At 60.8% G+C, this 57,671-nt stretch carries 49 protein-coding genes, 1 tRNA gene and 1 pseudogene (1 of these 51 running past the window's edge); 12 read left to right on the forward strand and 39 right to left on the reverse strand.

What is annotated here, in order from left to right; genetic code table 11:
• A partial coding sequence (locus ACQ4WP_RS22590) for a hypothetical protein (protein ID WP_436524585.1) occupies positions 1-274 on the forward strand: 274 nt, incomplete at its 5' end.
• Between the two features lie 282 nt (positions 275-556).
• Entirely contained in the window at positions 557-1,117 is a 561-nt protein-coding gene (locus ACQ4WP_RS22595) for a hypothetical protein (protein ID WP_436524587.1), read from the forward strand.
• Positions 1,118-1,303: 186 nt separating this feature from the next.
• Here ACQ4WP_RS22595 and ACQ4WP_RS22600 read toward each other — a convergent pair whose 3' ends face one another.
• The 5 genes from ACQ4WP_RS22600 to ACQ4WP_RS22620 all read right to left on the reverse strand — a co-directional run bounded on the left by ACQ4WP_RS22600 (position 1,304) and on the right by ACQ4WP_RS22620 (position 5,616).
• A complete protein-coding gene (locus ACQ4WP_RS22600) occupies positions 1,304-2,173 on the reverse strand; it encodes a hypothetical protein (protein WP_436524589.1) in 870 nt (289 codons plus the stop codon).
• A complete protein-coding gene (locus ACQ4WP_RS22605) occupies positions 2,166-3,338 on the reverse strand; it encodes a tyrosine-type recombinase/integrase (protein WP_436524591.1) in 1,173 nt (390 codons plus the stop codon). The genes ACQ4WP_RS22600 and ACQ4WP_RS22605 overlap by 8 nt, the downstream gene beginning before the upstream one ends.
• 224 nt (positions 3,339-3,562) lie before the next feature.
• Complete coding sequence (ychF, locus tag ACQ4WP_RS22610) at positions 3,563-4,654, reverse strand: redox-regulated ATPase YchF (RefSeq protein ID WP_102121118.1); 1,092 nt, start codon at positions 4,652-4,654, stop codon at positions 3,563-3,565.
• Between the two features lie 153 nt (positions 4,655-4,807).
• Entirely contained in the window at positions 4,808-5,041 is a 234-nt protein-coding gene (locus ACQ4WP_RS22615; RefSeq protein ID WP_436524593.1) for a helix-turn-helix domain-containing protein, read from the reverse strand.
• On the reverse strand, positions 5,041-5,616 hold the full coding sequence (locus ACQ4WP_RS22620; protein ID WP_436524595.1) for a hypothetical protein: 576 nt from the start codon (positions 5,614-5,616) through the stop codon (positions 5,041-5,043). The genes ACQ4WP_RS22615 and ACQ4WP_RS22620 overlap by 1 nt, the downstream gene beginning before the upstream one ends.
• A 118-nt stretch (positions 5,617-5,734) precedes the next feature.
• Between ACQ4WP_RS22620 and ACQ4WP_RS22625 the strand changes: the two genes are divergently transcribed.
• Positions 5,735-6,832, forward strand: coding sequence for a serine hydrolase domain-containing protein (locus ACQ4WP_RS22625; protein WP_436524597.1), 1,098 nt, complete (start codon positions 5,735-5,737; stop codon positions 6,830-6,832).
• Between the two features lie 133 nt (positions 6,833-6,965).
• On the opposite strand, the gene pth is transcribed toward ACQ4WP_RS22625, so the two are convergent.
• The 7 genes from pth to ACQ4WP_RS22660 all read right to left on the reverse strand — a co-directional run bounded on the left by pth (position 6,966) and on the right by ACQ4WP_RS22660 (position 13,111).
• Positions 6,966-7,550 (reverse strand): aminoacyl-tRNA hydrolase, encoded by a 585-nt coding sequence (pth, locus tag ACQ4WP_RS22630; RefSeq protein ID WP_436524599.1) that lies wholly within the window; start codon positions 7,548-7,550, stop codon positions 6,966-6,968.
• Between the two features lie 115 nt (positions 7,551-7,665).
• Positions 7,666-8,280: a 50S ribosomal protein L25/general stress protein Ctc gene (locus tag ACQ4WP_RS22635; protein WP_436524601.1), complete on the reverse strand. Its 615-nt coding sequence runs from the start codon at positions 8,278-8,280 to the stop codon at positions 7,666-7,668.
• Positions 8,281-8,448: 168 nt separating this feature from the next.
• Positions 8,449-9,399: a ribose-phosphate pyrophosphokinase gene (locus ACQ4WP_RS22640; RefSeq protein WP_034753270.1), complete on the reverse strand. Its 951-nt coding sequence runs from the start codon at positions 9,397-9,399 to the stop codon at positions 8,449-8,451.
• A gap of 151 nt (positions 9,400-9,550) precedes the next feature.
• Positions 9,551-9,627 (reverse strand) — tRNA-Gln (locus ACQ4WP_RS22645).
• An 88-nt stretch (positions 9,628-9,715) separates the two neighbouring features.
• The gene (ispE, locus tag ACQ4WP_RS22650) at positions 9,716-10,600 is read right to left on the reverse strand and encodes a 4-(cytidine 5'-diphospho)-2-C-methyl-D-erythritol kinase (RefSeq protein WP_436524603.1); all 885 of its coding nucleotides are present in this window, start codon (positions 10,598-10,600) and stop codon (positions 9,716-9,718) included.
• Positions 10,597-11,235 (reverse strand): outer membrane lipoprotein LolB, encoded by a 639-nt coding sequence (locus tag ACQ4WP_RS22655; RefSeq protein WP_436524605.1) that lies wholly within the window; start codon positions 11,233-11,235, stop codon positions 10,597-10,599. Before ACQ4WP_RS22655 ends, ispE begins: the two co-directional genes overlap by 4 nt.
• 85 nt (positions 11,236-11,320) lie before the next feature.
• Complete coding sequence (locus ACQ4WP_RS22660; protein WP_436524607.1) at positions 11,321-13,111, reverse strand: tetratricopeptide repeat protein; 1,791 nt, start codon at positions 13,109-13,111, stop codon at positions 11,321-11,323.
• A gap of 166 nt (positions 13,112-13,277) precedes the next feature.
• On the opposite strand from ACQ4WP_RS22660, the gene mutM reads away from it, so the two are divergent.
• Genes mutM through ACQ4WP_RS22685 form a run of 5 tightly spaced genes read left to right on the forward strand, consistent with a single transcriptional unit; the run spans position 13,278 to position 19,665 of the window.
• Positions 13,278-14,114 (forward strand): bifunctional DNA-formamidopyrimidine glycosylase/DNA-(apurinic or apyrimidinic site) lyase, encoded by an 837-nt coding sequence (mutM, locus tag ACQ4WP_RS22665; RefSeq protein WP_436524609.1) that lies wholly within the window; start codon positions 13,278-13,280, stop codon positions 14,112-14,114.
• 34 nt (positions 14,115-14,148) lie between these two features.
• The gene (locus tag ACQ4WP_RS22670) at positions 14,149-16,050 is read left to right on the forward strand and encodes a dynamin family protein (protein WP_436524611.1); all 1,902 of its coding nucleotides are present in this window, start codon (positions 14,149-14,151) and stop codon (positions 16,048-16,050) included.
• 35 nt (positions 16,051-16,085) lie between these two features.
• A complete protein-coding gene (gene mutY / locus ACQ4WP_RS22675; protein WP_436524613.1) occupies positions 16,086-17,261 on the forward strand; it encodes an A/G-specific adenine glycosylase in 1,176 nt (391 codons plus the stop codon).
• Between the two features lie 38 nt (positions 17,262-17,299).
• Entirely contained in the window at positions 17,300-19,054 is a 1,755-nt protein-coding gene (locus ACQ4WP_RS22680; RefSeq protein WP_436524615.1) for a sensor histidine kinase, read from the forward strand.
• Complete coding sequence (locus tag ACQ4WP_RS22685) at positions 19,051-19,665, forward strand: response regulator transcription factor (protein ID WP_436524617.1); 615 nt, start codon at positions 19,051-19,053, stop codon at positions 19,663-19,665. The genes ACQ4WP_RS22680 and ACQ4WP_RS22685 overlap by 4 nt, the downstream gene beginning before the upstream one ends.
• Here the strand turns inward: ACQ4WP_RS22685 and ACQ4WP_RS22690 are convergent.
• The 10 genes and pseudogenes from ACQ4WP_RS22690 to pilM form a co-directional block, all read right to left on the reverse strand.
• Entirely contained in the window at positions 19,662-22,883 is a 3,222-nt protein-coding gene (locus ACQ4WP_RS22690; protein WP_436524619.1) for a molybdopterin dinucleotide binding domain-containing protein, read from the reverse strand. The two genes, ACQ4WP_RS22685 and ACQ4WP_RS22690, sit on opposite strands and share 4 nt — an antisense overlap.
• Positions 22,884-22,893: 10 nt before the next feature.
• Complete coding sequence (gene nrfD / locus ACQ4WP_RS22695) at positions 22,894-24,006, reverse strand: NrfD/PsrC family molybdoenzyme membrane anchor subunit (protein WP_436524621.1); 1,113 nt, start codon at positions 24,004-24,006, stop codon at positions 22,894-22,896.
• Between the two features lie 3 nt (positions 24,007-24,009).
• Positions 24,010-24,720 (reverse strand): sulfate reduction electron transfer complex DsrMKJOP subunit DsrO, encoded by a 711-nt coding sequence (gene dsrO / locus ACQ4WP_RS22700; protein ID WP_436524623.1) that lies wholly within the window; start codon positions 24,718-24,720, stop codon positions 24,010-24,012.
• Between the two features lie 142 nt (positions 24,721-24,862).
• Complete coding sequence (locus tag ACQ4WP_RS22705; protein ID WP_436524625.1) at positions 24,863-25,999, reverse strand: deoxyguanosinetriphosphate triphosphohydrolase; 1,137 nt, start codon at positions 25,997-25,999, stop codon at positions 24,863-24,865.
• The gene (aroKB, locus tag ACQ4WP_RS22710; RefSeq protein WP_436524670.1) at positions 25,996-27,621 is read right to left on the reverse strand and encodes a bifunctional shikimate kinase/3-dehydroquinate synthase AroKB; all 1,626 of its coding nucleotides are present in this window, start codon (positions 27,619-27,621) and stop codon (positions 25,996-25,998) included. The genes ACQ4WP_RS22705 and aroKB overlap by 4 nt, the downstream gene beginning before the upstream one ends.
• 117 nt (positions 27,622-27,738) lie before the next feature.
• Positions 27,739-29,964 carry an Ig-like domain-containing protein gene (locus ACQ4WP_RS22715; protein ID WP_436524627.1) on the reverse strand — a complete coding sequence of 742 codons (2,226 nt, stop codon included), beginning with the start codon at positions 29,962-29,964 and terminating at the stop codon, positions 27,739-27,741.
• A gap of 112 nt (positions 29,965-30,076) precedes the next feature.
• Positions 30,077-31,402: pseudogene (locus ACQ4WP_RS22720) on the reverse strand (type IV pilus secretin PilQ); the annotation flags it as partial.
• A gap of 107 nt (positions 31,403-31,509) precedes the next feature.
• Positions 31,510-32,544, reverse strand: coding sequence for a pilus assembly protein PilP (locus ACQ4WP_RS22725; protein WP_436524629.1), 1,035 nt, complete (start codon positions 32,542-32,544; stop codon positions 31,510-31,512).
• A 2-nt stretch (positions 32,545-32,546) separates the two neighbouring features.
• Positions 32,547-33,068 (reverse strand): PilN domain-containing protein, encoded by a 522-nt coding sequence (locus tag ACQ4WP_RS22730; RefSeq protein WP_436524631.1) that lies wholly within the window; start codon positions 33,066-33,068, stop codon positions 32,547-32,549.
• A 71-nt stretch (positions 33,069-33,139) separates the two neighbouring features.
• A complete protein-coding gene (gene pilM / locus ACQ4WP_RS22735; RefSeq protein ID WP_436524633.1) occupies positions 33,140-33,772 on the reverse strand; it encodes a pilus assembly protein PilM in 633 nt (210 codons plus the stop codon).
• Between the two features lie 301 nt (positions 33,773-34,073).
• On the opposite strand from pilM, the gene ACQ4WP_RS22740 reads away from it, so the two are divergent.
• On the forward strand, positions 34,074-36,419 hold the full coding sequence (locus ACQ4WP_RS22740) for a penicillin-binding protein 1A (protein WP_436524635.1): 2,346 nt from the start codon (positions 34,074-34,076) through the stop codon (positions 36,417-36,419).
• 64 nt (positions 36,420-36,483) lie between these two features.
• Here the strand turns inward: ACQ4WP_RS22740 and cyaY are convergent, their stop codons facing one another.
• Complete coding sequence (gene cyaY / locus ACQ4WP_RS22745; protein WP_436524637.1) at positions 36,484-36,813, reverse strand: iron donor protein CyaY; 330 nt, start codon at positions 36,811-36,813, stop codon at positions 36,484-36,486.
• A gap of 40 nt (positions 36,814-36,853) precedes the next feature.
• On the opposite strand from cyaY, the gene lptM reads away from it, so the two are divergent.
• A complete protein-coding gene (gene lptM / locus ACQ4WP_RS22750; protein ID WP_034778304.1) occupies positions 36,854-37,036 on the forward strand; it encodes an LPS translocon maturation chaperone LptM in 183 nt (60 codons plus the stop codon).
• On the opposite strand, the gene msrQ is transcribed toward lptM, so the two are convergent.
• From msrQ to ACQ4WP_RS22775, 5 genes are all read right to left on the reverse strand, one after another.
• Positions 37,033-37,686, reverse strand: a complete 654-nt coding sequence (msrQ, locus tag ACQ4WP_RS22755) for a protein-methionine-sulfoxide reductase heme-binding subunit MsrQ (RefSeq protein ID WP_436524640.1) — start codon at positions 37,684-37,686, stop codon at positions 37,033-37,035. The two genes, lptM and msrQ, sit on opposite strands and share 4 nt — an antisense overlap.
• A gap of 9 nt (positions 37,687-37,695) precedes the next feature.
• On the reverse strand, positions 37,696-38,673 hold the full coding sequence (gene msrP / locus ACQ4WP_RS22760) for a protein-methionine-sulfoxide reductase catalytic subunit MsrP (RefSeq protein WP_131688276.1): 978 nt from the start codon (positions 38,671-38,673) through the stop codon (positions 37,696-37,698).
• Positions 38,674-38,746: 73 nt separating this feature from the next.
• Positions 38,747-39,898, reverse strand: a complete 1,152-nt coding sequence (gene ccsB / locus ACQ4WP_RS22765; RefSeq protein ID WP_436524672.1) for a c-type cytochrome biogenesis protein CcsB — start codon at positions 39,896-39,898, stop codon at positions 38,747-38,749.
• A 49-nt stretch (positions 39,899-39,947) separates the two neighbouring features.
• Positions 39,948-42,044, reverse strand: coding sequence for a cytochrome c biogenesis protein ResB (locus ACQ4WP_RS22770; RefSeq protein ID WP_436524642.1), 2,097 nt, complete (start codon positions 42,042-42,044; stop codon positions 39,948-39,950).
• A 186-nt stretch (positions 42,045-42,230) separates the two neighbouring features.
• On the reverse strand, positions 42,231-42,902 hold the full coding sequence (locus ACQ4WP_RS22775; protein ID WP_436524644.1) for a c-type cytochrome: 672 nt from the start codon (positions 42,900-42,902) through the stop codon (positions 42,231-42,233).
• Positions 42,903-43,088: 186 nt separating this feature from the next.
• Here ACQ4WP_RS22775 and yihA point away from each other — a divergent pair, with 186 nt between their 5' ends.
• Entirely contained in the window at positions 43,089-43,826 is a 738-nt protein-coding gene (yihA, locus tag ACQ4WP_RS22780) for a ribosome biogenesis GTP-binding protein YihA/YsxC (RefSeq protein ID WP_102121149.1), read from the forward strand.
• Between the two features lie 70 nt (positions 43,827-43,896).
• On the opposite strand, the gene ACQ4WP_RS22785 is transcribed toward yihA, so the two are convergent.
• The 5 genes from ACQ4WP_RS22785 to ACQ4WP_RS22805 all read right to left on the reverse strand — a co-directional run bounded on the left by ACQ4WP_RS22785 (position 43,897) and on the right by ACQ4WP_RS22805 (position 51,507).
• Entirely contained in the window at positions 43,897-44,784 is an 888-nt protein-coding gene (locus tag ACQ4WP_RS22785; protein ID WP_436524647.1) for a hypothetical protein, read from the reverse strand.
• Positions 44,785-45,056: 272 nt separating this feature from the next.
• Positions 45,057-48,167, reverse strand: a complete 3,111-nt coding sequence (locus ACQ4WP_RS22790) for an efflux RND transporter permease subunit (protein WP_436524649.1) — start codon at positions 48,165-48,167, stop codon at positions 45,057-45,059.
• On the reverse strand, positions 48,164-49,336 hold the full coding sequence (locus ACQ4WP_RS22795) for an efflux RND transporter periplasmic adaptor subunit (protein WP_436524651.1): 1,173 nt from the start codon (positions 49,334-49,336) through the stop codon (positions 48,164-48,166). The genes ACQ4WP_RS22790 and ACQ4WP_RS22795 overlap by 4 nt, the downstream gene beginning before the upstream one ends.
• 87 nt (positions 49,337-49,423) lie before the next feature.
• Entirely contained in the window at positions 49,424-50,782 is a 1,359-nt protein-coding gene (locus ACQ4WP_RS22800) for an ATP-binding protein (RefSeq protein WP_436524653.1), read from the reverse strand.
• On the reverse strand, positions 50,779-51,507 hold the full coding sequence (locus ACQ4WP_RS22805; RefSeq protein ID WP_034753223.1) for a response regulator: 729 nt from the start codon (positions 51,505-51,507) through the stop codon (positions 50,779-50,781). Before ACQ4WP_RS22805 ends, ACQ4WP_RS22800 begins: the two co-directional genes overlap by 4 nt.
• Before the next feature lie 187 nt (positions 51,508-51,694).
• Here ACQ4WP_RS22805 and ACQ4WP_RS22810 point away from each other — a divergent pair, with 187 nt between their 5' ends.
• Positions 51,695-52,228, forward strand: coding sequence for a Spy/CpxP family protein refolding chaperone (locus ACQ4WP_RS22810; protein WP_436524655.1), 534 nt, complete (start codon positions 51,695-51,697; stop codon positions 52,226-52,228).
• Between the two features lie 70 nt (positions 52,229-52,298).
• On the opposite strand, the gene dsbD is transcribed toward ACQ4WP_RS22810, so the two are convergent.
• From dsbD to rpsM, 6 genes are all read right to left on the reverse strand, one after another.
• Positions 52,299-54,251 (reverse strand): protein-disulfide reductase DsbD, encoded by a 1,953-nt coding sequence (gene dsbD, locus ACQ4WP_RS22815; protein ID WP_436524657.1) that lies wholly within the window; start codon positions 54,249-54,251, stop codon positions 52,299-52,301.
• Between the two features lie 171 nt (positions 54,252-54,422).
• On the reverse strand, positions 54,423-54,815 hold the full coding sequence (rplQ, locus tag ACQ4WP_RS22820; RefSeq protein ID WP_010394482.1) for a 50S ribosomal protein L17: 393 nt from the start codon (positions 54,813-54,815) through the stop codon (positions 54,423-54,425).
• A gap of 133 nt (positions 54,816-54,948) precedes the next feature.
• Positions 54,949-55,926 carry a DNA-directed RNA polymerase subunit alpha gene (locus tag ACQ4WP_RS22825; protein WP_008444343.1) on the reverse strand — a complete coding sequence of 326 codons (978 nt, stop codon included), beginning with the start codon at positions 55,924-55,926 and terminating at the stop codon, positions 54,949-54,951.
• Between the two features lie 102 nt (positions 55,927-56,028).
• A complete protein-coding gene (rpsD, locus tag ACQ4WP_RS22830) occupies positions 56,029-56,652 on the reverse strand; it encodes a 30S ribosomal protein S4 (RefSeq protein ID WP_010394478.1) in 624 nt (207 codons plus the stop codon).
• 255 nt (positions 56,653-56,907) lie between these two features.
• On the reverse strand, positions 56,908-57,312 hold the full coding sequence (gene rpsK, locus ACQ4WP_RS22835; RefSeq protein WP_010394475.1) for a 30S ribosomal protein S11: 405 nt from the start codon (positions 57,310-57,312) through the stop codon (positions 56,908-56,910).
• Between the two features lie 17 nt (positions 57,313-57,329).
• On the reverse strand, positions 57,330-57,671 hold the 3' portion of the coding sequence (rpsM, locus tag ACQ4WP_RS22840; RefSeq protein WP_046681666.1) for a 30S ribosomal protein S13. Its footprint extends 24 nt past the window's final position; only the last 342 of its 366 coding nucleotides appear in the window; the start codon falls outside the window, past its right edge; the stop codon is at positions 57,330-57,332.

The following is a 57,671-nucleotide window of genomic DNA, read 5'->3' on the forward strand; positions in this document are numbered from 1 at the left end:
CCGATTCCGGTGGCGGCCGAAATCGGTCACGATAGACCGCAATGGGTGGTCACGATGGACCGAAATGACCGGTCACGATAGGCCGGAATCGCTGGTCACGATAGACCGGAATACCCACGTATGCGCATGCCACCCTCCGAAAGGTACTGAATCCGAACGGGATGGTGGCAGCGATAAAGAAAAAAGACACGGACAAAAAAAGACCTCCAAAGAGGCGATTAAAAATCCGTATAAAATTTACTTACTTAAAAATCATCTAAGACAGGCGGTATGATGAGCTGAAGTTTTATTTCCATGTCGGCTACCAGCTGAGGCTGTGTAAAACGCCTAAACATAGAATTCCCGTGGGTAAGGTGACCAGTGTCGACACCAGAAAAAATACCATAGCGGCTGTTCTGAGAGGTCGTTTTTTTCACAAGTCAAAATTTTCTACGTTTTTACGCAGGCCAGGCCAGAGGCAGTCATTGAGCGGGTACACCTGATATTGCGTTACGCCATGGTTTTACGGTTTCTTACTCGTATAATGGCGGATGTTATAGTTGAGAATTATAAAATCATGAGCATCAACGCACCGATCGACGATATCACAAAGCAATTTGCGAACATCATACGTAGTGATAGTGAAATCCGAATGAGGCGTGGCGTAGCATTGCCGAATTACGTTGACAACCATGAGCTGGTTGAGGTTCCGAATGAACCTTTGGGAGAAGCTGAGGCTGGTATGTGCTGGTTCAACTGCCTGAGAGAGGAACATAAGGGGGCTGGACAGGTCGTTTATGGATGGGCACTTTGGCGCGACACAACCCCTCAAGGAGTCATGCTTTTTTCTCAACACCATGCCGTTCTCCGCACTGCAAATGGGTTAGTAGACATCACGCCATACGTCGATGAAAATGGACTGCCATTTCCCCCCAGTTCGATTACCTTTCTTATCGATGAACGAGTACCATTTGATACCGAGAGGGGAGCGTTTCCCGCATCCTTAATTTGGGAACTGGAAACGAACAAACAATACTGGGCTGTTCGCAATCATGCGAAGGATATGTGGGATGCGCGCCGTACCTACGAAGTTTGTCGCTTCAACACCTCTGATTGGCAATCCTACTTACCAAAGTAAAAGAAGTCTATAACAGGACAAGAGGAGCATTCTTTATTGGATACTGAAAATTGTGCAAATCTGTCCAGATGCTTATTTGTTCGCCGGTAAGGCATATATCCGCCCATGCCCGCTTTGAGGCGAAAACTGCCACTCACTTGGCGCGAGCTGCCTGCTCAAGTTATCTAATACATATGAAAAATAAACTCAAATTCCAGTATTAGGACCGAAACGAGGCATCCCAACATCGCTCTCTAGCACCATACAAAGAAAGTCAACATGATAGAAATTACAAAATTCCTCATCATAGATTTTGCGTCCGTGGTCTTCATACATGGGACCAGTCGCGTAAGGGAATCCCTTTCGCACTACGTTTAGCGCCGAAAGCGCTTTCGAACTTGAAACAGGTTTAGGCAAGCCAGCAATTTGAAATACGGCTGCCAGGCACCTAACAGGATCCGACAATACAACCCCCGTATTTCTAATACTGCCCGAATTTGAGACTCGAATGGGCGACCAACTATGTTGATGACATAAAACCACAAATTCCTGTGCCACCTGCTGCTCAAGAGTTCCGCTTGGACGCCCTCGCTTATTTTTCCCGGCAAGTGATGCTGCGGCAACTTCGACCGAGTCGATGTCCTCATCAAAGTGCCAGCCCGTTCGCGGCTCATATCCAACTCTATGCAGGTCCTCTAACCGTGATAGCTCCTCTTTGTCTGCACCATCGGCATGGTAAAACATATCAGCTTGAGCTTTCCCCAGGCATTTTCTCGACAGAGGATCCAGCCGACCCAGTGCTGTTTTCAACACCTGAGCCGCTAAGACAATTTTCGAAAACTGGGCTTGGAACTCCTCTTCCACTTCACGACGCATAAGCCACGTACGGTAAGCATTTGCAAGCGTCAGGAGCTGGGCTTTGAAATCATCGAGCCGAACAATTTTGCTCTCACCCAAACGCTCACGCCTCACTTGAATTTCGTCAATAAGTGCCAGTAATTCACTTTTTTGACAGCGCTCTTCCCTGGTTGTAGGAAAAATTCCCTCAAACTCCAAAGAAATCCCTGGCTCAATCATGATTTTTCCATGTATCGAGAAAATTAGCCCAGTCTTGCATCATCACTCGCCGCTCCTCAAAATAAATTGCGTGGTTGTAAGTTCGACGGACACTATTGGGTTCTGCATGTGCAAGCTGCGTCTCGATCACATCATGACGATAGCCCATTTCATTTAGCAGCGTAGAGCCTGTTGTCCGCGTACCATGAGGACTATATTTAGTAGCCCATCCGAGTTTTTTTAACGCTTGGCGAAGTGCGGCATCGGCCATGGGTCGAGCGCGGTCATCACGATTCGGGAAAACAAAGTTCGTGTGACCTGTAACAGGCCGCATCGCGTTTAGCAAAGCCACTGCCTGCGTCGGCAATGGCACCAAGTGATCACGTCGCGCCTTCATTCGCCGAGCAGGAATTTTCCATAATGCCTTTTCCAGATCAAATTCCAGCCACTCCGCTTGAACCGATTCATTCGGCCGACTCAAGGTCAGCCACATCAACTTGAACGCATTTATTGTCTGGAAGTTTCCTCCATGCCCATCGAAATCAACAAGCAGCTTGCCGACTTCATCACTGGGTAGCGCTCTCTTGTGCTGCGTCTTATTCGGCGGCAGCGATTTACGAACCGCCCACACTGGGTCTGCATCGGCTCGCAACGTTGCAACAGCCAGTTCGAACACTGACGACATCGTCCGCTTAGCTTCTGCCGCGACCGTAGGGGCACCACGCTTGAGCGTCTTGTTGAGGATATCCAATACATGCGCCGAGGTCACATGCCGAACAGGCAGCTGGCCGATAGACGGAAACACTACGCGCTGGAGCATATCGAGGCGACGGGACTTCGTGACCTCCTCCCAATCCTTCAGGGCAATCCATTCTTTCGCGACGGCCTCGAAGGTGTTTGCAGAGTCTAGCTCGCGCTTGATTTTTTCCAACTGTCGATTTTGCACGGGACTGGTCCCCAGCTTCACCAGTTTGCGGGCCTCTTCGCATTTTTCCCTGGCGAGCGCCAATCCAACAGATGGGTAGTCACCCAGCGCAAACAGGGATTCTTTTCCGGCAAGCTTGTAACGATAACGCCAAGCCTTCACGCCGTTCGGCTTGACTTCCAAATACAGTCCCTTGTAGTCATTGACCCGATAGAGCTTATCGCGAGGCTTGGCATTGCGGCAATGGGCATCAGTCAGCATTACATTTCACGGTTGGTAGCGGTGATCAGATTGTACCCACCTCCGTACTGCGCAACAAGGATTTATACCCTCTTTTGTACCCGCAATTTTCGTGAATGCTCATGAAAATTCATGAAACATCCAGAAACAAAAAAGCCGCTATTTCAGCGGCTTTCATAGGGAAAAACTGGCTTGCAGATGTCTTTGTGAAACCTTACGAAAACATCTGAAACATGACTGGCAACTTAGACGTTGAACAGGAAGTTCAGCACGTCGCCATCTTTGACCACGTATTCCTTGCCTTCGGCGCGCATCTTGCCCGCTTCCTTGGCGCCTGCTTCGCCCTTGTAGGCGATGAAGTCGTCATAGGCGATGGTCTGCGCGCGGATGAAGCCGCGTTCGAAGTCGGTGTGGATCACGCCGGCCGCTTGCGGTGCCGTGTCGCCCACATGGATGGTCCAGGCGCGCACTTCCTTCACACCCGCCGTGAAGTAGGTTTGCAGGCCCAGCAGCTTGTAGGCGCTGCGGATCAGGCGGTCCAGGCCTGGCTCTTGCATGCCCATGTCGGCCAGGAAAGCGCCCTTGTCGGCGTCGTCCAGGTCGGCGATTTCCGCTTCCAGCGCCGCGCAGATGGCGACGATAGGGGCGTTTTGCGATTGCGCGTAGGCCGTCAGCTGGTCCAGCAACGGGTTGTTGGTAAAGCCCGTGTCGGACACGTTGGCCACGAACATGGCTGGCTTGGCCGTGATCAGGCACAAAGGCTTGATCAGTTCCATTTCGTCAGCGTCCAGGCCCATCGCGCGCACCGGCTTGGCGTCGTTCAGGTAAGGCATCATGCGTTCCATGATGGCCAGCAGCTTGGCCGCGTCCTTGTCGCCCGAGCGGGCTTTCTTGTTTTCGCGGTGGATGGCTTTTTCCACGGTGCCCATGTCGGCCAGCGCCAGTTCGGTCTGGATGACTTCGATATCGTCGAGCGGATTGATCTTGCCGGCCACGTGGATGACGTTGTCATCTTCAAAACAGCGCACGACGTTGACGATGGCGTCCGTTTCGCGGATGTGCGACAGGAACTGGTTGCCCAGGCCCTCGCCCTTCGATGCGCCGGCCACCAGGCCGGCGATGTCGACGAATTCCACGATGGCGTTGACCGTGCGTTCCGGCTTGACGATGGCGGCCAGCGCATCCATGCGTGGATCCGGCACTTCGACGACACCGACGTTCGGCTCGATGGTGCAGAACGGATAGTTCTCAGCCGGGATGCCGGCTTTCGTCAGTGCATTGAACAGGGTGGACTTGCCGACGTTCGGCAAGCCGACGATACCGCATTGGAGACTCATGGAAAACCTTTAAATAATCAATATTGCCGGCAAGCGGCTGGTGCAAAACGGCCGTTGCGGGCGTTTTCTGGATAATCTTGCTGTATTAATGCTCGTAAGGGTCAATTGTACCTCTATGCACCCTACTCTTCAAAAAAACCGCCCCCTGTACGGCTAGGGCGCGTCATCCGCGTCGTCTGGCTGCGACGGGTCGAATTCCAGGATATCGCCGGGCTGGCATTCCAGCATCTCGCAAATTTTCGACAAGGTATCGAAACGCACGCCGCGCACCTTGCCTGATTTTAAGAGCGACAGATTCTGCTCCGTGATACCGATGAAGGCCGCCAGTTCCTTGGATTTTACTTTTTTCCTGGCCAGTACCAGGTCGAGCCGCACGACGATACCCATCAGATGAACCCGCTGTTTTCATCGGCCAGGCGCTGGCCTTCGTGGAGGATTTGCGCCAGTGCAAGGAAAACCGTGCACAGCAACAAGGTCCACAGGTCGCCGCCCGTGATATCGATAACCAGGCGCAACTGGCTCGTCCCCTTTTCCAGTAAACCAAACAGCATGCCCCGCACCGTCGGCTCCAGCAGGGTCAAGAGCGTTCCCAGCAACAGAGCGCCAGCGAAACGGCGAAAGCGCCGCGCCACCTGCGGCGTAAAAAACACGCCCTGCTCGAACTGGCGCAAAACCAGGGCCAACTGGCGCACGGCGTCGCCCAGCACCAGCAAGGCTGGCAAGGCCAGCGCCAGGCCCAGTCCCCGCTGCCACATGGGCATGGCTGCCAGGCGCTCGAATGGCTGGCTCTGCAATTGCAGCAACAGTTCATACATGCCGGCGCCACCCAGGCTGCCGTGCGCGGCCGGCGCAGGCGCCAGCCAGCCCAGCACCGTCAGCAGCAGGTATAGCAGAAAGAAACCCGAGACGCCATAGCGCACGCGCCGGCTCAGCGCCGCTGGTCCCGAATTATTTTTTTTCATATTCAAAAGTATACGGATGCGTAAAGTGTTGTTAGAATAAATTATCGCAAAACAATAATTATATCATGTTTTGCGACCATTTTAGCATATTCCCCCGACCATATCGACTGGAGACACCATGAAAACCCTGCTTGCCTCACTCGTTTGCAGCACCGCCTTCTTGCTCAGCGGCGCCGTCCGCGCCGATGACCTGAACCTCATGCTGCAGCAGGCGCTGGCCGACAAGAGCGTGCCAGCCATGGCGATTCTGGTCATCCGCGATGGCAAGGTCCATGCGCAGGCGCAAGCTGGCGTGCGGGCCAATGACGGGCGTGACGCCGTACGCACTGATGACGTGTGGAATATCGGCTCCGACGGCAAAGCCATGACGGTGACCCTGATCGCCCGGCTGGTGGAGCGGGGCGTGCTGTCGTGGGATGCGCCGCTGTCGAGCATGCTGCCCACGCTGGCCGGCGGCATGCGCGCCGAGTACCGCGACGTCAACCTGATAGATCTGCTGTCGCACCGCGCCGGCCTGCCACCGAATCCGGACGAGGAATGGATCAATTCCACCTACACGGATACGCGTCCGCTGCCCGTGCTGCGCCTGGAATACGCGCAACGCGCGCTGGCCGACGCGCCGGTGGCCGCGCCACGCGGCGAATCGCATTACTCGAATAGCGGCGCCATGATCGCCGCCGCCATCGCCGAGCTGGTCACGGGCAAGACGTATGAGGAATTGATGCAGGCCGAGGTGTTCGGTCCCTTGGGCATGCAGGCCGCATTCGGCCCCACCGTGCGCGGCCAGAACTTGGGACACAAGGAAAACAAGCCGATTGCCGGCTTGATGGCCAGCAATCCGCTGATGATGGCGCCCGATGGGGAAATTCACCTGAGCATGGATGACTGGGCCAAATTTGCGCTCGATCAACTGCAGGGCGAGCAAGGCAAGGGGAAATTACTCAAACAGGCAACGTATGTGTTCCTGCACACGGCGCAGGGCGAGACGAATGCGGCATTGGGCTGGGGCGTGATGCACTTTCCGCCGCAGGCGCCGCAGCGCGTGCTCACCCACCTGGGCTCGAACGGCTACTGGCACGCGCTGATCGCGCTGGCGCCAGGCAGCGGCGACGGCTTGCTGATCGCCGCCAACGCGGGCGAAGGCAGCAGCGCCCACGCCAGCCAGCAGCAGATGGCGAAAACCATCATGGCCGGCTTCGGCATGGCCCCCCGGTAAACACGCACTTCGAACACCCAACAGAACCGTAGCGAGCGGCAGTGAGTTGTGGCTAAGAAGCGCAACCGTGCTCTAGCACGGTGAGCATCGCAGGCCGCAAATCACGACGCGCAGTAGGTTATGTTGCGTGTTATTACGCTGTGTGCAGCTTCATCGTAGCTGCCTCGAACCTGCCTTCGACGATCTGCGGCATCACCTGCAAGGATTTGTCGATGGCTTGCTCGATCAGCTCCTGGTCTTCGCGGCGTGGACGGTGCAGCACGAAATCGGCCACTTGCTGCTGCAGGCTCAGGGTGCGCGGATGACCGATGCCCAGGCGCAAGCGCCAGTAATCCTGCGTGCCCAGCGCGGCCGTGATGTCCTTCAAGCCATTGTGGCCGCCGGCCGAGCCGCCCTTCTTCAGGCGTGCAATGCCCGGCATCAGATCGAGCTCGTCGTGCACCACCAGCACTTCATCGGCAGCGATCTTGAAGAAGCGCGCCAGCGCGCCCACGGACTGGCCCGAGCGGTTCATGAAGGTCAGCGGTTCGAGCAGCCAGACTTCCTTGCCGGCTATCGACGTTTTCGCCAGCATGGCGTTGTAGCGCGAATCGCGCTGCAAGCGCGTGCCGGGCAAGCTGTTGGCAAGATTGTCCACCAGCCAGAAACCGGCATTGTGGCGGGTTTGTTCGTATTCGGGTCCCGGGTTGCCGAGGCCGACGATCAGGCGTATGGGCATGGCTGTATCTGCAATGAAAAAGAAAACATTATCGGTGAAAACAGGCAGAAAAAAACCCGCGCGGCGAACCTGGCGGGTTTTTCCTTGCGACTACCGCATTGCTGCGGCGGCAAAATTACTTCTTGTCGGCTTCAACAGCAGCAGCAGCGGCTTCAGCTTCAGCCGCAACGTGGCCAGCCGGTACCGAAGCGGTAGCGATGGTCAGGTTGGCGCCGTGGGTGACAACGGTCACGCCAGCTGGCAGGACCAGGTCGCCTACGTGCAGCGAGTGACCGACGTCGATGTTCGACAGGTCAACGTTGATGAATTCTGGCAGTTGGCCTGGCAGGCACGAAACTTCGATTTCGTTGGCAACGTGGCTGATGGTCGCGCCATGCAGTTTGACTGCTGGGGAAACGTCAGCGTTGATGAAGTGCAGCGCCACTTTCACGTGGATAGCTTGCTTAGCATCAACGCGCTGGAAGTCAGCGTGCAGAACCAGTTGTTTGTATGCGTGGACTTGGAAGTCGCGCAACAGAACTTGCTGGGAAACGCCGTCGATTTCCAGGTCCAGGATCGACGAGTGGAACACTTCTTTTTTCAACGCGTGGTACAGGGCGTTGTGATCCAGCGAGATCAGCACCGGGGCTTCAGCGCCACCGTAGACGATACCAGGGGTTTGGCCGGAAATGCGCAGGCGGCGGCTCGCTCCGGAACCTTGCAATTCGCGTTTAAATGCGATAACTTTCATGTGAAACTCCAAGAAGAACAAGGCTTGCGCCTTGTGTTATGAAGATTCCCGCGACCAGGAATCTTCGAAAATGAGCGCATAAGCGCCCCGAAAACTAAAACACTGCGGCGCAACAGGCAAAAAGCCGGTCGCGCCGCAGGCATTACGTCTGTTGCTACTCTTGCCGAATTAATCGATAAAGAGGGAAATAACCGAATCACCCTTGATGATGCGCTTGAACGTCTCGGCCAGCAGCGGCGCGCACGTCAATTGACGAATCTTGCCGCAGGCCAGGGCCGCTTCGGACAGGGGGATCGTATCGGTCACGACCAGTTCATCGAGTGGCGATGCCGAAATACGGTCGATCGCCGGGCCGGACAGCACCGCGTGCGTGCAATACGCCACGACTTTTTTCGCGCCGCGCTCTTTGAGCACTTCGGCAGCCTTGGTCAGGGTGCCTGCCGTGTCGACCATGTCATCCATGATCACGCAGTTGCGGCCTTCGACTTCACCGATGATGTTCATCACTTCGGACACGTTCGCTTTTGGACGACGCTTGTCGATGATGGCCAGGTCGCAGCCCAGGCGTTTTGCCAGGGCGCGCGCACGTACCACACCGCCGACGTCGGGCGACACCACCAGCAAATCCTGGTAGTTTTTCTTTTGCAGGTCACCCAGCAAAATTGGCGAAGCGTAAATATTGTCGACTGGGATATCGAAGAAACCTTGAATCTGGTCAGCGTGCAAGTCCATGATCAGGACGCGCTCGACACCGGCTTCTTCCAGCATGTTCGCCACCACCTTGGCCGAAATCGCCACACGCGCGGAGCGCGGACGACGGTCTTGGCGGGCGTAGCCGAAGTAAGGAATCGCGGCGGTGATGCGGCCAGCGGAAGCACGTTTCAAGGCATCAACCATCAGCATGATTTCCATCAGGCTGTCGTTGGTCGGAGCACAGGTGGATTGCAAAACAAAAACATCCTTGCCGCGCACGTTTTCGTTAATCTCGACCATTACTTCGCCGTCGGAGAATTTCGAAACGTTTGCTTTACCGAGAGGAATGCCGAGGTTTTTTGCGACCCCCTCTGCCAACGCTGGATTCGCGTTGCCGGTAAAAACCATCAGGTTTTCGTAAGCCATGGGAGTCCCAAGAGGTGATATAGAAGTCTTGAAAAGCACTAACCGGGCATAAGCCCGGTCAGTCATTGTTTAGAATATGCCGCGTGGCGACATATCTGCTTTTTCCCGTACTGGACGCTGACTTCGCATCGACAGACTACGGTGAAATGGGTGGCAGGGGAAGAAGGATTCGAACCTTCGCATGCTGGAATCAAAATCCAGTGCCTTAACCAGCTTGGCGATTCCCCTACGCAACTGACTGCTTGCCGTCATGTTGGCCAGTATTATACCGACTATTTGACGCTAAGCAAAATCTTTTTTTGCTGCTTACTTTGCTTCACAACAGCGTGAGCATCGGGTGGCGATTCAGCGCTTTTGCCTTCCAGGCGATCCAGACTGGTGGCACATTGCTGAGCACCGCATCCGCTTCTTCCTGACTGCCAAACGCACTAAACACACAAGCACCGGAACCAGTCATCCTGGCCTCACCGTAAGCACTCAGCCATTCTACCGCATCTGCTATCGGCTTGAAAAGACTGCATGCTACTTGCTGTAAATCATTCTTACCAAACCCGCACGCATCGTTTCCTTCTGCGAGGTACCTGGAAAAGTCCGCTATTGTGACGGGTTCGGTATTTCTCGTCAAGCCTTCCGCGCAAAAAATTGCAGCGGTGGGCACTTGCACGCCCGGCTCGATCACCACATACCAGCATTCTGGCGTGGCGACAGGCTGCAAGGCTTCGCCCACGCCTTCGGCAAAGGCATTCTCGCCAAAGATGAAAAACGGGATATCGGCGCCCAACGGCAAGCCCAGCGCCATCAATTCCTCGCGCGTCAACCCCGCTTGCCACAAACGGTTCAGCGCCATCAGCGCCGTGGCCGCATCGGACGAGCCGCCCCCCAGGCCGCCGCCCATGGGCAGCACCTTGTCGATGGCGATATCGACGCCGCGCGGCAAGGCGCCCGTGCGGCGCAGCACTTCGGCCTGCAGCAATGTCGCGGCGCGGATGATCAGGTCCTGCTCTTCCGGCACGCCGGCCAGCGCCGTCACGCGGACAATCGCCGTATCGTCGCGCAGCGCGAAGTGCAAGGTGTCGCCATGGTCGAGCAACTGGAACACTGTCTGCAGCAGGTGGTAGCCATCGGCGCGGCGGCCGTTGACGTGTAGAAATAAGTTCAGCTTGGCCGGGGCCGGGCAATGGTTCAGAGTCGTCAGTGTCATGGTGCAGGTTCGGAAGGGGCAGGATCGAGCACGATGCGCAGCGAGACGGCATCAGCCTGCGCGCTGGCATTGCGTTCGGCATCGATACGCCGCGGTTGGGGCAAGGCGCCCGGTGTATTTTCAGCAGCATCTTGCCACGACACATAGCGCAAGCGCCAGCCATCCCTGGTCGTCACACTGTCGTTGGCCGGCGAAGCCACGAAACGCTTGCCATCGGCGCCCATGGCATAGCCTTGCAGCCAGTCGCGCAAGCCCGACACAGGCAAGGACCAGCCCAGCATCTGCGCGCTCAGGGTATCAACATCGGGCGCGCTGCGCGGCGCCTTGCCGCTTTGCGTCAACACGGCCTGCCGCGGCGTGACGGCGATCGTGGCCAGCGTGCTGCCGACGGGCGAATACAGGGTCACGTCCGTGCGCTGCGCCGTCTGCTGCCAGTTGAAATTGACGGTCGCCGATTCGGGCTTGTCATCCTTCTGGTACACCACGTTCAAGCGGCCCGTCAGCTCCACCTGTTCGCGGTACGGGGCCACGGCAGCGCCCGATGGCGCGGCGCCGGACGAGAATGGAGAACTCAGGGTCGAGCAGGCCGACAGGGCCAGGCACAGGACGGTCAGGGGCAGAATATGTTTAAGCACGGGTTTGAACATGGGTTTGAACATGGGCACAAGGAAAAACCAGCGCCATGGCGCTGGTTTTTTATAGTGGAGTTAATCGATTCAATCACAGACTGACATTCAAGCGCGCCAGGGTGCTTTTCAGCACGTCGTTTTTCGGGTCCTTGCGTTGCGCCTCGCGCCACAGCTTTTGCGCTTCAGCCTTGTCGCCCTTCTGCCACAGCACTTCCCCAAGGTGGACGGCGATTTCCGGGTCGCTGCGCACGGCATAGGCGCGGCGCAGCGCGTTCTCCGCGGCGGCCAGGTCACCCATGCGGAACTGCACCCAGCCCATGCTGTCCATGATGAACGGGTCGCCCGGCGCCATCTGCAAGGCTTTTTCGATCAGCGCATGGGCTTCCTGCAGGCGGATACCCCGTTCGGCCAGCGAGTAGCCCAGGGCGTTATACGCGTGCTGGTTATCGGGCGCCAGCGCCATCACGCGGCGCAGACTCGCTTCCATCAGCTCGAGTTTGTCCAGGCGCTCGGCCAGCAAGGCGTAGTCGTACAGCAGCTCCGGATTGTCGGGGAAGCGCAGCAAGGCATTTTCCAGCACCGTATAGGCGCTTTGCACATAGCCGGCATCGCGCAGGAATTGCGCGTCGACCAGCAGCACCTGCGCCTGGCTTGCCGGATCGTCCGTTTCGATTTCCGTCAGCGCCTTGCGCGCCGCATCGAGATTGCCGCCGCGGGCAATCAGCTGGGCGCGGCGCAAACGCGCCTCGACATAGCCGGCGGAAGCGCTGTTGTCGACCTTGTCCAGCCAGGCGATGGCGCCGGCCGTGTCGCCGCGCGTCTCGGCGATCTGCGACAGGATCATCAGGGCCTTGAACGGATCGCGCGCGTCGCCAGGCGATTTGTCGAGCACCGCGAGGAAGCGCTTGAAGTACTGCTCGGCGCCCTTGGTGTCTTCCAGCTGCAGCGCCACGATGCCCAGCGCATACAAGCCGCCCACGTTATCGGGCTGGCTTTTCAGCAGCAGCAGGAACTGGTCGCGCGCCGGCTCCAGCTGTTTTTGCTCAACCAGCAGGCGCGCATACGCGCCGCGCACTTCGATGGCGTCCGGATTCTTTTGCAGGAAAGTGGCCAGCACCTTGCCTGCCGCCTCGGGTTCGCCCGTCACCTGCGCCAGGGTCAGCGCAGCCAGCTCGGAGTTCGGCTTGATCGCCAGCGCCTTGTTGGCTTCGCCGATGGCGCGCTCGCGCTCGCCGATCGACAGGGCGCCCTGCGCCAGCACCAGGTGCGCTTCGAACATGTCCAGGTAAGGCTGCACCAGGCGCGTCAACATCGAATAGGCATACAGCTTGTCATTCGAGCGCGACAGGATCTGCTGCATCTGGAACAGGGCCACGCCGCGCGCGCCCGCTGGCGCATTGGCCAGGCGTTCGGCAAAAATCGGTTCCGCTTCTTCGATCTTGTCCGTCAACACGACGAAGCCGAGGAAGAACTGCGTCGCCTCGTCCGAGTCGGGCGCCAGCTCGCGCCACAGGCGGATCGCCGCCAGCGCTTCGCTGCCCTGCTTGGCGGCCAGCGCCATTTCGGAAGCGCGGCGCGCCAGGCGCGGATCGCGCGTCTGCTGCGCCGCCACCATCATCGTCACGTATGGCCCTTGCCACTGGCCGCTCTTGAATTCCATTTCAGCCTTGGTCAGCTTGTACAGCAAGTCGCTGCTCAATTCGACCTTCGGCAAGCCCTCCGCCTTGGCGTCCGCCTTGGACTCGGCGCCCTCTTCCCGTGGCGCGACGGGCGCGGCCGCAGAGGGGCCAGCCGCAGCATCGGCGGGGGCGACAGGCGTCTGCGCCATGGCATGCGTGGCCATCAGGGCGGACAAGGTTACAATGGCGAAAGCGTTTTTCAAAGGCTGATCCTGGCTAAACGGCAAAGTTTGATTCTACGCCCAACGCGGCTATCGCGTACTTCATGTATGTAACGAAATATATATGTCGTGGCGGCGTAGCGTGCCCGGGCCAACCATCCGCCGGCAACCCGCCTGTTTTTACCCGGTTTTCATATAGTCGAGCCCTATGCCAGAATTGCCAGAAGTCGAAGTCACACGGCGCGGTGTCGCGCCCCACATCGAGGGCCGCGCCGTGCGCGCCGTCGTGCTGCGCCGCGACGGCCTGCGCTGGCCCTTCCCTCCGGCCCTGGGCGAACAATTGTCGGGGCAAACCATCGGCCTGACGGGGCGGCGCGGCAAATACCTGCTGATCCACTTCCGCCACGGCACCCTGATCATCCACCTGGGCATGTCGGGCCACCTGCGCGTGCTGCCAACGGGGACGGAGGCGCAAAAGCACGATCATTTCGACCTCGTCGTGGAAGACGCGGATGGCGGCAGTCAGGTGCTGCGCATGACGGATCCACGCCGCTTCGGCGCCGTGCTGTGGCACGACGAGGCCGACGGCCCGCTGGACGGCCATGCGCTGCTGCGCGGCCTGGGCACGGAGCCGCTGGAAGGCGGCTTCACGGGCCAGCTGCTGTTCGAGAAAACGCGCAACAAGGGCACCAATATCAAGCAGGTGCTGATGGCGGGCGACATCGTCGTCGGCGTGGGCAATATCTATTGTTCCGAAAGCCTGTTCCGCGCAGGGATCAACCCGAAGACGCCGGCCCGGCGCATCGGCCTGGCCCGCTATGAGAAACTGGCGCAGGCGATCCGCGACGTGCTGGCCGAGGCCATCGTGCAGGGCGGCAGCACCTTGCGCGACTTCATCGGCGTGAACGGCCAGTCCGGCTACTTCCAGCAGACGTATTTCACGTATAACCGCGCGGGCAAGCCATGCCGCGTGTGCGGCGCGACTATCCGCCAGATCGTGCAGGGACAGCGTTCCACGTTTTACTGCCTGAATTGTCAGAAATAGCTGTCAACAGTAAGTCATAGGCAAAGGGAGCCAGATGGTCAGGGACTTGGAACAATACAGCGCATGGCGCCAGGATGTGCTGGCGGCTTTGCAGGCATACCGGCAAGCCGCCAGCGCGGCGGGCCTGGTCGACGGCGCGTCCGCGCTGCGCCTGGCCCGCTGTGTTTCCCGCCTGCTCGATGACCGCCTGTCCGTGGCCTTCGTGGCGGAGTTCTCGCGCGGCAAATCCGAGCTGATTAACGCCATCTTCTTTGCCGGCTATGGCCAGCGCATCTTGCCCTCGGGCGCGGGCCGCACCACCATGTGCCCCACCGAACTGCTATACGACGCGGCCTGGCAGCCATCGATCCGCCTGCTGCCCATCGAGACGCGCGCACAAAACCTGTCGACCAGTGACTACCGCGACCTGCCCGCCGCCTGGACCGTCCTGCCCCTGAACATCGAGGCCGGTGGAGACATGCAGGAAGCCATCCGCCAGGTCAGTCTGACGAAAAAAGTCAGCGTGGAAGAAGCAGCGCGCTACGGCCTGTACGACGCCGACGATGCAGACGCCCCCGCCATGCTCGACGAGGACGGCCAGGTGGAAATCTCGATGTGGCGCCACGCCATCATCAACTTCCCCCATCCGCTGCTGAAACAGGGTCTGGTCATCCTCGACACGCCGGGCCTGAACGCCATCGGCACGGAACCGGAACTGACCTTGAACCTGATTCCGAATGCGCACGCGGTGCTGTTCATTTTGGCGGCTGACACAGGCGTCACGCGCAGCGATATCGAGGTATGGCGCAACCATATCGGCGCCGGCGCGGGGCGCCTGGTGGTGCTCAACAAGATCGACAGCATGTGGGACGAATTGCGCGGCGATGCCGAGGTGGCGCAAGCCATCGAACGCCAGCAGGCCAGCGTCGCGCATCTGTTGACACTCGACGCCGGCCAGGTGTTTCCCGTCTCGGCGCAAAAGGCCCTGGTGGGCAAGATCAACCACGATGCGGCGCTGCTGGAAAAAAGCCGCTTGCTGCCGCTGGAGACGGCCCTGTTCGAGGAGCTGATCCCTGCGCGCAAGGACATCATCCGGCGCCAGCTGGCGTTCGACCTGGACGCCATCGAAGCGGCGCAACAGGTGCAGGCGGCGGCCCGCGCGCGCGGCATCGCCGAGCAGCTGCACGAGCTGCACAGCCTGCGCGGCAAGAACCAGAGCGTGATCGCGCACATGATGCGGCGCATCGATATCGAGAAGAAGGAATTCGACAGCAGCCTGTTCAAACTGCAGGCCACGCGCGCCGTGTTTACCCGCCTGTCGACGGAACTGTATACGAGCCTGGGCATGGACATCGTGCGCGACGATATCGATGGCGTGCGCGCTGCCATGCAGCGCAGCCGCTTTTTCACGGGCCTGCGCGAAGCCGTGCGCCAGTATTTCGAACGCATCGCCAGTAACCTGGACCGCTCGGAAGGCAAAACGGCAGAGATCACGGAAATGATGAACGTGATGTACCGCAAATTCGCCTCCGAACATGGCCTGGCGCTGGCCTTGCCGATGCCGTTTTCACTGGCCCGCTACCGCCAGGAGATCGCCGATATCGAAGCCGTCTACCATAAACAATTCGGCACGGCGACCCTGCTGACCACCAGCCGCGTCGTGCTGATGGAAAAATTCTTCGACACCATCGCCTCGCGCGTGCGCCGCAGTTTCACCAACGCCAACGACGACGCCAGCGCCTGGCTGAAAGTCATCATGGCGCCGCTCGAAGCGCAGATCGTCGAGTACAAGGAGCAGCTGAAACTGCGCTTTGCCTCGATCCAGCGCATCCACGACGCCACCGGCAGCCTGGAACAGAAAATCGCCGGCTTCGAGGCCAGCCTGGCGGCGCTCGAACGCGACAAGGCGCAGCTGGCGCAATTGCTAGCCGCCTTGCGCACCACCAGCGCAAGCTGAGCGCAACATCACACCATAGAACACTGGAATCCTGCATGAAACGTCTGCTGCATCCGCTCTCGCCCGCCAAGGGCGCAGCTCAGTTTGAAAACGCGCTTGAAAATTATATCGACCCGACTTTTTCCGCCACCGTCATCGCCTGGCAAAAGCAGCATGGCCGCCATGCGCTGCCATGGCAAAACACGCGCGACGCCTACCTGATCTGGCTGTCCGAAATCATGCTGCAGCAAACGCAGGTGACGGCCGTGCTGGGCTATTACGCGCGCTTCCTCGAACGCTTCCCCACCCTGCGCGCCCTGGCAGCAGCCCCGGTGGAAGACGTGATGGCGCAGTGGAGCGGCCTTGGTTACTACACGCGGGCACGCAACCTGCACAAGTGCGCGCAGCGCGTGGTGGCCGAATACGACGGCGTCTTCCCCAGCGACCCGGCCCTGTTGGTCGAGCTGCCCGGCATCGGCCGCTCGACGGCCGCCGCCATCTCCGCGTTCTCCAGCGGCACCCGCGCGGCCATCATGGACGGCAACGTCAAGCGCGTCTTTGCACGCACCTTCGGCATCGATGCCTATCCGGGCGAAAAACGGGTCGAGGAAGCCATGTGGCGTCGCGCCGAAGCACTGCTGCCTGAATCGGGTATCGAAGCCTACACGCAGGGCCTGATGGACTTCGGCGCCACCCTATGCACGCGCAGCAGCCCCGATTGCGCCCGCTGCCCGCTGCAGCCGCGCTGCGTGGCTTACGCCACGGGCCGCACCAAGGATCTGCCGGTGCGCAAACCGAAGAAAACCAGCCCGGAAAAACACGCCGTCATGCTGGCCATCATCAGCGATGGCCAGGTGCTGCTGGAGCAGCGCCCGGGCTCGGGCATCTGGGGCGGCTTGCTGTCGCTGCCCGAACTCGATGGCCACGTGCTGGCCGGCGAGGACTGTCCGCGCGACATCGACCAGGATGCGCTGGCGCGCGCCGTGGCGCCGTTCGGCGCAATCGAGACGCAGGAACGGCTGCTGCCCATCGTGCACGTGTTTACCCACTACAAGCTGCACATCGTCCCCTGCCGCATCACCCTGGCACGCCGCCTGGCGCTGGCCGGGGAAGCGACGCACGTCTGGTATGACGGCGCGAAAATCGCCGACGCGCCGCTGCCCGCGCCCATCAAGAAACTGCTGCTGGACCTGTTCGGCGATGCGCGTTCGGCGCAGCGCAGCATGTTCTAGTGCGGCGTTTTTTACTGTTCGCGCTAACGGCGCTGTGTTTGCACGGCGTTCAAGCGGCTGACGAACTGCCAGAGGTACGCATCGGTGTACTGGCTTACAAGGGCGGCGATGCCGTGCAGCAGGACTGGTCATACGTGACGCGCCACCTGCAGGCCAGCATTCCCGGCATCCGCTTCGTGCTGGCCGACTACGACCAGGCGGGCCTGACGCGCGCCGTGCAGTCGCAAGCGGTCGCCTTTGCCATCACCAGCAGCGGCCACTACGTGGCGCTCGAACACAGCGATGGCGCCAGCCGCATCGCCACCCTGGAATCACCATGGGCGGATTCGCCGCGCCAGGCCATCGGCTCGGCCATCGTCGTGCGCAGCGCGTCGCCCCTGCATGACCTGGCCGACCTGGCGGGCAAGAACGTGATGGCAGTGGCGCCCGACGCGTTTGGCGGCTACCAGATCGCCGCGCGCGAACTGCTGGAAGCGGGCATCGATCCCACGCATGATTTTGCCAGCCTGCGCTACAGCGGCTTTCCCTCGCAGCAGATCATCGACGCCGTGCGTGCGGGGCACATGGATGCGGGCATCGTGCGCACCTGCCTGCTGGAACAGATGGTGGCGCGCGGCGAAGTGCGCGCCGAGGAACTGCGCGTGATCACCACGCGCCCGATTCCCGGTTTTCGCTGCGCCAGCTCGTCGCGGCTGTATCCGGACTGGCCCTTCGCGTCCTTGCGCCAGACACCGCCCGCACTGGCGAAAAAAGTGGCGCAGGCCTTGCTGTCCATGCCGCGTACCGATGAAGGCTATAGCTGGACGGTGCCCAGCGATTACCAGATCGTCGATGAGCTGTTCCGCGATTTGCGCATCGGCCCCTACGCCTATTTGAACAAGCTGACATTCGAGACGGCGCTGCGCCGCTACTGGGGCTGGATGCTGCTGGTTCTGGCCTTGCTGATCGCGTGGGCCGTACACACGGTGCGTGTGGAATATCTGGTCAGCCGGCGCACGGAGCAATTGCGCGCCGCCCAGCACCAGCAGCGCGCGCTGGAAGAACAGGCGCGCCAGCGCCAGGCCACGCTCGATCACACGGCGCGCCTGGCCATTCTGGGCGAGATGGCCAGCGCCATCGCACACGAATTGAACCAGCCGCTGGCGGCCATTGGCAATTTCGCGCGCGGCATGGCGCGCCGCATCACGGCGGGCCGGCTGGACGCGGCGCCCTTGCTCGACGGCGCGCAGGAAATCGCCACGCAAAGCGAACGCGCGGGTGCCATCATCCGTCACATCCGCGCGATGGCGCAAAAGCGTCCCGCGCACAGCACGGCCTTCGCCCTGGCCGACGCCGTGGAGCAAGCGGTATCGCTGTTCCGCGCGGCCCATCCGCAAGCCAACATCAGCTGGCGCCACGACGCCGCCAGCCCTGACGCGCGCGTGCTGGTCGACCCGCAGCAAGTGCAGCAGGTGCTGCTCAATTTGCTCAAGAATGCGCTCGATGCACAGGTGGAAAACGACAATCCGCAGCATGCCATCGGCGTGTTGCTGCACCGCGAAAACGGCGCCTGCACGGTGGCCGTGCGCGATGCAGGCTGCGGCCTGCAAGCGGCGCAGATGACGCGCCTGTTCGAACCTTTTTTTACCACCAAGGCCGAAGGCCTGGGACTGGGCATGTCGCTCAGCAAAAGCATCATCGAATCGTTCGGCGGCAGCCTGTCGGCGCATGTCAATGCCGATGCGCCGGGCTTGACGGTCTGGTTCCGCCTGCCCGAAGATACCGGTATAAAAGCAAACAAGGAAACACCATGAATGAAAGCGATGCGATTATCTTTGTCGTCGACGATGACGCCGCCATGCGCCGCTCGCTGGCCTATCTGTTCGATTCGGCCGGCTGGCAAGTGGAGACGTTCGAGTCGGCGCGCGATTTCCTGCTGCGCTACGAGGGCCATGCGCCCGGCTGTTTGCTGCTCGACGTGCGCATGCCCCTGATGAGCGGACTGGAGCTGCAACAGGAGCTGTCGCGCCACGCCATAGCACTGCCCGTGATTTTCCTCAGCGGCCACGGCGACCTGGCCATGGCCGTGCAGACGATGAAGGCAGGCGCCTGCGATTTTTTGGAAAAGCCGTGCAAGGACCAGGTATTGCTGGACGCCGTCACGCGGGCCGTGGCCCGCAGCGTGGAAGAAAGCCGCAACGCCGCCAGCACGAATACGGCGCAATCGGCGCTGGCCAGGCTCACCGCGCGCGAGCGCGAAGTAGCGCTGCTGATGGCCGAAGGCAAAGCCTCGAAAGTCATCGCCCGCGAGCTGGGCATCAGCGACAAGACGGTGCAGGTACACCGCCATAACACGATGGAAAAACTGGGCCTGCATTCAGCAGCCGAGGTGGCCCGGCTGCTGATGGCCAGCGGCGAGATTTAAGCCCGCACGATGCGCGCCGGCAGTCCCTGCCGCACCGACGTGCCCGAGACGGGATCGACAAACACGTTCTTGTCGCCGCGGCTCGGATCCGTCAGCCCCAGGTCGTTCAGGTTGATGCCCGCGCCGATGGCCGGTTCATCGGGCTGGCGCAGCTTGCCGATGCGATGGGCGCGCGCGCCATGCTCCTTGTGGCCGAAACCGTGTTCGATGGCAATTACGCCCCGCTGCACGCCATGGCGCAGCATCACGGTGGCCCTGGCCCTGCCACCCGGTGTTTCCAGAAAAATTTCATCGCCATTTTCCAGCTTCAACCGCGCCGCATCGTCAGGATGCACGGCGACGGGATTGTCCGGATGGATGCCGCGCAAGCGCCGCGCGCCGATGCTGTACGAGTTCTGCAGCGCCGATTTAAAACTGATCAATTCGAACGGCCATTCGCTGGCCGGGTAGGTTTTGCGCACGGGCGTGCCGTCGGCAAACGCCGCCACCCGCCAGGCGGGCGTACCGGGGAAACGCTTGCCGCTCAAGCTGTTCTTGCTCACGCCCAGGCCCTCGTTGTACAGCATCATCGGTTTCAGATAACGGTGCGTGGACCAATCCTGCGGATACGGCGTCTCATCGGCCACCGGGGCAGGCGCCACCGGCGCTTTGGGATTCGCGGGCGACGGCAGGCGCAGGCCGAACATCTCGCCGTAGCTCTGGTAGCGCCCTCCCCGTGCCAGCATGAAGGCCACCTTGCGCCACTCTTCCGGCTTCAAGGTGCGCTCCAGTTCGGAGCGAATGCGCGCCACGCCGGAAAGTTCGATATCGTCGTCGCTCGCCTCCGGCACGGCCGTCTTGCCCTGCCAGGCGATGTTGGCGCCGCCTCGCAGATACCAGTCTTCCGCGCGCAGCAAGGGGAAGCGCTGGCCATCCATGTCCTGCAAGGCGTCCGGGCCGAAGCCGGGCAAGGCCATCGTTTTGGCCAGCCCGATGAAGAACGATTCCATGCAAATGGTCTGGCCGTCCGGCGTTTTCTGCACGCGTGGCTCGACCACGGGCCAGCGCGCCGTGCTCATTTTGACGGGCATGCCGCCCCAGGCGCCGGCCCAGCCCCAGCTTTCATACAGCAAGGTATCGGGCAGCAGGTAATCGGCAAACGCCGAGCTTTCATTGATGAAGGGGTCGATGGCGACGATCAGGGGAATCTTCTTCGGATCGGCCAGCTCCTTGCCGATCTGCGCGCGCAATCCCGTGATGCCGTAGACGGGATTACAACTCCACAGTATCAGCGCCTTCAAGGTGTACGGGTAGCCATTCATGGCGCTGGTGAGCCATTCGGTCGCCAGCGCGGGCGCGTTCGGATACCAAGGCGCCCTGGCCGGATACGCCTTGCCCGCTTCCTTCTTCAGCCTGAATTCCGAGGTTTTTTCATATGCCACATTGCGCCCGATCGGCATGCCGGCCGCCTTGATCTCACCGTCGAAACTCTCGAGGTTATAGCGCGGACCGGGTCCCGCATCCTTGAAGCTGCCGCCATTGACCAGCGTGCCGCCCTTGCGGTTCAAATTGCCGATCAGGGTATTGAGCATGACCAGCGCATACGCGTTATAGAAACCGGCGCCCGACATCATGCCGCCATGCGCATTGACGGCCGCGCGCTTGCCATGGCTGGTGAGTTCCTGCGCCAGCCCTTCGATGATGTCGCGCGTGATGCCGCAGGCGCCTGCGTATTCATCCATGCTGTGGCGCTGCGCTTCTTCGTTCAACATCGTCATGGCCGTCTTCAGGTGCAGCGGTGCGCCTGCCACTTCCAGCGAACCGTCGAAGAACAGCCGTCCCTCGCCCTTGGCGGCGTTGTGCGGCACGATCGCTTGCGTGGCGGCGTCGATCACGCAAAATGCGTCGCCATCCTTGTAGCGCTCCTCTTCCGCCAGCTCCACCGCGCCGATGTCCGACGCGCGCAGGTAGCGGCCGTCGCGCGGATGGCCCTTTTCGTTGATGATCAGATGCGTGGCGTTGCACCAGGCGGCCTCGCCTGCCGCTTCCGCCACTTTCAGGTTCGGCTGCGCGAGGAAGTGGCGGTCATAGCGTTCCTGTTCGATGATCCAGCGTATCATCGCCATGGCCAGCGCGCCATCCGTGCCCGGCTTGATCGGTACCCAGCGGCTGCGGTCGCCCGCTGCCAGGCTGTCCGCATTCGTCAGCACCGGGTCGACGACGACGTAGCTGAAATCGCGCTTTCCCGAGCGGGCTTTCGCAATCAGCGTGCCCTGGCGCTTGAACGGATTGCCCGCATTGCCCGGCGCCGTGCCGACGAAGATGCAGAATTCCGTATTTTCCAGATCCACTTTCGCATGCGGCATTTTCTTCATGTCGCCGAACATGGCGCCCGAGCCGCTGCGGTAAGCGCCGCCGCAATACGAGCCGTGGTTGACCAGGTTCAAACTGCCGTACGACTGCTTGAAGAAGCGCGTACCGAACGCCAGGCGGCCATCGTCGGTGCTGCACATCAGGCCCACCTGATTGACTTGCGGGCCAAGTTCCGGCTGCGCCGGATCGATGGGCTTTTCCAGCTCGCGCAAGGCGCGCAAGCCCTGCACGTGGCCTTCGCCAAACAGGTCGCCGCCTTCCGTCACTTCCTTCACCAGCTGATCGAAGGCGATCGGTTCCCACTGACCGCCGCCGCGCGGTCCCACGCGCTTCATGGGCGCCAGCACGCGGAACGGCGACTCCATCTGCTCCAGCACGCCATTGCCGCGGCCGCAAGCGGTCGAGCGCCCTTTCAAGCCCTTTTCCTGGAAGCGCGAGAGCGACACAAAACTGTCGCGTATCGAGGTCTGGTACGGCAGCGCCGGGTCGGCCGACATGGGGCTGTACGGATTGCCCGCCACGCGCAGCACCTTGCCGCTTTTCTTGTCGAGGCGCACGCGCACACCGCAAAACGTGGTGCAGCCCATACACATGGTGTAGCTGACCTGCTGGTCCGGGTTGACCGTCAGCTTGCCCGTTGCCGTGTCGACGGAAAACTCGGGCGGCAGGGAGTTGCCGTGCAGTTTCTGCACAGGCTTGTCTTTACCCAGCGCGTGGTCGACCATGCGGCCGGCCGTGGTGGAAAAACTGGCGGCAAACGCGGCCAGACCGCCGCCGATGGCGCCGTAGCGCAGCAGCTTGCGGCGCTTTTCGTTTTCGTCTTCAGGGGCGCCGTTGTTTGCGTCGTTGTGTACTTGATCGTTCATCATTAACTCCTCAGTGCGTGGCCATGGCAGGACGGCTGCGTGTAGCGATCGCGCGTCCGGCCCATGGCAAAAATTCCAGCATCAGCAACAGCAGCGCGATCCACAGGCCGGCCGTGCCGATGATCCCCAGCAAGCCGTCGTTCCCCATCGGCAGGTGGTAGTCGTACAGGCCCGCGCCCGTCTTCGGGATCGTCTGGCCGCCGATGAAAATCGTCCAGCGCATCATCCAGGCGCTATGCAGCGCGATCAGGCCATTGACCAGGCCACTCGTGGCCGGGCGCCAGATGGCCAGGGCCATCGGCACGATAGCCGACAGCACGGCCCAGACAGCCGTGAACTGCCATTGCGGCATACCGGCCACCTGGGTAAAGGCCATGCTGTGGCTGGCGCTCACGCCAGAGAGACTCACGAACAACCAGCCGCCGCCCAAGGCCAGCACCAACGCCAGCGACAGGGCCAGTGCGCGGTTCAACGACACTTCCAGCGCCTTGTCGCGGCCTGGCAGGAAGCGGTTGAACAGCAGCGCCAGGCCAACGGCGCCTACAAAGGCCGTGGCGGCAAATTGCGCTGGCAGGAACGGTGTAAACCACAGGGGACGGGCACGCACCACCATCACTTCCATGCCCGTGTACAGGCCCACGACAAAGGCGGCGAGCAAGGTGAAGGCGGCGGCAAAGCGGATGGCCCGCAGGGAGGCGGCACCACCGCGCCCGGCCAGGCGGTACAGGAAGGCCAAACGGTCCTGGCCCTGACCCCGCGTGGCAAAATCGCTACGCAGCGCCAGCCACGCGTACAGCATCAAACAGCCCAGGTAAAGGGGAATGAAGAACGAGCCCCACGACATCCACGACTGCGGCTGGAAGTAAATATAAAAATGGTAGAAGCGGCCCGGCCCGTGCAGGTCGGCCAGCAGCGCCACAGGCGCCGTCATGCCGCAGACGAGAGATGCCAGCAGCGCGATGCGCCCCAGGCGCTCATACGCCTTGCGGCCGAAGACGAAGTACGGCAAGGTCAGCATGAAGCTGCCATAACTGAGGCCGATGAGGAAAAAATACTGCACCGCCCACGGCAGCCATGCCGCTTCGCGCGTGACGTTGAGAATTTCGGTGATGTGGCTGTCCATGGTTTATTTCCCGTGTTTGCTCGGTTGCCAAAGTGTCGCTTCGCCCTCGACGTGGCCGGCGAAGCGCGTGTCCAGTCCCAGGTAAAACACATGGGGCTGGGTACCCTGTTCGGGCTTGAGCACTTTCACCTTGTTCTCGGTGAGCAGCTGATGCACCATGCTTTCCGGGTCATTCAGGTCGCCGAAGATGCGCGCGCCGCCGACGCAGGTTTCCACGCAGGCCGGCAGCAGGCCTTCGTCGACCCGGTGCGCGCAGAACGTGCATTTGTCGGCCTTGCCCGTTTCGTGGTTGATGAAGCGCGCGTCGTACGGGCAGGCTTGCACGCAGTAGGCGCAGCCCACGCAGCGGTCGCCGTCGACGACGACGACGCCATCCTTGCGCTGGAAGGTGGCGCCCACGGGACAGACGGGAATGCAGGGGGGATTGGCGCAATGGTTGCACAGGCGCGGCAGCATGTAGGTGCCGCAGCGGTTCTCTTCCTTCACTTCATAGGTCGAGACGACGGTGCGGAAGCTGTTTTCCGGCACGGCGTTTTCCATGATGCAGGAGACCGTGCACGCCTGGCAGCCGATGCACTTGCGCACGTCGACCACCATCGCCCAACGCTGCCCGCCCTCGCCCTTCGTTGCAGCCTTGCTGGGCAGCGGCGCGATGGCCGCCCCGATGGTGACGGCTGGCAAGGCGCGCAAGAAACTGCGGCGCGATTCAATCATGACACTCTCCTTGACTATGGGCGGCAAGCCCTTGTTGACTTGCTGCCATGATAGAAAAGAAGGTGCTACGGGGCTATTGGGGTGATAGTGCGGGAGCCTAGATGATCATGCCGATTGACAGGACCGGCAATGCGGAGTAGGTCTACAACTCATCCAGAGAATACAGACGACGGTGCTCGCGGATCGCGTAGCGGTCCGTCATGCCGGCGATGTAGTCGGCGATCTTGCGTGCCTGCTGCGTAAGGTCGCCATCCTTGAGTTGATAGTCGGGCGGCAGCAGGGCCGGTTCGGCCATGAAGCTGTCATACAGTTCGCGCACGATGCGGCTCGCTTTGACGCGCATGCGGTTGACCTGGTAATGGCGGTACAGGTTGGCCCGCAAAAAGCGCTTCAGGTCCGTCGCATCGCGGCGCATGGCATCCGAAAAACGGATCAGCGGGGCACTGGCGCGCACTTCGCTGACGTCGCGCGGCGCCGCGTCAAGGATCAAGGCATTCGACGTGACGATCAAATCGTCAGCCAGGGCCGTGATCAGGCGACGCAAGGTCTCGTAGATGGCGCGCCGGCCCGACAAGCCGGGAAATGCCTGCTGCACATCGCGCCACAGGCGGCCGAAGAACTCCACCTCTTCCAGCTGGGCGATGGTGATCAGGCCGGAGCGCAGGCCGTCGTCGATATCGTGGCTGTTGTAGGCGATTTCATCGGCCAGGTTGGTCAGCTGCGCTTCCAGCGACGGTTGCGTGCGGTCGATGAAACGCTGGGCCACGGGACCCAGTTCGCGCGCATGCGCCAGCGAGCAGTGTTTCAAAATACCTTCGCGCGTCTCGAACATCAGGTTCAAGCCATCGAAGGCGCCGTAATGCTCTTCCAGCGTGTCGACCACGCGCAGGCTTTGCAGGTTGTGCTCGAAGCCGCCGTGCTCCCGCATGCACTCATTGAGCACGTCCTGGCCCACGTGGCCGAACGGCGTGTGACCCAGGTCATGCGCGAGCGCGATGGCTTCGACCAGGTCTTCGTTCAGGCGCAGATTGCGCGCGATGGAGCGTCCGACCTGCGCCACTTCCAGGCTGTGCGTCAGGCGCGTGCGGAACAGGTCTCCCTCGTGGTTGAGGAAAACCTGGGTCTTGTATTCGAGGCGGCGGAAGGCCGAGGAGTGGATGATGCGGTCGCGGTCGCGCTGAAACTGGCTGCGCGAGGCGTGCGGCGTCTCGGCAAAGCGACGTCCCTGCCCCTGTGCCGAATGGGCCGCATACGGGGCGAGGAAATCTTCGGGGGTCATGCTTGCTGTACTCCGGCGGCCAGCGTGGCCAGCACCAGTTCATGTGGCGCGGACGTGATGCACGGGCTGCCCAGCGGTTTGAGCAGGATGAACTTGATGGCGCCGCCCTCGTTCTTCTTGTCCACTTCCATCAGTTCCAGCCAGCGCTCGACACCGAGATCGGGAGCCTTGACGGGCAGACCGGCGGCGGCAACGAGCTTGCGCACGCGCTCCACGGCTGCCTGGTCGATATAGCCCATGCGGCACGACAGGTCGGCCGCCATCACCATGCCGCAACCGACGGCTTCGCCGTGCAGCCAGTGGCCGTAGCCCAGGCCCGCCTCGATGGCGTGGCCGAAGGTGTGGCCAAAGTTCAGGATGGCACGCAAGCCACCTTCGCGTTCGTCCTGGCGCACGACGTCGGCCTTGATTTCACACGAACGGGCAATCGCATACGCCAAAGTCCCCTTGTCGCGCGCCATCAGCTTGGCCATGTTCGCCTCGATCCAGTCGAAGAAAGCAGCATCGATGATGGCGCCATGCTTGATCACTTCGGCGAGACCGGCCGACAGCTCACGCGCCGGCAGGGTTTCCAGGGTGGAGGTGTCGGCGATCACGGCGCGCGGCTGGTAGAAGGCGCCGATCATGTTCTTGCCCAGCGGGTGGTTGATACCCGTCTTGCCGCCGACGGAGGAATCGACCTGCGCCAGCAAGGTGGTGGGCACCTGCACGAAGCCGATGCCGCGCATGTAGCTGGCAGCCGCATAGCCGGTCAGGTCGCCGATCACGCCGCCGCCCAGCGCCACCAGGGTGGTCTTGCGGTCGCATTTATTGGCCAGCAGCGCGTCGAAGATCTGCATCAGGCTGGCCCAGTTTTTATATTCTTCGCCGTCCGGCAGGACGATGCAGATCACTTCGCGGCCATCGCTGGCCAGCGCCGCCTGCAGGCGGCCCAGGTACAGGGGGGCGACGGTGGTATTGGTGACGATGGCCACCTTGTGGCCGCTGATATGGCGCAGCAGCGCATCGGCGTCGGCCAGCAGGCCGGGACCGATGGCGATCGGATAACTGCGTTCGTCGAGGTCTACGCTCAACAACATTTTGGATTGCTCGTTCATCGAAGGCTCTGCATGAATGACGCAGTTGGGCGAGGCCTCGCATTCGAGGCTGGCCAGCTGCATCAGGATGGTCTGAACCATCGATTGTACGTTAGGACGGCCCGTGTCGATCACAATGTCGGCCACTTCCATGTAATGGGGCTCGCGCTGTGACGTCAATTCTTCCAGCTTGCGGCGCGGGTCGGCCGTCTGCAGCAGGGGGCGGTTCTTGTCGTGGCTGGTGCGCGCCAGGATGTTGCTGACGCTGGCGCGCAGATACACGACCGTGCCCCGCTCCTTCAGGTAGGCGCGGCTGTCGGCATTGAGGATGGCGCCGCCGCCGGTGGCCATGACGATGCCTTCCTGGGCGCTCAGGTCGCGGATGACCTCGGCCTCGCGCCGGCGAAAGCTGGCCTCGCCCTCGATTTCAAAGATCCACGGGATGGTCGCTCCCGTGCGTGCCTCGATTTCGTGGTCAGAATCGACAAAGCGCAAGCCCAGCTTGCGGGCCAGGATGCGCCCGATCGTGGTTTTGCCTGCGCCCATGAGGCCGACAAGGAAAATATTACTGTTGGAAATTTCAGACACTTTTTATATCATTCAGAAAATAAACGGACACCACACGCAGTCTGCCTCCTGCGCAGACCGCCCGTTACCCTCGCGTCAAGGACAAGAGAATGCCAGTTTAAACGGATAACTGGTGGTATTGCCCAGCGGCGTAGTTACCGTCACATTAAACGTGCTGATCAACGGAACCGTGCAACTGGTCGGCGTCAGGCTGTTAATTGTAACGGCATGCCAGCTTCCCTGGTTACCCTGAATGTTGCCTCCACTGCGGTCATCGACGCCTGAGGCATTGTGCGGGAAGATATTTTGCACACTGGTGGGCGATATCGTGGCAGCGCCGTTAACCAGATTAGTAATCGACACCGTGCTGCCGGAAGGCATGGGATTCTGGCGCAAATCGCTGATACGCACGCTGAATTGACGTACATCTGCAGCCTTCACAGTGCCAAGATCATAGGCGCTTCCATCGAGCCTGACGCTATTTGCTCCATCGAGCAATGTGACATTATCGGCATGGCTGCCGCTCAGGAAAATAGCCGTTCTAACAAATAGCGGCTTGCTGCCGTCGGTCGTGCTCGCACAAATCAACGCCAAGCCTGGCCACGGTTTGTCTGCCGTACCGCCATTGCTGACATCATTGCAAGGCGTGATGGGTGGATTGCTTGCCGTACGCGGCTCCTGGCTGCGGAAGTCCACCGAACAACCGCCATTGGCGGTGATGCAACCGCCCATGCTGGACGATCCAATGGCACCCAGGCTGCTCTGGAATGCGACGGGTGTACCGTCAGGAACAGGATTACCCGCCTGGTCGGCCAGCAAAACCGTGACGGTGGTAGCCGGTGCGGTTACAGAACTGTCATACGACCAGCCTTCCACATTCGACTTGCCCACGCTAATCGAGAATCCCGATTGCACGGGCTTGCCGGTCGTGACGAGGATGGAGTCGGAATACGTATACATCAAGGACTTCAATGTCGCCTTCACGCGGAACGTGGTCGGTGTCGTACCGGAATTGACCGTGGTGATGACTTCGCCGTTGGCATCGGTCGTGTCCGTCAATTTATTGAGGGTCACGGCAGCCCCGTCGTCCAGCGAGAACGTGACGTCCTGGCCGGCAAGCGGTTTGTTAAAGGTATCGAACACGCGGAAAGTCAGCGTTGCCGTTTCCGTCCGCAGCAAGCCGCCCTGCCCTTTTATCACGATGGACTTGCCTGCTGGGCTCACGGCTGACAACTGTATCGACGCTGGCGCAGGAACGCCGACCATCAGGGTGGAGTGTATGGCGCCATTACTGCCAACCACGCTGGCATTAATCATATCGGCGCTGCCGCAACCAAGATCGCGATATACCGCCGTTGCCTTGCCGTTTCTTGCAGCGACCTCCGTTGCCACGCTGGCCTTGCCTGCCAGAATGCAGGGCGAGCTGAATTGGACAGTCACGCCAGCCCCAAAATATGGGGTGCCGTCAGTCACGCTATCGCCAGACATGATATCGACCGACATGGTCGTGGAGCCGTAAGCAGCGATACCACTGGGCAAGAATGTCAAGTTCGACGCAAACAATGCAGTTGCCCCCAGCACATAGGTGGCCTGGCTGTTGGCGGTGGCGCCGTTGGTGGTGCTGGTGGCCCGCAAAGTAGCCGCGCCACTGGCGAGCAGACTGACTGGCCGCAAGATGACGCTGGCCGTGCCACTGTCGTCGGTCAGCGCCGTGCCCGTCGATGACGATAGCAGTGCCAAAGCGTTGTCAGTAGAAAACAGGACCAGCGCACCACTAATCGGTTTGCCACTCAGATCGGTGACTACGGCCTTGGCCGTGAGCGGGGTTGCGCTCGACAGCGCGTTACTGGCGCTGTCTCCATTGAGCAGCGATAACGTCATTTTTACGCCCGATGCCTGCGCCGTCTTGATTGCATAGCTCGCGTCGCCGCTTATCGTGGCGGTGCCCGCCGCGACAGTGGCCGTCAGCTTGCCCGCACCCGCGACCGTCGCATTCAAGGCCGAGACGGTGATGCTGGCATAGCCCTTGGCGTCGGTCAGCGCCGTGCCGTTGGTCGATGACAACGTTACCAACGCGGTGTCGGCCGAAAACGTGACCACGGCATTGCTGATAGGAACGCCATTTTTATCGTTGACGAGCGCTTTGGCCGTCAGCGGAGTCGTGCTGCTCAACGCATTGCTGGGCAGACCAGCAGCGTCAAACAGGCTGACCGTGACCGTCGCGGCCACACCACCGGTCGTGCCGCCACTGCTGCCGCCATCAATGGTCGGATCACCACCACCGCCGCCACAGGCAGCCAGCAAGGTGCCCAGCGCCAGCAAGACCAGCCAAGCCGATACCCGACTCCAATAAGTGTTGCCCCAAGATACATTCCGCATAGTCGCCATCAGTCTGCTTTCGTTTGCATTGTTACTTAAACGTAAAGATGTGACATTAACGTGTTGCTGGCCGATCTGCCACTATTTTCGGCGTAATAAACACCATCAGTTCCGTTTTTTCTTGACTGCGGCCCGTGCTGCGGAAAAAAAAACCGAGCACGGGGATGTCGCCCAGCAGCGGCACCTTGCTGTCCGTGCCCCGTTCGGACTGCTGATAAATGCCGCCCAACACCACCGTGCCGCCGTCTTCCACCATCACTTGCGTGCGCACATGCTTGGTGTCGATGGCAAACCCGGAACGCGTTTCCTGGCCCACGCTATCCTTGTTGACGTCCACTTCCAGCACCACGTTGCCGTCCGGCGTGATCTGCGGCGTGACCTCCAGGCGCAGGTTAGCCTTGCGGAACGTGATCGACGTGGCACCGCTACTGGTGGCCACCTGGTACGGCAGTTCGATGCCCTGCTCGATCAGCGCCAGCACCTTGTCGGCCGTTACCACGCGGGGGCTGGATATGATCTTGCCCTTGCCGTCCGCTTCCAGCGCGGACAATTCCAGGTTCAGAAAGCGGTTGGCGGCCGCCGAGAACAGGCTTAGGGCGAAGCTGGCCGGCTGCAAACCATTGATGCTGGCGGCCGGCAAGTTGACGAATTGCGTGTTCGGCACGAAGGCGCCGGCGCCGGCCACCGTTTGCCCCGTCGCCTCGCCCACACCCTGGTAGCTGCCGCCGATGGCCGCGCGGCGCCCGCTGCCGCCCAGGGAAAAACCGGGCACCTGGCCCTGTGCCAGGCGCTGGTCCGTAAAACCCAGGCGCGCGCCCAGGTTGCGGCTGAAACTGTCGTTCGCTTCGACGATGCGCGCCTCGATCATCACTTGCCGCGTTGGAATATCCGTCTTGGCGATCAGCTGGCGGATCTGCTCCAGGCGCGCCGGCACGTCGGTCACGAACAGCTGATTCGTGCGCGGCTCGATCAGCACGCTGCCACGGCGCGACAGCAACCGGCTGCGCCCCTCGCCCGCGTCCAGGCCGAACACGCTGCGGAACGCTTCCGCCTTCTGGTAGTTGAGCTGGAAGATGGCCGACTGCAAGGGTTCCAGTTCCGCGATCTGCGCGCGCTGCTCCAGTTCCAGTTTTTCGCGCGCCAGCATTTCCTCGCGCGGCGCGATCCACAGCACGTTGCCATTGCGCCGCATGTCCAGGCCCTTGGCCTGCAGCAGCACGTCGAGCGCCTGGTCCCACGGCAAGTCGCGCAGGCGCAGGGTCAGGTTGCCCGCCACGCTGTCGCTGGCGATGATGTTTTGCCCCGACGCATCGGCCAGGATGTGCAGGGCCGCGCGCACGCCCACGTTCTGGAAATCGACGGAGATTTTCTCGCCGGCATAGAGGCGCGGCGCCGTCACCTGCACCACTGCCTCATCTCCGGCCAGGGCGGCGCCGTGCAGCAAGGTCCAATATATCGAGCACATCGAGCACATCCACACAGACGGCTTCATGGCGCAGCCTCCGGCACGCCGGCTTTGGCGTCACCCGTTTTTTGCAGGGACAGGCTGCCGTGCCGTTCGCGCCACCCGCCTCCCGCGTCCGGCAGCAACTCTTTGTACTGCAGCGCCTGTTCGCTGATCCGCGTGACCTGGCCGTGGTCTGGGCCCAGATACTGGCCCACCGCCACCCGGTACACACGCTGGCCCGCCAGCAGCAGCGCGCTCAGGCGCCCGGCCTGTTGCACGCTACCGACCATGCTGATGGCCGGCAGCGCCACGCTTTCCAGCGCTTCGCGCACACGCCGCGGGTCGGGCCCCGCCACGCTGCCACGTTGACCCGGCGCGCTGGCGGGCGGCAATGCATTAAAAGGATCGGCCAAGGCGGCGGCTTCGTAGGAAGGGGGCGCGACAGCGGCAAGCGGGCGCCATGCCGGTGTGGCTGCAGGTGTGCCTGCCTTGGGCGACAAAGCCGCTTGCGCCGCCCGTTCCCCCGCGTCGGGCAAGCGATACGCCTGCAGCACGGCATCGAGCGTCAGCAGGCGATCCTTGCCGAGGGTCAAGGCCAGCTCATGCACCGTGACGATGCGCGGCAAGCGCGCCAGGTCCGCCAGCAGCGCGCCCATGGCGTGATATCCGCCGCGCAACTGTATGGCGATCGGCAAGGCGACATACTGCGCTTGCGGCCGGGCCGCCCCCGGCTTGAACAGCGAAAATTGCAGACCGCGCGACTGGCCTGCGGCGTTGATGTCCGTCAACAATACCGCCATCGCTTGCTGGTCGGGCAACTGCTGTTCCAGAAGGGCCAACTCGGCGCCAGCCTGGCGCTGCTGCGCACGCCACTGCGGCAACAGGCTCGCCCTGGCCTGCGCCGACAGATACGCGGCGCGCAAGCGGCCTTCTTCCCCTTGCGCCGCCTGCACGGCAGCCATCATGCCATCCAGCCAGGCGGCGTGCAGCAGGGCGGCCACCAGCATGCCAGACAGGGCAGCGCAAGCGAGGCGCACCGGTAGCGGCCACAGCGACGCGGTCTTCAAGCTCAGCATGATCAACCTCCAGGGCTAAGTTTACTGGACAGGCGTCCAGCGCTTGTCAAAGCCAGCCGTATCGTCCATTCCACCGCGCCGTCGCCCGCGCCGCGCACTTCCAGCCGTACTTCCACCAATTCCGGCCGGGACCAGGGCGCGGCCTGCTCCAGCGCCTGCAGCAATGCTGCGACCTTTTCCTGCGAAATGGCATGCCCTTGCAAGCGCACCATCGCCGTTTCCTGGCGCACACTGTGCAAGGCCACACCGGCCGGTATCGCCCGCGCCAGCGCGTCCAGCATGCGCACCCAGGCATTGCGTTGTTCTTGCAAACTAGCAATGGCCTGCTGGCGCAGCACCAGCGCCGCCGTCTCGCTCTGCACCCGCTTGCCGGTGACAAGGATGGTATTTACTTGCTGCATGGCATTGCGCCAGCCTTCTTGGCGGCGCAGCTGCGCGTCGAGCTGCTGCTGCAGCCAGGCGCCCGCCGCCAGCACCAGCAGCAAGCCCAGCAGCGCCCCACCGGCCAGTTGCCACAGCAGCATCTGAATACGCCTGCGCCGCGCCGCCTGGCGATGCGGCAAGAGGTTGATGCATGGCACTTGCGCCACGCTCTTCATCGGGCGTACCGGTGCAAAGCCAGCCCCCAGGCCAGCTGAAATGCCAGTCCGCTGTCCGGCAAGGCTTGCCATCCCCCTTGTGCAACGGCCGCCTGGCGCGCCAGCGCCTCGCTATCCATGACGACGGGTGTCAAGCCGGCTGCCGTAGCCGCATCGAGGCGGCGCTGCACGCTGGCGCGGCGCGCCGCCACGAGCAGCACTTCGATCTCCCGCTGCGCCTGGCCGGCAAGCGGTGGCGCCGGCCCGAGCTGGTAAAAATCCAGGCTGGCGTCTTCCAGCGCAAACGGCATGTATTGCGCCGCCTCCAGTTCCACCAGGATTTCCAGTTGTTCCTCGGGCAAGCCCGCCTGCAGACGGATCACATGCGCGATCAGGGCCGTGGCCGGCATGGCCAGCGCCACGCGGGTGCAGGCGCTGCCACTGTTGCGGCATGCCAGGCGTACGGCGGCGGCCAGGCCCTGCGAATCTTCGACATTGCCTTCAAGCATCACTCCTGCCGCCAGCGCGGCGCTGCCGCAATGCCGGCACGACAATTTTCCCCGCCGGCGTCTCAACTCGACCACGCGCACGGCATCGTCCGCCATGTCAACGCCCAGCAAACCGATGCCAAGAAAACTGCGGATAGACATGTTTTTCATAGAGAAACGTGACCGTGGGAGGGGTTCCTGCCATCTGAAAGCCTAGTCCCGGCAGCGCTGGCTTGTAAACGGATTTCACGCCGGAGTCTGCTGCGCGCGGCGCCTATCTGGCCTGGCCGTGATCTGGCGCAGAATAATTGTTACCAAATCCTGGTTGCCAGCGGGCCAATACACGCTTATATAGAGTATCGACAAGTGTCGACACTCCCCCCGGCAAGCGCCACGGCGCGCTGCCACCCCGGCAAGCTCGCTTATAATTGACCGGCATAATTAACCGAAAGACATACGACGCATGACATCTTCAAACTCCGCTGGCTCCGCTGGCTCGAAGCCGCCCACCAAGGGCAGCAAACCCAAACGTTTTCTGCTGATGGCGCTGGTATCGCTGCTGGGCCTGGGCATCGTCGGCGTCTTGCTGGTGGTTTTTGGCCTGGCCATGGCCTATCCGAACCTGCCGGCGCTCGATACCTTGACCGATTACAAGCCGAAAATGCCGCTGCGCGTGTTCACGTCCGACAGTGTGCTGATCGGCGAGTTCGGTGAAGAACGGCGCAACATGGTGCATATCAAGGATATTCCCGATGTCATGAAGAAAGCCGTGCTGGCCATCGAAGATGACCGCTTCTATGAACATGGCGGTGTCGATTACCTGGGCATCACCCGCGCGGCCCTGCACAACCTGACGGGCGGCGCCAAGCAAGGCGCCTCGACCATCACGCAGCAGGTGGCGCGCAACTTCTTCCTGTCCAGCGAACAGACGCTGAAGCGCAAGGCGTATGAAGTCTTGCTGGCCTGGAAGATCGAGAAAAACCTCAGCAAGGACCAGATCCTCGAAGTGTATATGAACCAGATTTATCTGGGACAACGCGCCTACGGCTTCGCCTCGGCCGCGCAAATCTATTTCGGCAAGAATATCCAGGACCTCACCGTGGCCGAAGCGGCCATGCTGGCCGGCTTGCCAAAAGCGCCGTCGGCCTACAATCCCGTCGTCAATCCGAAACGCGCGCGCATGCGCCAGCAATACATCCTGCAGCGCATGGCGCAGCTGGGCTACATTACGCCAGAGCAATACACGGAAGCCAAGAATGAAGAGCTGAAAGTGAAAACCGACAGCAGCGCCTTTGGCGTGCACGCGGAATACGTGTCGGAAATGGCGCGCCAGCTGGTCTACGAGCAATTCAAGGAAGATACCTATACGCGCGGCCTGAACGTCTACACCACCATCACCAAGGCCGACCAGGATGCCGCCTACATTGCCTTGCGCAAGGGCGTGATGGATTACGAGAAACGCCACGGCTACCGTGGCCCGGAAGCCTACATCGAGATTCCGAAAACCAAGGCCGAAGCAGACGACGCGATCGAGACGGAACTGGCCGACCACCCGGACAGCGACGACATCATCGCCGCCATGGTGCTGCAGGCGTCACCCAAGTCCTTGCAGGCAGTCACGTCGGCCGGCGAGGAAATCACCATTACCGGGCCCGGCCTGACCTTTGGCGCGGCCTGGCTGTCGGAAAAAGCAGCGCCGAACCGCCGCATCAAGCGCGGCGCCGTGATCCGCGTCATGCAAGAAGGCAACGCCTGGGTCTTGACGCAGATGCCGGAAGTGCAATCGGCATTTGTGTCGGCCAGCACCACGGACGGCGCCATCCGCGCCATGGTGGGCGGCTTCGATTACAACCGCAACAAGTTCAACCACGTCACGCAGGCGTGGCGCCAGCCCGGTTCGGCCTTCAAGCCCTTCATCTATTCCGCTTCGCTGGAACGGGGCCTGTCGCCGGCCACCATCATCAACGATGCGCCGATCTCGTTCGACGCGGGCCAGACGGGCGGCCAGGCGTGGGAACCGAAGAACTACGACAGCAAATATGATGGTCCGATGACCATGCGCAAGGGCTTGATGAAATCGAAAAACATGATTTCCATCCGCATCCTGCACAAGATCGGCGCCAAGTATGGCCAGGAATACGCGACGCGCTTCGGCTTTGACGCGGACAAGAACCCGCCGTACCTGACCCTGGCCCTGGGCGCCGGCAACGTGACGCCGCTGCAGATGGCGGGCGCGTATGCCGTGTTCGCCAACGGCGGCTACAAGATCAACCCGTATCTGATCGCCAAGGTGACCGATAGCGATGGCAATATCCTGTCGCAAGCCAAGCCGGACCTGGCGGGCGAGGAAGCCAACCGCGTCATCGATGAGCGCAATGCCTTCATGATGAACAGCATGCTCAACGACGTCGTGCGCTTCGGTACGGCAAACAAGGCCATGGCCTTGAAGCGCCCTGACCTGGCCGGCAAGACAGGCACCACCAACGATTCCATCGATGCGTGGTTCGCCGGCTACCAGGCCAAGCTGGTGGGCATCGCCTGGATCGGCTATGACCAGCCGCGCAACCTGGGTAACCGGGAAACGGGCGGCGGCCTGGCCTTGCCGATCTGGATCAGCTATATGGCGAAAGCCCTGAAAAGCATTCCCGTCGAGGAACGCGCCGTGCCGGAAGGGCTGATCCACGTGGGCGACGAGTATTACTATGCGGAAAATCCACCGGGCACGGGCGTAGGCAGCCTGGAAGGCGCGGCGCGCGGCACGCCGGAGGAAGAGAAAGCCAAGGAAGCGGTCAAGAATGAACTCTTCTAAGTTCGTTTGACGCAAAAGGGGCAGCCTGAAGAGGCTGTCCCTTTTTTATTGCCGCGGCGAAAAGTTACTTCAGCACGACGGGTGCGCCCGCCTGCTCGCTGGCCATGGCCGACAGGGCGGCAAACAGTTCGGAGCCGTCGCGCGTATTGATCCACTCGTCGCCCACGCACTTGTAGTGGAAACCGCCGGAACGGGCCGCCACCCACATTTCGCGCATGGGGGCCTGGCTGTTGACGATGATTTTCGTGCCGTTATCGATGAATTCGATTTCCAGCACATTGCCGCTGCGGCTGCATTCGACGTCGAGCACGTCTTCATCGTTCAGCCGGTCCAGCGCCGCCTCGATCTGGGTCAGGGTGGCTTCGGCCAAGGCCAGGAATTCCGATTCGCTCATGCTACACTCCAAAGATCTTAATCAAACCGTGATTCTAATCGTGAAGTCATCCTCAGCGTTTTATATCGGCACCGCCATTGTGGTTTCTAGCGTCCTGGCGGGCTGCGGCCAGCCCGGTCCCCTGTACCTGCCCAAGCCGCCCGCGGCCAAGGGCGCGCCAGCCAAAGGCCCGGTTGAGCCGGCCCCCGTGCCACCGCCGCCCGTGATCGTGCCGGCCACCTAAACGGAACGCACCGGGGTAGCTGCCTTCGCCGCCCTGGCGCCCTTCTCTCGCTTGTTCCAGGCGAAAACCACGCGTATTAACAGCAGTAGCGCGACGATACTGCCGAACAGGATTGGTTGCGCGAAATTGTGCTTGGCCGCCTTCATCCACCAGAAGTGCAGGATACCCAGCGGCGCGATGATGTAGATCAAGCGGTGCAGCCACTGCCAGCGCTTGCCGCCCAGCCGTTTCACCATGCCGTTCGTGCTCGTCACGGCCAGCGGAATGAGCAAGACGAAGGCGATGAAGCCCACCGTGATGAACGGACGCTTGAGCACATCCTTCCACATTTCCTGCACATCAAAAAAGTGATCGAACCACAGGAAGGTGGTGAAATGCAGTGCCGCGTAGAAAAACGCAAACAGGCCCAGCATGCGCCGCAGCTTGATCAGCCAATTCCACTGCGTGAGGCGCCGCAAGGGCGTCACCGCCAGGCTGATGCAGAGAAAATACAGGGTCCAGTCGCCCGTGCCGCGCGTGATGAATTCCAGCGGCTCCACCAGTTGCCCCGTGTACGTCAGCCAGACCATGCGTGCAAAGGGCAGCAGCGCCAGCAGAAAGACCAGGCTTTTGAATAGCGACAATTGTCTCGGCGTGGGGTTGAGGGCCATGGTCTTTCCTTAAAAGAACTTCTTCAGGTCCATGCCAGCATACAGCGAGGCCACGTCGTTATAGCCGTTGAACATCAGGGTCTTGCGCTTGCGCGTGAGAAAACCGTCTTCGCCGATACGCCGCTCGGAAGCTTGCGACCAGCGCGGATGATCGACGTTCGGGTTCACATTCGAGTAAAAACCGTATTCGGACGGGGCCGACAGGTTCCAGGACGTGCGCGGCTGCTCCTTGACGAAACGGATCTTGACGATGGATTTGGCGGACTTGAAACCATATTTCCACGGCAAGACCATGCGCACGGGCGCACCATTCTGGTTCGGCAAGGTCTCGCCATACATGCCCAGGGTCAGCAGTGCCAGCGGATGGTTCGCTTCATCGATGCGCAAGCCTTCCGTATAGGGCCACTGCAGCACGCGGCTGCCCACGCCCGGCATTTGCTTCTTGTCGGCCAGGGTGATGAATTCCACATACTTGGCATTGCCTGTCGGCTCGACCTTCTTGATGATTTCCGAGAAGGAATAACCGACCCACGGGATGACCATCGACCAGCCTTCCACGCACCGCAGCCGGTACACGCGCTCTTCCAGCGGCGCCAGCTTCAGCAGCGCATCGAGGTCCAGCGTCATCGGCTTTTTCACTTCGCCTTCGATGCTGACCGTCCATGGCCGCGTGCGCAAGGTGCCCGCGTTTTGCGCCGGATCGCTCTTGTCCGTGCCGAATTCGTAGAAATTGTTGTAGCTGGTGGCGTCTTTATAGGCCGTCTGCTTTTCCAGCGCCGAATAGGCGGGATTGAGCTTGGCTGCCAGTTTGGGATTCGTGCCTTGCGCGAAAGCTTCGCGGCTGGCCATTTCCAGCAAGGCCGCGCTGGACATCGAGCCCAGCGCCACTTGCTTGATGAAGCTGCGGCGCGATTCAAACACGGCGCGCGGCGTGATTTCGGAAGAATACGGCAATTCAATGCCGTTGGGACTGCGCTTGATCAACATGGCGGCTCCGGGAAAAAGGTGATTGAATGTACCTTACACCAGTTTTCCCAGGCCGTTCATGACGCTTCTGTCATTAAAGTTTGCCGTAAGAATGCAAGCCGGAGAGGAACATATTCACGCCCAGGAAGGCAAACGTCGTCACCAGCAAGCCCACCAGCGCCCACCACGAGGCGACGCGGCCGCGCAAGCCCGCCATCAGGCGCATGTGCAGCCAGGCTGCATAGTTGAGCCAGACGATCAGCGCCCAGGTTTCTTTCGGGTCCCACGACCAGTAGCCGCCCCACGCTTCGGCCGCCCACAGGGCACCCAGGATGGTCGCTACCGTGAAGAAAGCAAAGCCCACGGAAATGGCCTTGTACATGACGTCGTCGAGCACTTCCAGCGACGGCAGGCGGTCAACCAGATAGCCGCTCGATTTGAGCAGGTACGCTGCCGCCACCATGGCCGACAGGGCGAACGTGCCGTAGCCGATGAAGTTGGCCGGCACGTGGATCTTCATCCACCAGCTTTGCAGGGCCGGCACCAGCGGCTGGATTTCGGCCGCGTCGCGCGTGACCGTGTACCACATCAGGAAGACCACGGCCGCTGTAATGACCAGCATGACAAAGGCGCCCAGCTGGCGCGTCGCATAATGCTGCTCGTAGTACAGGTAGAACATGGCCGTGATCAAGGAAAACAGGATGAACACTTCATACAGGTTCGACACGGGAATGTGGCCCACGTCGGCACCGATCAGGTAAGACTCGTACCAGCGCACCAGCATGCCCGTCAGGCCCAGCACCACGCCGGCCCAGCACAGCAGGGAGCCGACGGAGGAGCCGAATTCCGAGCGCGCCACCAGGCCAATCCAGTAAAACAGGGTCGACAGCACGAAAAGCGTGCCCATCCACAGGATGGCGGATTGGCTCGACAAGATGTATTTCAGGAAGAATTTCTGGTTCGCCATCTCCAGATGGCCTGCGTACAGCTCGATGGCGAACAGCGACAGCACGGCCGCCACGGGGATCAGCCAGCGCACGGGCTTCCAGTACCAGCCCAGCCACGCGAACGTGGGCGCCGCGGCCAGCAAGATGGCCTTTTCATAGATATCCATGAAGGCGCCAAAGCGCATCAGGCCAAACAGGGAGGCGGCCAGCAAGCCGGCGCCATACAGCCAATCGATCAGGCTCAGGCGCTTGAAAAATCCTGGTTCCTGCGTATATATTTGCTTGTTTGCCAATTCCATCATTTTCTCCATTCCTGGCGACGCGCAAGCGTCCCAGACACAGCGCAGCTTACGCCGATTGCGGCAGCTTTGCCTTCAAAGTCTCAAATTCTTTTTCAAAATCCAGCGTCTTGCGTTGCGTGCTCATGGCCATCAGCGCTTCGCTGCCGCCTTCGCCATCCTTGATCCACACCCACAGGCGGCGCTCGCGGATATAAAACATGGAAAACACGCCGATCACGAGGAACAGGCAACCCAGGTACACCACGCTCTTGCCCGGCGAACGCGTCACCTGCAGCACGGATGCCTTGATTTCCGTGAAGTCGTCGAGTTGCAGATACACAGGCGCGCCATAGAAGAAGCTGTCGGACAACGCATTCGTGGCCAGCTGCAGGAAGCGGCCGTGCTTGTCATCGGCCTCAATGGCTTTCAAGCCATCCTGGGCGCGCGCCGCCTGCCACAAGTCCCACAGGCTGCCATTCAAGATTTTCATGAAGATATCGGCCGCTTTTTCTTGCTCGGCGGCAGGAATTTTCTCCAGGAAACGCGAAATGGCCAGGAAACCGCCCTCTTGCCCATTGCCGGCAAAGATGCCCAGGCTTTTCGCCGCCGATTCCTGCAACTGGCCGCGCAGGGCTTCCGCGCCCGGCTGCGGCATGGCGCGGGCCGCATAGCGCGCGGCAGCTTGTTGGCGCAGCGCGGGATCTTGCAGCGCGGCCCGCAAACGCATCCATTCGTTTACGCTGTAATTGTCATCGGCTGGAATGCGCAGGAAGCTGAAGGCATCGCTGGGGTTGATGCGCATGCCGGCCAGGAACACCGTCGTGCCATCCACTGTGACTGGCTGCATGTAGTTCTGGTACTCGCGCGCCTGGCCCGTCTTGTCGCGCAATTTGTATTGCACCGAAGGACCGACGTTCTTGAGATCCTTGTTATTCGCATTCTTCGCGGCCGAACCGAGGCGCTTGTCCAGGCCGACGGCAAATTTATCGTTGAAACTTTCCGCCTTGCTGACGGCGCGCACATCCTGGCCGGCGCTGAGGTTTTCCACGTTAAACGGACGAAAAGCCGACCATTCCACCGTGTAGGAATTGCCATCGCTGCGCTCGAGCGGCGTACTGCCGCCCACTTCGCCGCCGATATCGAAGCGTTTCGTCGTCTTGCCCGTCATGGGAAAACCCGTCAACTTGAGCTTGCTGCCGCCATCCTCAAAGCTGGACTGGTACAGGGCCAGGCCCTTGTACAGCAGCGGCTGGTTGACTTTGATAGTCGCAGGAAAACTTTCACCCGTGACATGGTCGGTGATGACGACATCGCTGGCGAACAGCTTGGGCATGCCCGTGCTGTAGAAATCGATGTGGAATTTTTTCAGCAGGATGGTGATGGGCAGATCCTGGATCAGCACGCCATCTGCCTGGGGAATGATGGCCGTGTTGCTCGACGAGCCTTCCGGGATCATGGTGTTGCCGCGGAAAGTGGGGTTCGACAGGCTCAAACGGTGCTGGGCGGGAATATCGGCGATCACACCGCTGCCAGAAAACGGCGTCTTGCCAAAGAACCATTGCTGTACGCGTATCGGCATTTCGGAGTCGAGCAAGCCGCCCACACAGATGATGACGATGGCGCCGTGGGCAAAGATATAGCCCCATTTATTGGCCGCGCCGCGCTTGGCCGCTACCAGGGTGGCTTTGTCCTTTTCCACCACCTTGGCTTGGTAGCCGGCGTCTTTCAGGCGCATCACCATCTGCTGCGCCAGCACGTCGCGCGGCAGCGGCGCCCGCCATTCCATCTTGTGATGGAAATTGCGCAAAGATTGCTCGCGCACATTGTCGCGCCAGCTGCGCATGTCCTTGAGCATCTTCGGCGCATTGCGCACGATGCACAGCGAGGTCGAGGCGACCAGGAAACCCATGATCACCAGGAACCACCAGGCCGAATACACGGAATACAGGCTCAGCTTGTCGAAGACGGCGAACCAGAACGGACCGAACTGGTTCACATAATTGGGCATGGGCTCGTTTTGCTTGAGCACCGTGCCGATGATGGAGGCGACGGCGATCAGGGTCAGCAGGCTGATGGCAAAGCGCATCGACGAGACCAGCTCGACGAATTCAGCCAGGCTGCGGCGTTGGGTCTTTAACTCGATTCCGGTCGTGCCTGTGCTCATACGTTGATACTCATACTGGATATGCAATCTTCAGGAAAGTGGGCAAGGAGCACACAGTATGTCTGCGCGCAAGGCGGCAGCATACTCCTGTTTGGCCCCTGCCATAAAAAAGGGCAGCCTGTTTGAAATGGCCGCCCTTGTTCATGCGCGCTGGTGCGCCTGGCAATCTCTTGCCACTATGAAAACTTACTTCAGGCCGGCGATATAGTCGGCTACGGCGGCGATTTCGTCATCCGACATGCGGGCGGCGATGGTGTGCATTTGCGCGCTGTTCTTGCGGGCGTCGGCCTTGGTACTGCGGAACATGGCCAGCTGGGCTACCGTGTAATCCTGGTGCTGGCCAGCAATGCGCGGATACTGGACGGGCATGCCATTGCCCGTCGCGCCATGACAGCTGGCGCAGGCGGCGATTTGCTTGGAAGCAATGCCACCACGGTAGATTTTCTTGCCCAGGTCAATCGTATCCTTGTTTTTCGCGGCGCTCGGCTTGGACAGCTGCGCGCCCAGGTAGGCGGCAATATTTTTCTTGTCAGCGTCGCTGAGCATCTTCGCATACGTCGTCATGACGGGCTGATTGCGCTCCGGCGTGGTGAAGTCGACCAGTTGCTTGTAAATATAGCTTTCATGCTGGCCGGCCAGCTTCGGGTTGACCGTGATGGTCGAATTGCCGGCCGCGCCATGGCAGGACACGCAGGCAGGCAAGCCGCGCGCCATATCTCCATCAGCATACAGGGTGGCGCCCTTGGCGGCATCGGCCTTGACGACCGGTTTCGGTGCTTCGACCGCGGAAGCAGTTGCCGATACAGCCAGCAAAGCGAGCAGCATGGATTGGACAAACGGTGAAAACGCACGATTCATTCAGGCACCCTGAGACAGTGAGAAATTAGTGGTGGACATTGCCGCGCTCCTGAGATTTTTGATTTATTTTCAGGGCCGCAAGCCGCATCGCTGCTACGCCGGCAACAATTAACAATCCCTTATTGTACAATAGCTTCTTGGCGTTACCGCTCCCTTATCGCTCCATTTTGTTGCTTTACTACTCCCATGTCAAAACTCTGGCAAGCCCGCTTCTTTACGACCGTCAACCAATTGCGTGACCTGCCCGATACCACGGTGCCGGAAATCGCCTTTGCCGGTCGCTCCAATGCCGGTAAATCGACCGCCATCAACATCTTGTGTAATCAGAAAGGCTTGGCGTTCGCCTCCAAGACACCTGGCCGTACCCAGCACATCAACTACTTCTCCATCGGCGGCGCCCACGTGGCGCAGCACCGCAAGGATGCCACCATCGTCGAAGAAATCGAATGCCTGCTGGTCGACTTGCCCGGCTATGGCTACGCGGAAGTCTCCGGTTCGGCCAAACTGCACTGGCAACGCTTGCTGGGCGACTACGTGCAGCGCCGCGAGCAATTGGCGGGCCTGGTCCTGATCATGGATTCGCGCCGGCCCTTCACCGACCTGGACGTCCAGATGCTGGAATGGTTCGCCCCGACGGGCAAACCGATCCACTGCATCCTGACGAAAGTCGATAAGCTGAACCGCAATGAATCGGTCAACGCACTGCGCCAGGCGAAAGCCAAGCTCGACAGCTATGTGGATGAAGACGGCATCGGCTTCCCGTTCACCGTGCAACTGTTCTCGGCCTTGAAACGCGTCGGCATCGACGAAGCCAATGACAAGATCATGGAACTGGCCGGCATCAGCGAAGATGGCGCGGCCCAGATGGTCGAGCTGATCGAGATGGAAGACGACGTCGAACCGGAGTCGGACAAACCGGCTTGATCGAGATCAACGCTACGTAAAAAAGGCTGCCCGTTCACACGGTGCAGCCTTTTTTTATTGCGCTGAGCGTTTAACGCCGTCCCGGCCCTGGCCGCTTCTCCGAAAAGAATTCCTGGCGCAGGAAGGCGCTCAGTTCGGCCGTGTCTTCCACGCGGGCGCTGAGGTTGACGTTACGCCCCAGGCGCCGCGATTCCCAGACGAAATCGCCCGGCTTTTCGGCGCGGATCAGCTGGATCATCTTCTTGATGATGGCCGATTCGATATCGGGTTCATTGCCCAGTTCTACTTTTTCCTGCTTCAGCCAGTTGCGCTTGAAGTTGCCATTCCAGCCCTTGAACTTGACTTCGGCACTGAAGGAGGTCTGGTTGACGATGGAAAACACGCCACCCGAATCCTCGCGATCACTGCCGGAATTGCGTCCCTGCGCGCCGGCGATATTCGCCTTGGCCACGCGCATGGCGCGGTCGTTCTCGCTTTCCTCGGCCGGCGGTGCAGGATTTTGCGCCTGGCGCTGCTTGCGGCGCTGCTCGATCATCGAACTCATGTCTTCGGCCGGCGGCGGCGGCAACGGCACTTTCGACACCAGCGGCGGCGTGAACGTTTCCAGTTTCGGCTTGTCGCGCGGCACGTCCTTGGTCACCACGCGCTTGCTCGGGGCCGGCGGCGGTTTCACCTTGGCCACTTTCGTATCCTTCGGTTTCGGCGTGGGTTTCGGCTGCGGCTTCGGTTGCGGCTTGTCCTTCAGGGGCGCGATGTAGACCATCGCACTTTCCTTCTTCGGCGGCGGGATTTTTTCGATCTTGTCGCTGCGCAACAGGGCATACGCCGCCAGCAACACATGCAGCAAGACGGACACGCCCAGCGCAACCTTGCGCATGGTGCTGGTCTTGGACCCGTAGGCCGGTGGTGGCTGGATCACTTGTCCGCAAGTGGGACAAACGTCGGAATCGGCAGCCATCAAATGGGTCGTGTCATGCAAAATGAATCGTGCTTTCTGTGTAGCGACAAAAGTAATCTTACAGGGCAGCCATAGTGCCAGAGTCCCTTGCTTTTGGGAACACTTCCTCGGCATTTCCAATCCGAAGCGTACAGGATAGCGGCATTCCTTGCAGCGGTAACCAGAGTACCCGAGCCGTCTCTTGACGGTTGTTACCGTATGTATCACAGCCCATACAAAACCGGCGCCGCATTCACTGAGGAACGGGGCGCCGGTGGTGGCCGTGTGTCGGCTCAAGCCTTCTTGTCGAGCGCCACCAATTGCTCGTCCGTCAACGGCCCCGTGCCGCTGTACTTGTCGAGGAACAAATAGATGACGGGGGTAATGAACAGGGTAATGACTTGCGAGAAGAGCAAGCCACCGACCACGGCCAGGCCCAGCGGCTGGCGTAACTCGGCGCCGGCGCCCAGGCCCAGGGCAATCGGCAAGGCGCCCATCAGGGCCGCCGCCGACGTCATCATGATGGGGCGGAAACGCAGGATGCAGGCCTGACGGATGGCTTCAGGCGGGCTCATGCCCTCGTTGCGCTGCGCATGCAGGGCAAAGTCGATCATCATGATGGCGTTTTTCTTGACGATGCCGATCAACATCAGGATGCCGATGATGGCGATCATGGTCAGGTCCATGCCAAACAGGCGCAGGGTCAAGAGCGCCCCCACGGCCGCCGATGGCAAGCCAGCCAGGATGGTCAGCGGGTGGATATAGCTTTCATACAGCACGCCGAGCAGCACATAGATCACGGCCAGCGCAGCAATGATGAGGATGATCTGGCTGGACTGCGAGCTCTGGAACACGGCCGCGTCGCCGCCGTAGCGCGTGATGATGGAGGCCGGCAAGCTCATTTCCTTGGCCATCGCGTCGATCCTGCCCGTGGCGATGCCCAACGGAACGTCCGGCGCCAGGTTGAAAGCGATGGTGACGGCCTGCAACTGCCCCTGGTGATTCACGGAGGTGGGGCCTATCGTGCGTTCCACGTAAGCAATACTCGACAGTTTCACCAGTTCGCCCGTCTTGCTGCGCACGGACACGCGCGTGAGCGCATCGTCATACTGGCGGTCCGCCGTGGCCGCTTCCAGGATTACGTAATAGCTGGCTGCCGAGGAATAGATGGTCGACACTTGCCGCTCGCCAAAGGCGCTGTACAGGGCCGTACGGATATCGGACATTTGCACACCCAGCAGATTGGCCTTGTCGCGGTCGATCCGGAGGGATGCCTGCAAGCCCTTGATCTGCGAATCGCTGGTGACGTCGCGGAAAGCGGGATCGGTGCGCATGCCCGCAATAAACTTTTCCGCCCAGTCATTCAAAGCATCGGGACTGACGCTTTGCAAGGTGTACTGGTAACGGCTCTTGCTCTGGCGTCCGCCCAACTGCAAGTTTTGCACGGGACGGAAATACACGGCCATGCCGGGCACGGTACTCGTCGCACGACGCAGGTTTTCCAGCACCACCGGCATTTTCGGCCGTTCGCTGCGCGGCTTCAAGACCATGAACATGCGGCCCGTGTTGCCGCCGCCGACGAACGACGTCACGTCCTGCACGCTGGGGTCCGCCTTGAGCACGGCCGCCACGCGGGCTTGCAAGTCTTGCAAGGCCGCCGAGGAGATATCTTCCGACGCTTCCGTATTCACCTGGATCTGGCCCAGGTCTTCCTCGGGGAAGAAACCTTTCGGGATGGTGCTGTACAGGATCACGGTCAGCACGAACGTGGCGACGGCGATGCACAGCACCACATTGCGGTGCCCCAGCGCCTTGTCGAGCACAAACACATAACCATTGCGCAAGCGCGTAAAACCCGCTTCGAAATGGCGGCCGATAAAGGTTTTTTCGCCATGACTGGGGTCGCTGTCATTGTGCTCGCGTGTATCGGCAGGCAGGAAGCGGCTGGCCAGCATCGGCACCAGGGTCAGCGACACAACGGCGGACACCAGCACGGCCAGCGAGACGACAACGGCGAACTCATGGAACAGCAAGCCGATCACGCCCGGCATGAAGAAGATGGGGATGAACACGGCCACCAGCGAGACGGAAATCGAGATAATGGTAAAACCCATCTCTTTCGCCCCCTCCAGGGCCGCGCGTATCGGTTTCTTGCCCATCTCGATATGGCGCACGATGTTTTCCAGCACCACGATGGCATCGTCGACGACGAGGCCCACCGCCAGGGTGATGCCCAGCAGAGAAACGTTGTCGAGGCTGTAGCCGAGCCAGTACAGCAGGGCCAGCGCACCGAGCAGGGAAATCGGCATGGTGACGGCAGGAATGAAGGTGGCGGCCGCGCGGTGCAGGAACAAAAAGATCACCAGCACCACCAACACCACCGTCAGGGCCAAGGTCAGGTTGACGTCGTGGATGGCTTCGCGGATCGACAGTGATCGGTCGTTGACCAGGCTGATCTGTATCGACTGTGGCAATTGTTCCTTGAAACCTGGCAGCAAACGGCGCACGCCATCGACTACTTGCACGGTGTTGGCGTCCGGTTGGCGTTGCACCATCAGGCTGATCGAGCGCTCGCCATTGAAACTGCCGACGGACTTGATCGATTGAAAGCTGTCTTCCACCTCGGCCACATCTTTCAAGCGCACGGGCTGGCCGTTGCGACTGGCGACGATCAGTTCGGCAAAATCGGCCGCCTTCATCATTTGCGGATTGCCCTGGATGGTCAGGGTCTGGCTCGGGCCGTCAAGGATGCCCAGCGGGGAATTCGTGTTCGAGGTGCGCAAGGCGGTGGCCAGCTCGTCCATCGTCAGGTTGCGCGCATTCATCAGGTCGGCACGGGCGCGCACGCGCACGGCAAAGCGTTTCTGGCCATTGACGATGACCTGGGCCACGCCAGGCAAGGTCGACAGGCTGGGCGCGATCAGGTTTTCTGCATAATCGTTGAGGTCCGACAAGTTCAGCGATGGCGACGTCATCTGGATGAACAAAACGGGCGCATCGGCCGGGTTGACCTTGCGGTAGGAAGGCAAGTCCGTCATTTCCGTCGGCAACTGACGCTGTGCGCGCAGCAGCGCCGCCTGTACGTCGACGGCTGCCTCGTTGACATTGATGCTGGCGTCAAATTCCAGGGTCAGCGAGGTATTGCCCAGCGTACTCGTGGAGGTGATCAGGCTAAGGCCGGAAATGGTGGAGAATTGTTTCTCCAGTGGCAAGGCCACCGACGAGGCCATGGTTTCCGGGCTGGCGCCGGCCAGGTCGGCGCTGACGTTGATGACGGGCGTGTTGTAGCTCGGCAAGGCCGCCACGGGAATTTGCAGGTAGGCCAGCACGCCGGCCAGGATGATGCTCAGGGACAGCAGCACCACCATGACGGGGCGGCGGATGCTCAGTTCGGACAGGTTCATGCTGGCTTGCCCTGCGGTGCGGCGGTGCCATCGGCAGCCTTGTGTTTTTCCACCAGGCGCACCTTGCTGCCTGGGCGCAAGTTCTGCTTGCCATCGACGATGACCTTTTCATCGCCCGCCAGGCCGGTGACGACGGCGTTCGGTCCGAATGCATACACGCGGCTTATCTTGCGCATCTTGGCCGTATTGTCCGCTTCCATCGAGTACACGAAGGTGCCGGCGGTACTCGTGATGATGGCGTTTTGCGGGATCACCAGCGCATCCTTGAGGGTGCGCACGGTCAGCTGCGTATTCACGTACTGGCCTGGCCACAGGTCGGTGCCGCCATTATTGAAGCGCGCCTTGATCCTGATCACGCCCGTGGCCGGATCGACGGCATTGTCGATGAAGTTCAGTTTGCCGTCGAGCTGCTTGCCGCCCGCATCGGACAAGAGCGCCGTGACAGGCACCTCGCCCGCCTTTTGCGCCGCCAGCAAGCCCGACAGGCTGCTTTCCGGCAAGGTGAACGACACGTCGATCGGGTCGAGCTGGGTGATGCTGGTGAGCGACGTGGTCGGCTGCACCAGGCTGCCCGCGTAGACATTGATGGCGCCCACCCTGCCCGCCTGCGGCGCACGCAGGACGGTGTAGCTGGAGTCGACCTGGGCGGCGCGCAAAGCGGCCTGGTCGGCGGCCAGCAAGGCGCGTGCCGCGTCGAGCTGGCTTTGCAGGGTATCGACGGCGCCCTGGGCGATGAAGTTCTTGCTCAGCAAATCCTGGTTGCGCTTGAGCTGGCGCTCGAAATCCTGCACCGAGGCGCGGTCGCGCAATACCTGCGCCTGCGCCTTGTCGACATTCGCATGCTCGCTGCGCGCGTCCAGCGTAAACATCAGTTCGCCCTGCTTGACGAACTGCCCTTCGCGGATATGCACCTTGGTAATCGTGCTGGTCGTCTGTGGATGCAAGTCAACACTGCTGATGGGCATGACGCTGCCATTGGCTTGCAGCACCATCGGCACATCCTGGCGCAGCGGCGCGACCACGCTCACCGTCGTCGGCGCCTGTCCGCCCTTGCCCCCTTTGCCATCCTGCCCGCCGGTCGACGCGCCGGACTGATGATTGAAATACCAGATGCTGCCACCGATACACAGGGCCGCACCCACGAGGATTGCCAGACTAGTCTTTTTCATTGTTCTGTCACGCTGTAGCAGCGCAGGGCTGCAGGTTGAATGTAGTTGCCAGGGGGCATAAAGCACAATATTGTCGCATGGAAATGCTCACTTTCCTGCGTAATACTCTGGCACGATCAGGGTGACTTCCAGTCCACCGTCGACATGATTCAGCAATGAAACCGTGGCGCCATGCTGCTCGGCGATATTGCGCGCGATGGTCAGGCCCAGGCCCGTGCCGCCCGATTCGCGCGAACGCGAGGTCTCGATGCGGTAAAACGGTTCGAATACCTTGGCCAGTTGATCTGGTGCAATACCTGGCCCGCCGTCGCGGATGCGGATGCGCGCCGCGCCGGCGATGCGCTCGACGGTGACCTGCGCGTACTGGCCATATTTGACGGCATTGTCGATCAAGTTCACCAGGCAGCGCCGCATGGCGATCGGGCGCGCCATCAAGGCCATGGCCGCCTGTCCACTGAGGGTGACTTTCTGGCCGGCATCGGCCGCGTCGGAGCAGACGCTGTCGAGCAGGGAGTCGAGATCGAGCGCCTGCATCGCTTCCGTGCTATCCATCGAGCGGGCCAGTTCCAGCCCTTCCTTGACCATGCTCTGCATGGCCGACAGGTCACCCACCAGGCGGTCGTACAATTCTGTATCGGCCACTTTTTCCAGGCGCAGGCGCAAACGCGTCAGCGGCGTCTGCAAGTCATGCGTGATGGCGGCCAGCATTTGCGTGCGCTGGGAAATGTGCTGACGGATGCGCGCCTGCATGGCATTGAAGGCGGCGCTGGCCTGGCGGATCTCGCTGGCGCCCGACAGGGTCAGCGGCGGATGGTTGATGTCGTTGCCCAGGTCTTTCGCCGCCTGCGCCAATTGTTTGAGCGGGCGCATGGTCATGCGCGTGACCAGGTAAGCGAGGATGGCGATGCTGATCAGGAAAGGCAGCAGGGTCATCCAGTCGTTATGTTCATTGAACGGCGGCTGCTGGCGTGGCGGCAAGACCATCAGGCGCAGCACGTGGCCGTCCTGCATACGCACGTCGAGGTTTTCACAGGTACCGCCCCATGGCTTGGCGCCGAACATGCCCGGCGACTGGCGCGGCTTGACGCAGGCGGCCGGGCGTTCAGCCAGCGCGCTGACCTTGAAGCCCTCGCCCAGCTTGGCTTGCAGGGCGCTGGAAAATACCGTCGGCGCACCGGGCGCATGCTCCGTCGCGGGACGCAGTTCCAGGCGCACGCTACCCTTGTTGGCCACTTTCAGGTAAGCGGCGCGCGAGGCCAGCGGCACCACGTCGGCCGCCATCACCAGCTGCTCGGCCCGCTCGACGGCGTGGTAGTCGCGGTATTGCTCGATGGTGCGCTGGCGTTCGCCCACGGCCAGCCACTGCGTCAGCGCGGCAGAAGCGACGATGCCGATCAGCAGGAACATGAAGACGCGGCCCGTCATCGATCCCAGGAAGGCCTTCACGCGTGCGGCTCCACATTGACCTGGCCGGCCAGCACGTAGCCGCCGTTGCGCACGGTCTTGATGATTTGCGGCAAGCGGGCATCTTCACCGAGTTTTTGCCGCAGGCGGCTGATCTGGATATCGATCGAACGGTCGAACGGGTCGGCGTCGCGTCCCTGCGTCAGGTTCAGCAACTGGTCGCGGTTGAGCACGCGGTTCGGGTGTTCCAGGAACACGCGCAGCAAGCGGAATTCCGCGCCCGACAGCATGATCACCAGGCCGCTGGGATTGAGCAGGTGACGCGCCGTCAAGTCCAGGGTCCAGCCGGAAAAGCGGATTTGCTGGGCCTTGTCCGACGGCACGTTCGATGGCATGGCATGGCTGCGGCGCAACACGCTGCGTATGCGCGCCAGCAATTCACGCGGCTCGAACGGTTTCGGCAAATAATCGTCGGCGCCCATTTCCAGGCCCAGGATGCGGTCCAGCGGCTCATTGCGCGCCGTCAACATGATCACGGGCACCGTCGATTGCGCGCGCAGCTTGCGGCACAAGGTCAAGCCGTCGTCGCCAGGCAAGTTCAAATCGAGCACGATCAGGTCGGGCCGCGTTTCGTCGAGGATTTTCCACATGGCCGTGCCATCTGCCGCGCCCAGGGTGCGGTAAGCGTTCGTTTCCAGGTAGTCCGCCAGCAAGCTGCGGATGTCGCGGTCATCGTCGACGATGAGAATTGTAGAAGTGGGTTCCATGGTACGAATTATCCCCACTTCCCTCACCCTTGCACAGCGCATTTGTATCGTCTTGTATATAGGAGACCCGAAGAAACATATAGATACAAACTGTCTGGCAGCGGACACTTCGGGGAAACATGGCGCGTCCAACATGGATTCATGTGCAGCAACATGTACATCCCTCATCTTTTACAAAGGAATCCAGATGAACGCCTCAATGACAACCTTGCGCAAGAATTTGATCATCGCCATGAGCATACTCGCCATGGGTGCGGCATCGCTGACCGTCCACGCCCAGGAAGCGGCTGCCAGCGCGCCTCCCGCCAGCAGCAAGATGCAACATGATGGCCAGCGCGGCCAGCACCGCGCAAGCAACCCTGCCGAACGCATGGCCAAGTACCAGGCCCGTCTGCACGACAAGCTGAAACTGACGGCCGCGCAGGAACCGGCCTGGGCCACGTTCACGGCCGCCAATGCGCCGAAAAAACCAATGGGCGACTGGAAAGCCAAGCGCGAAGCGATGGCCAAGCTGTCGGCACCGGAACGCATGGAGCAGTGGATCGCCATGTCGAAGGAACGCATCGCCGGCCAGGAAAGCCGTTTGGCCTCGCTGAAAACCTTTTATGCCGTGCTGTCGCCGGAGCAAAAGAAAGTGTTTGACGACAGCGTGCCTGCCGGCAAGCACGGTGGCCATCGCGGCGGCCACCATGGCATGCAGGAGCATCCCAAAGCCGGTTAAGTTTTAGCTGTGCAGAAATCGAAAAAGCCTGCGACGCAGGCTTTTTCTTATTGGACAGACAAGTGACTGCTTACTGTCCGTCGAGCTTGCGCAAGGAGGTCAGGAACGTCGATGCATTCTGGAAACCAATCACGCGCGACTGGGCGATTTCCTGCCCTTGCGGGTTGAACATGATGATGCCAGGCGGGCCGAACAGCTGGAAACGTTTCAGCATGGCCTTGTCGTCGGCGTCATTGGCCGTCACGTCCACTTGCAGCAACACGGCTTGCCCCATCTTTTCGCGCACGGCGGGATCGACAAAGGTCAGCTTTTCCATCTCGATGCAGGACACGCACCAGTCCGCATAAAAGTCCAGCAGGGCTGGCTTGCCATTGAGCTGTGCCAGCGCCGCGTCGAGCTGCGCCACGGTCTTCACGCGCGTAAACGGTTGCGCGTGCACTTGCCCACCGCCCAGGTGCGCCAGCGGTGCCAGCGGGTCGCGGCCACCGCTGGCCACGCCGACCAGTTGCATCGCGCCCAGCACGGCAAAGACGAGGCCGAAGGCCTTGGCGATCCAGGCGTTCTTCGCGCCGCTCCTGCCCACCAGCAGATACATGCCGTAGCCGACGAACAGCACCGTCCAGCCCAGCATCTGCACGGCACCCGGCAGCACGGGCGAGACCAGCCACCAGGCCACGCCCAGTTGCAGCACACCAAAGAAGCGCTTGACGGCATCCATCCAGGCGCCGGCGCGCGGCAGCAAGGTACCGGCCGACACACCCACCAATAGCAACGGCACGCTCATGCCCACCGCCATGGCGAACAGGGCGCTGCCGCCGATGACGACGTCGCGCGTCTGGCTGATGTACAGCAAGGCGCCGGCCAGCGGCGCGGCCACGCATGGCCCCACGATCAGGGCGGAAATGGCGCCCATGACGAATACGCCCGCCAGGCGGCCCGACGACTGCTGGTTCGACACGGACGTCAGCTTGCCCTGCAGGAAAGCCGGCACTTGCAACTCATACAAGCCGAACATCGACAACGCCAGACCCGCCATCAGCAAGGCGAAAAAGCCCAGCACCCACGGATTTTGCAACTTGGCTGCCAGGCCTTCGCCCGCCAAGCCGGCCGCCACGCCCAGCGCCGTGTAGACGATGGCCATACCCAGCGCATACGTCAGCGACAACAGCAAGCCACGCGAACGGCTGACCTTGGCGCCATCGCCGATGATGATCGACGACAAAATCGGCACCATCGGCAGCACGCACGGTGTAAACGCCAGGCCCAGACCCAGCAACATGAACAGGGGCACGATGACCAGCAGCTTGCCTCCCTTCAGGGCCGATTCGATCTTGCCCATCTCGTTTTGCGCCGGCGCCGGGCTTGCCGCCACAGGGGCCACCGCCACCGGGTCGGGCGTGGCCGTGATATCGGGATTGGCGATGCTCAGCACGGACACGCCAGGCGATGCTTGCGCCTGCGGCCCGTTGACGGCTGCCGTGTCGACTGCCGGCGCGGCCGGCAAGGCAAACTTCGACGCCACGCCGCCCGGCGCCATGCTCTGGCCGCCGCCACGGCCCACCAGCTGGGCCGTGGCATCCTGCGGCGCGTAGCACAGGCCCTTGTCGGAACAGCCCTGTCCCGTCGCCTTCAGGGTAAACGCGCCAGCCGCCTGCACGGGAATCGTGATGGTGAGGGTCTTGCGGAACGTTTCCACGTTCTTCTGGAAGGTGTCGTCAAACTTGACCTTGCCAGCCGGATACACGGGAGTGCCCAGCTTGGCGCCCACGGCGTCGAACTTGAAGCGCTCATGGTACATATAGTAACCATCGGCAATCACATAGGTGACGGCGATGGTGGACGGGTCCTGCATGCGGGCGGAAAATTTGAAGGCCAGCTCGGGATCGAGGAATTCATCGTCGGCACGGGCCTGGCCTGCACCGAAAGCCAGCATGGCCAGCAGCAGGCAGGCGGTGAGCCAGGCCAGGACATGTTGCAAGGACGTGGGGGCGCGCGCAGCGGCGCTGGTGGGGAAACGTGACATGGACTACCTTTTTCTGCGGCATCAGCTGTGCCATTCAACAAGAGACGCGCGGAGCGTGCAGTGGCTGCAGAGCCGGCGCGAAAGAAGAATAGTACACCGCAGCTGTGATAGCTGCAGCAGAAAACAAAAAAGCCAGGCTAGGCCTGGCTTTCTCAGATGCAATTACCGGGATTACTCGCCAGCGATTTCAACTGCTTCGGTCGTATCTGGACGATCCATCAGTTCAACGAACGCCATAGGAGCGTTATCGCCGACGCGGAAACCCATTTTCAGGATACGCACATAGCCGCCATTACGGTTGGCGTAACGTGGGCCCAGTTCAGCGAACAGCTTCAAGACCATTTCACGATCGCGCAGGCGGTTAAAGGCCAGACGCTTGTTTGCCAGGCAGTCAGTTTTGCCCAGGGTCAGAATTGGCTCGACAACGCGGCGCAGTTCTTTTGCTTTTGGCAGGGTGGTTTTGATCGCTTCGTGACGCAGCAGCGATACTGTCATGTTGCGCAGCATTGCCAGACGGTGGGACGAGGTACGATTCAGTTTACGGAGGCCGTGACCGTGACGCATGATAAATCCTTTCGGTGAGTGTTTAAATTCCAGCTCTTCGATCGATGAAGCTAGTGCAACATCGCGGGCCGGTTTGGTGCTTCAAAATAAAAGCCTGGGACACCTGTCCCAGGCAGTTTGCTACAACTACGAATTACTTTTCCAGGCCTGCAGGCGGCCAGTTTTCCAGCTTCATGCCCAAGGTCAAGCCGCGCGATGCCAGCACTTCCTTGATTTCGTTCAGGGACTTGCGGCCCAGGTTTGGCGTTTTCAGCAGTTCGTTTTCCGAACGTTGGATCAGGTCGCCGATGTAGTAGATGTTTTCCGCTTTCAGGCAGTTCGCCGAACGCACGGTCAACTCCAGGTCGTCGACTGGACGCAACAGGATAGGATCGACCAGCGGAGCGCGCGATGGCGCTTCGGCGGCAGCTTCCGTGCCTTCCAGGGCAGCGAACACATTCAACTGATCCACCAGGACGCGGGCCGACTGGCGGATCGCTTCTTCCGGCGAGATCACGCCGTTGGTTTCAATATTGATGATCAGCTTGTCCAGGTCGGTACGCTGTTCGACGCGGGCCGACTCAACAAAGTACGATACACGGCGCACTGGCGAGAACGACGCATCCAGAATGATGCGGCCGATGGTCTTGTTCGTGTCTTCCGACAGGCGACGCACGTTACCAGGAACGTAGCCGCGGCCTTTTTCAACCTTGATCTGCATGTCCAGCTTGCCACCAGCGGTCAGGTGGGCGATCACGTGGTCAGGGTTGATCAGTTCGACGTCATGCGGCAGGTCGATGTCGGAGGCCAGGATCGCGCCTTCGCCTTCTTTTTTCAGGGTCAGGGTTACCGAATCGCGGTTGTGGACTTTGAAAACCACACCCTTCAAGTTCAGCAACAGATCGACGACGTCTTCTTGCACGCCATCGAGGGAGGAATATTCGTGGACGACGCCAGCGATCGTCACTTCGGTCGGCGCGTAGCCCACCATCGACGACAGCAGAACGCGGCGCAACGCGTTACCCAATGTGTGGCCATAGCCGCGCTCGAACGGTTCCATCACGACTTTGGCGTGACCTGCACCGAGAGCTTCAACATCGATAATACGTGGCTTCAACAAACTGTTTTGCATGAAATGTCCTTTTCAATACCCTCGGCTCATTACACCGATAAGGCTGATGGCATTAGTAAAACGCCCACTCGATCGAGTGGGCGGTGATAGTGCTAACTACTATTAACGCGAGTACAGCTCGACGATCAGCGATTCGTTGACGTCGTTAGCGATTTCGTTACGCTCTGGCAGGGACTTGAAGGTGCCTTCCATTTTCTTGGCATCAACCGAAACCCAGCTAGGCATACCAACTTGTTCAGCCAGCGACAGTGCTTCAACGATACGCACTTGCTTTTTCGATTTTTCACGAACAGCAACGATGTCGCCAACTTTGACCGCGTACGAAGCGATGTTGACAACGATACCGTTCACGGTGAACGCTTTGTGGCTGACCAATTGACGCGCTTCAGCGCGGGTCGAGCCAAAGCCCATGCGGTAGCAAACGTTGTCCAGACGCGTTTCCAGCAACTTCAACAGCGTTTCGCCGGTGTTGCCTTTACGACGGTCTGCTTCAGCGAAGTAGCGGCGGAATTGACGTTCCAGCACGCCGTACATGCGTTTTACTTTTTGCTTTTCGCGCAGTTGGTTACCGTAGTCCGAGGTGCGGGCGCCGGATTTGACACCGTGCTGGCCTGGCTTGACGTCCAGTTTGCACTTGCTGTCCAGCGAACGACGTGCGCTCTTCAGGAACAGGTCAGTACCTTCACGACGGGAGAGTTTTGCTTTAGGTCCGATATAACGTGCCACGATACTTCCTTTTTTTAATGATAACGCCCCAGCCACATGCATGATCAAACACGCTGCTGCGGTTAGGCGCTAGTCTGACTCAACTTCAATCAGACGGTGGCTGAAAACGAAAAACCCGCCAAATTGAATTTGACAGGCAAGAACAGCCGGGCAGTATAACCGTTTCCGGCTCCCTGCTCCAGCGATTTCACACAACTGTACTAATACAACAGACAGAAAAGCAGCTGGCGCCGAAGCGCCCTCTGCAACACTATCTTAGATACGACGACGTTTCGGTGGACGGCAACCGTTGTGCGGTACCGGCGTCACGTCCTGGATCTCGGTGATCTTGATGCCCAGGTTGTTCAGCGCGCGAACGGCGGATTCACGACCAGGACCTGGGCCCTTGATACGCACTTCCAGGTTCTTGACGCCACACTCAACAGCCACTTTACCAGCGGCTTCCGCGGCGACCTGCGCTGCGAACGGGGTCGATTTACGCGAACCCTTGAAGCCTGCACCGCCAGAGGTAGCCCACGACAAGGCATTGCCTTGACGATCGGTGATGGTAATGATGGTGTTATTGAACGAAGCGTGGACATGTGCAATGCCTTCAGCGACGTTCTTTTTAACCTTTTTACGCACGCGTGCTGATGCGGCGTTATTTTGCGACTTAGCCATAATTATTCCCTAGCGGATTATTTTTTCAGCGATTGAGCGGCTTTACGCGGTCCCTTGCGGGTACGTGCGTTCGTACGCGTACGCTGGCCACGGCAAGGCAGACCCTTACGATGACGCATGCCGCGGTAGCAACCCAGATCCATCAAACGCTTGATGTTCATGGACAGTTCACGACGCAGATCGCCTTCGACGATGAATTTGCCTACTTCATCGCGCAGTTTTTCCAGTTCGCTGTCATCCAGATCTTTGATCTTTTTGTTGGTTGCTACACCGGTCGATGCACAGATTTTCTCTGCGCGTGGACGGCCCACACCGTAGATGGCCGTCAGGCCGATAACGGTATGCTGATGATTTGGGAT

Origin of the sequence: Janthinobacterium lyxosi, from assembly GCF_051380665.1 — a bacterium.
Taxonomy (GTDB): Bacteria; Pseudomonadota; Gammaproteobacteria; order Burkholderiales; family Burkholderiaceae_D; genus Janthinobacterium.

Excerpts from the sequence above, each read along its gene's own strand:
- ACQ4WP_RS22595 (WP_436524587.1), top strand. The coding sequence starts at position 557 with ATGAGCATCAACGCACCGATCGACGATATCACAAAGCAATTTGCGAAC.
- ACQ4WP_RS22600 (WP_436524589.1), bottom strand. The coding sequence starts at position 2,173 with ATGATTGAGCCAGGGATTTCTTTGGAGTTTGAGGGAATTTTTCCTACA.
- ACQ4WP_RS22605 (WP_436524591.1), bottom strand. The coding sequence starts at position 3,338 with ATGCTGACTGATGCCCATTGCCGCAATGCCAAGCCTCGCGATAAGCTC.
- ychF (WP_102121118.1), bottom strand. The coding sequence starts at position 4,654 with ATGAGTCTCCAATGCGGTATCGTCGGCTTGCCGAACGTCGGCAAGTCC.
- ACQ4WP_RS22615 (WP_436524593.1), bottom strand. The coding sequence starts at position 5,041 with ATGGGTATCGTCGTGCGGCTCGACCTGGTACTGGCCAGGAAAAAAGTA.
- ACQ4WP_RS22620 (WP_436524595.1), bottom strand. The coding sequence starts at position 5,616 with ATGAAAAAAAATAATTCGGGACCAGCGGCGCTGAGCCGGCGCGTGCGC.
- ACQ4WP_RS22625 (WP_436524597.1), top strand. The coding sequence starts at position 5,735 with ATGAAAACCCTGCTTGCCTCACTCGTTTGCAGCACCGCCTTCTTGCTC.
- pth (WP_436524599.1), bottom strand. The coding sequence starts at position 7,550 with ATGCCCATACGCCTGATCGTCGGCCTCGGCAACCCGGGACCCGAATAC.
- ACQ4WP_RS22635 (WP_436524601.1), bottom strand. The coding sequence starts at position 8,280 with ATGAAAGTTATCGCATTTAAACGCGAATTGCAAGGTTCCGGAGCGAGC.
- ACQ4WP_RS22640 (WP_034753270.1), bottom strand. The coding sequence starts at position 9,399 with ATGGCTTACGAAAACCTGATGGTTTTTACCGGCAACGCGAATCCAGCG.
- ispE (WP_436524603.1), bottom strand. The coding sequence starts at position 10,600 with ATGACACTGACGACTCTGAACCATTGCCCGGCCCCGGCCAAGCTGAAC.
- mutM (WP_436524609.1), top strand. The coding sequence starts at position 13,278 with ATGCCAGAATTGCCAGAAGTCGAAGTCACACGGCGCGGTGTCGCGCCC.
- ACQ4WP_RS22670 (WP_436524611.1), top strand. The coding sequence starts at position 14,149 with ATGGTCAGGGACTTGGAACAATACAGCGCATGGCGCCAGGATGTGCTG.
- mutY (WP_436524613.1), top strand. The coding sequence starts at position 16,086 with ATGAAACGTCTGCTGCATCCGCTCTCGCCCGCCAAGGGCGCAGCTCAG.
- ACQ4WP_RS22685 (WP_436524617.1), top strand. The coding sequence starts at position 19,051 with ATGAATGAAAGCGATGCGATTATCTTTGTCGTCGACGATGACGCCGCC.
- ACQ4WP_RS22690 (WP_436524619.1), bottom strand. The coding sequence starts at position 22,883 with ATGAACGATCAAGTACACAACGACGCAAACAACGGCGCCCCTGAAGAC.
- nrfD (WP_436524621.1), bottom strand. The coding sequence starts at position 24,006 with ATGGACAGCCACATCACCGAAATTCTCAACGTCACGCGCGAAGCGGCA.
- dsrO (WP_436524623.1), bottom strand. The coding sequence starts at position 24,720 with ATGATTGAATCGCGCCGCAGTTTCTTGCGCGCCTTGCCAGCCGTCACC.
- ACQ4WP_RS22705 (WP_436524625.1), bottom strand. The coding sequence starts at position 25,999 with ATGACCCCCGAAGATTTCCTCGCCCCGTATGCGGCCCATTCGGCACAG.
- aroKB (WP_436524670.1), bottom strand. The coding sequence starts at position 27,621 with ATGGGCGCAGGCAAAACCACGATCGGGCGCATCCTGGCCCGCAAGCTG.
- ACQ4WP_RS22725 (WP_436524629.1), bottom strand. The coding sequence starts at position 32,544 with ATGCTGAGCTTGAAGACCGCGTCGCTGTGGCCGCTACCGGTGCGCCTC.
- ACQ4WP_RS22730 (WP_436524631.1), bottom strand. The coding sequence starts at position 33,068 with ATGCTGCTGTGGCAACTGGCCGGTGGGGCGCTGCTGGGCTTGCTGCTG.
- pilM (WP_436524633.1), bottom strand. The coding sequence starts at position 33,772 with ATGTCTATCCGCAGTTTTCTTGGCATCGGTTTGCTGGGCGTTGACATG.
- ACQ4WP_RS22740 (WP_436524635.1), top strand. The coding sequence starts at position 34,074 with ATGACATCTTCAAACTCCGCTGGCTCCGCTGGCTCGAAGCCGCCCACC.
- cyaY (WP_436524637.1), bottom strand. The coding sequence starts at position 36,813 with ATGAGCGAATCGGAATTCCTGGCCTTGGCCGAAGCCACCCTGACCCAG.
- msrQ (WP_436524640.1), bottom strand. The coding sequence starts at position 37,686 with ATGGCCCTCAACCCCACGCCGAGACAATTGTCGCTATTCAAAAGCCTG.
- msrP (WP_131688276.1), bottom strand. The coding sequence starts at position 38,673 with ATGTTGATCAAGCGCAGTCCCAACGGCATTGAATTGCCGTATTCTTCC.
- ccsB (WP_436524672.1), bottom strand. The coding sequence starts at position 39,898 with ATGGAATTGGCAAACAAGCAAATATATACGCAGGAACCAGGATTTTTC.
- ACQ4WP_RS22770 (WP_436524642.1), bottom strand. The coding sequence starts at position 42,044 with ATGAGCACAGGCACGACCGGAATCGAGTTAAAGACCCAACGCCGCAGC.
- ACQ4WP_RS22775 (WP_436524644.1), bottom strand. The coding sequence starts at position 42,902 with ATGAATCGTGCGTTTTCACCGTTTGTCCAATCCATGCTGCTCGCTTTG.
- yihA (WP_102121149.1), top strand. The coding sequence starts at position 43,089 with ATGTCAAAACTCTGGCAAGCCCGCTTCTTTACGACCGTCAACCAATTG.
- ACQ4WP_RS22785 (WP_436524647.1), bottom strand. The coding sequence starts at position 44,784 with ATGGCTGCCGATTCCGACGTTTGTCCCACTTGCGGACAAGTGATCCAG.
- ACQ4WP_RS22790 (WP_436524649.1), bottom strand. The coding sequence starts at position 48,167 with ATGAACCTGTCCGAACTGAGCATCCGCCGCCCCGTCATGGTGGTGCTG.
- ACQ4WP_RS22795 (WP_436524651.1), bottom strand. The coding sequence starts at position 49,336 with ATGAAAAAGACTAGTCTGGCAATCCTCGTGGGTGCGGCCCTGTGTATC.
- ACQ4WP_RS22805 (WP_034753223.1), bottom strand. The coding sequence starts at position 51,507 with ATGGAACCCACTTCTACAATTCTCATCGTCGACGATGACCGCGACATC.
- ACQ4WP_RS22810 (WP_436524655.1), top strand. The coding sequence starts at position 51,695 with ATGAACGCCTCAATGACAACCTTGCGCAAGAATTTGATCATCGCCATG.
- dsbD (WP_436524657.1), bottom strand. The coding sequence starts at position 54,251 with ATGTCACGTTTCCCCACCAGCGCCGCTGCGCGCGCCCCCACGTCCTTG.
- rplQ (WP_010394482.1), bottom strand. The coding sequence starts at position 54,815 with ATGCGTCACGGTCACGGCCTCCGTAAACTGAATCGTACCTCGTCCCAC.
- ACQ4WP_RS22825 (WP_008444343.1), bottom strand. The coding sequence starts at position 55,926 with ATGCAAAACAGTTTGTTGAAGCCACGTATTATCGATGTTGAAGCTCTC.
- rpsK (WP_010394475.1), bottom strand. The coding sequence starts at position 57,312 with ATGGCTAAGTCGCAAAATAACGCCGCATCAGCACGCGTGCGTAAAAAG.